This is a genomic window from Nocardia sp. CY15, assembly GCF_009829295.1.
GTDB lineage: Bacteria > Actinomycetota > Actinomycetes > Mycobacteriales > Mycobacteriaceae > Nocardia > Nocardia sputi.
In genome coordinates this window covers 1-57,671 of sequence record NZ_VUOT01000032.1, presented here as the reverse complement: position 1 = coordinate 57,671, position 57,671 = coordinate 1, and the positions used below count along the sequence as shown (strand labels likewise).

Annotated in this window: 50 protein-coding genes and 1 pseudogene (1 of these 51 running past the window's edge); 22 read left to right on the top strand and 29 right to left on the bottom strand. The window is 67.4% G+C overall.

What is annotated here, in order from left to right; genetic code table 11:
• Both GVY39_RS27515 and purN read left to right on the top strand, forming a co-directional pair.
• On the top strand, positions 1–1,482 hold the 3' portion of the coding sequence (locus GVY39_RS27515; RefSeq protein WP_159929525.1) for a tetratricopeptide repeat protein. 219 nt of this gene lie to the left of the window's left edge; 1,482 of the gene's 1,701 nt are visible here — the last part of the coding sequence; its start codon lies off the left edge, out of view; the stop codon is at positions 1,480–1,482.
• Positions 1,483–1,496: 14 nt separating this feature from the next.
• Positions 1,497–2,108, top strand: coding sequence for a phosphoribosylglycinamide formyltransferase (gene purN, locus GVY39_RS27510; RefSeq protein WP_159929527.1), 612 nt, complete (start codon positions 1,497–1,499; stop codon positions 2,106–2,108).
• Positions 2,109–2,351: 243 nt separating this feature from the next.
• Here the strand turns inward: purN and GVY39_RS27505 are convergent, their stop codons facing one another.
• Positions 2,352–2,762 (bottom strand): MerR family transcriptional regulator, encoded by a 411-nt coding sequence (locus GVY39_RS27505; protein ID WP_159929528.1) that lies wholly within the window; start codon positions 2,760–2,762, stop codon positions 2,352–2,354.
• Positions 2,763–2,789: 27 nt separating this feature from the next.
• On the opposite strand from GVY39_RS27505, the gene GVY39_RS27500 reads away from it, so the two are divergent.
• The gene (locus GVY39_RS27500) at positions 2,790–3,377 is read left to right on the top strand and encodes a hypothetical protein (RefSeq protein WP_236565699.1); all 588 of its coding nucleotides are present in this window, start codon (positions 2,790–2,792) and stop codon (positions 3,375–3,377) included.
• Between the two features lie 401 nt (positions 3,378–3,778).
• Here GVY39_RS27500 and ligD read toward each other — a convergent pair whose 3' ends face one another.
• The 5 genes from ligD to GVY39_RS27475 all read right to left on the bottom strand — a co-directional run bounded on the left by ligD (position 3,779) and on the right by GVY39_RS27475 (position 9,458).
• The gene (gene ligD, locus GVY39_RS27495) at positions 3,779–4,732 is read right to left on the bottom strand and encodes a non-homologous end-joining DNA ligase (protein ID WP_159929603.1); all 954 of its coding nucleotides are present in this window, start codon (positions 4,730–4,732) and stop codon (positions 3,779–3,781) included.
• An 80-nt stretch (positions 4,733–4,812) separates the two neighbouring features.
• Entirely contained in the window at positions 4,813–5,103 is a 291-nt protein-coding gene (locus GVY39_RS27490) for a hypothetical protein (protein ID WP_159929529.1), read from the bottom strand.
• Positions 5,104–5,341: 238 nt separating this feature from the next.
• Positions 5,342–6,547 (bottom strand): site-specific integrase, encoded by a 1,206-nt coding sequence (locus GVY39_RS27485; RefSeq protein ID WP_159929531.1) that lies wholly within the window; start codon positions 6,545–6,547, stop codon positions 5,342–5,344.
• Positions 6,548–6,713: 166 nt separating this feature from the next.
• Positions 6,714–8,225, bottom strand: a complete 1,512-nt coding sequence (locus tag GVY39_RS27480) for a carboxylesterase/lipase family protein (protein ID WP_201295369.1) — start codon at positions 8,223–8,225, stop codon at positions 6,714–6,716.
• 261 nt (positions 8,226–8,486) lie between these two features.
• The gene (locus tag GVY39_RS27475; RefSeq protein ID WP_159929533.1) at positions 8,487–9,458 is read right to left on the bottom strand and encodes a methyltransferase; all 972 of its coding nucleotides are present in this window, start codon (positions 9,456–9,458) and stop codon (positions 8,487–8,489) included.
• Positions 9,459–10,066: 608 nt separating this feature from the next.
• Between GVY39_RS27475 and GVY39_RS27470 the strand changes: the two genes are divergently transcribed.
• The 3 genes from GVY39_RS27470 to GVY39_RS27460 all read left to right on the top strand — a co-directional run bounded on the left by GVY39_RS27470 (position 10,067) and on the right by GVY39_RS27460 (position 13,208).
• Positions 10,067–11,020, top strand: a complete 954-nt coding sequence (locus GVY39_RS27470; RefSeq protein WP_159929535.1) for a hypothetical protein — start codon at positions 10,067–10,069, stop codon at positions 11,018–11,020.
• Between the two features lie 108 nt (positions 11,021–11,128).
• On the top strand, positions 11,129–11,923 hold the full coding sequence (locus GVY39_RS27465; RefSeq protein WP_159929537.1) for an HdeD family acid-resistance protein: 795 nt from the start codon (positions 11,129–11,131) through the stop codon (positions 11,921–11,923).
• Entirely contained in the window at positions 11,895–13,208 is a 1,314-nt protein-coding gene (locus tag GVY39_RS27460) for a S8 family peptidase (protein ID WP_201295372.1), read from the top strand. The genes GVY39_RS27465 and GVY39_RS27460 overlap by 29 nt, the downstream gene beginning before the upstream one ends.
• A 157-nt stretch (positions 13,209–13,365) precedes the next feature.
• On the opposite strand, the gene GVY39_RS27455 is transcribed toward GVY39_RS27460, so the two are convergent.
• The 4 genes from GVY39_RS27455 to GVY39_RS27440 form a co-directional block, all read right to left on the bottom strand.
• Complete coding sequence (locus GVY39_RS27455; RefSeq protein WP_159929541.1) at positions 13,366–14,202, bottom strand: alpha/beta fold hydrolase; 837 nt, start codon at positions 14,200–14,202, stop codon at positions 13,366–13,368.
• On the bottom strand, positions 14,199–14,783 hold the full coding sequence (locus tag GVY39_RS27450; RefSeq protein ID WP_159929607.1) for a TetR/AcrR family transcriptional regulator: 585 nt from the start codon (positions 14,781–14,783) through the stop codon (positions 14,199–14,201). Before GVY39_RS27450 ends, GVY39_RS27455 begins: the two co-directional genes overlap by 4 nt.
• A gap of 164 nt (positions 14,784–14,947) precedes the next feature.
• On the bottom strand, positions 14,948–16,075 hold the full coding sequence (locus GVY39_RS27445; protein WP_159929543.1) for a winged helix DNA-binding domain-containing protein: 1,128 nt from the start codon (positions 16,073–16,075) through the stop codon (positions 14,948–14,950).
• Positions 16,076–16,157: 82 nt separating this feature from the next.
• On the bottom strand, positions 16,158–17,315 hold the full coding sequence (locus GVY39_RS27440; RefSeq protein WP_159929545.1) for an epoxide hydrolase family protein: 1,158 nt from the start codon (positions 17,313–17,315) through the stop codon (positions 16,158–16,160).
• 62 nt (positions 17,316–17,377) lie between these two features.
• On the opposite strand from GVY39_RS27440, the gene GVY39_RS27435 reads away from it, so the two are divergent.
• Positions 17,378–18,397 (top strand): YafY family protein, encoded by a 1,020-nt coding sequence (locus GVY39_RS27435; protein ID WP_159929547.1) that lies wholly within the window; start codon positions 17,378–17,380, stop codon positions 18,395–18,397.
• A gap of 125 nt (positions 18,398–18,522) precedes the next feature.
• On the opposite strand, the gene GVY39_RS27430 is transcribed toward GVY39_RS27435, so the two are convergent.
• Complete coding sequence (locus GVY39_RS27430; RefSeq protein ID WP_159929549.1) at positions 18,523–18,765, bottom strand: helix-turn-helix domain-containing protein; 243 nt, start codon at positions 18,763–18,765, stop codon at positions 18,523–18,525.
• 199 nt (positions 18,766–18,964) lie between these two features.
• Here GVY39_RS27430 and GVY39_RS27425 point away from each other — a divergent pair, with 199 nt between their 5' ends.
• The 3 genes from GVY39_RS27425 to GVY39_RS27415 are packed head-to-tail and all read left to right on the top strand — an operon-like array spanning position 18,965 to position 20,630.
• Positions 18,965–19,249 carry a hypothetical protein gene (locus tag GVY39_RS27425; protein WP_159929551.1) on the top strand — a complete coding sequence of 95 codons (285 nt, stop codon included), beginning with the start codon at positions 18,965–18,967 and terminating at the stop codon, positions 19,247–19,249.
• On the top strand, positions 19,249–19,797 hold the full coding sequence (locus GVY39_RS27420; RefSeq protein WP_159929553.1) for a DUF6879 family protein: 549 nt from the start codon (positions 19,249–19,251) through the stop codon (positions 19,795–19,797). The genes GVY39_RS27425 and GVY39_RS27420 overlap by 1 nt, the downstream gene beginning before the upstream one ends.
• Positions 19,798–19,802: 5 nt before the next feature.
• On the top strand, positions 19,803–20,630 hold the full coding sequence (locus GVY39_RS27415) for a helix-turn-helix transcriptional regulator (RefSeq protein ID WP_236565700.1): 828 nt from the start codon (positions 19,803–19,805) through the stop codon (positions 20,628–20,630).
• Positions 20,631–20,702: 72 nt separating this feature from the next.
• On the opposite strand, the gene nuoN is transcribed toward GVY39_RS27415, so the two are convergent.
• From nuoN to GVY39_RS27345, 14 genes are all read right to left on the bottom strand, one after another.
• On the bottom strand, positions 20,703–22,328 hold the full coding sequence (gene nuoN, locus GVY39_RS27410) for an NADH-quinone oxidoreductase subunit NuoN (protein WP_159929557.1): 1,626 nt from the start codon (positions 22,326–22,328) through the stop codon (positions 20,703–20,705).
• Positions 22,325–23,950 (bottom strand): NADH-quinone oxidoreductase subunit M, encoded by a 1,626-nt coding sequence (locus GVY39_RS27405; RefSeq protein ID WP_159929559.1) that lies wholly within the window; start codon positions 23,948–23,950, stop codon positions 22,325–22,327. The genes nuoN and GVY39_RS27405 overlap by 4 nt, the downstream gene beginning before the upstream one ends.
• Entirely contained in the window at positions 23,947–25,833 is a 1,887-nt protein-coding gene (gene nuoL, locus GVY39_RS27400) for an NADH-quinone oxidoreductase subunit L (protein WP_159929561.1), read from the bottom strand. The genes GVY39_RS27405 and nuoL overlap by 4 nt, the downstream gene beginning before the upstream one ends.
• 1 nt (position 25,834) lies before the next feature.
• A complete protein-coding gene (gene nuoK, locus GVY39_RS27395) occupies positions 25,835–26,134 on the bottom strand; it encodes an NADH-quinone oxidoreductase subunit NuoK (RefSeq protein WP_063048808.1) in 300 nt (99 codons plus the stop codon).
• On the bottom strand, positions 26,131–26,961 hold the full coding sequence (locus GVY39_RS27390) for an NADH-quinone oxidoreductase subunit J (protein ID WP_159929563.1): 831 nt from the start codon (positions 26,959–26,961) through the stop codon (positions 26,131–26,133). Before GVY39_RS27390 ends, nuoK begins: the two co-directional genes overlap by 4 nt.
• On the bottom strand, positions 26,958–28,835 hold the full coding sequence (gene nuoH, locus GVY39_RS27385) for an NADH-quinone oxidoreductase subunit NuoH (protein ID WP_159929609.1): 1,878 nt from the start codon (positions 28,833–28,835) through the stop codon (positions 26,958–26,960). The genes GVY39_RS27390 and nuoH overlap by 4 nt, the downstream gene beginning before the upstream one ends.
• A 16-nt stretch (positions 28,836–28,851) precedes the next feature.
• A complete protein-coding gene (locus tag GVY39_RS27380) occupies positions 28,852–31,389 on the bottom strand; it encodes an NADH-quinone oxidoreductase subunit G (protein ID WP_159929565.1) in 2,538 nt (845 codons plus the stop codon).
• Positions 31,386–32,708 (bottom strand): NADH-quinone oxidoreductase subunit NuoF, encoded by a 1,323-nt coding sequence (nuoF, locus tag GVY39_RS27375; RefSeq protein WP_159929567.1) that lies wholly within the window; start codon positions 32,706–32,708, stop codon positions 31,386–31,388. Before nuoF ends, GVY39_RS27380 begins: the two co-directional genes overlap by 4 nt.
• Positions 32,705–33,475, bottom strand: coding sequence for an NADH-quinone oxidoreductase subunit NuoE (nuoE, locus tag GVY39_RS27370; protein WP_159929569.1), 771 nt, complete (start codon positions 33,473–33,475; stop codon positions 32,705–32,707). Before nuoE ends, nuoF begins: the two co-directional genes overlap by 4 nt.
• The gene (locus GVY39_RS27365; RefSeq protein WP_236565702.1) at positions 33,472–34,806 is read right to left on the bottom strand and encodes an NADH-quinone oxidoreductase subunit D; all 1,335 of its coding nucleotides are present in this window, start codon (positions 34,804–34,806) and stop codon (positions 33,472–33,474) included. The genes nuoE and GVY39_RS27365 overlap by 4 nt, the downstream gene beginning before the upstream one ends.
• The gene (locus GVY39_RS27360; protein ID WP_195070790.1) at positions 34,806–35,582 is read right to left on the bottom strand and encodes an NADH-quinone oxidoreductase subunit C; all 777 of its coding nucleotides are present in this window, start codon (positions 35,580–35,582) and stop codon (positions 34,806–34,808) included. The genes GVY39_RS27365 and GVY39_RS27360 overlap by 1 nt, the downstream gene beginning before the upstream one ends.
• Positions 35,579–36,133 (bottom strand): NADH-quinone oxidoreductase subunit B family protein, encoded by a 555-nt coding sequence (locus tag GVY39_RS27355; RefSeq protein WP_159929571.1) that lies wholly within the window; start codon positions 36,131–36,133, stop codon positions 35,579–35,581. Before GVY39_RS27355 ends, GVY39_RS27360 begins: the two co-directional genes overlap by 4 nt.
• 51 nt (positions 36,134–36,184) lie before the next feature.
• Positions 36,185–36,565 carry an NADH-quinone oxidoreductase subunit A gene (locus GVY39_RS27350; protein ID WP_159929573.1) on the bottom strand — a complete coding sequence of 127 codons (381 nt, stop codon included), beginning with the start codon at positions 36,563–36,565 and terminating at the stop codon, positions 36,185–36,187.
• A 480-nt stretch (positions 36,566–37,045) separates the two neighbouring features.
• A complete protein-coding gene (locus tag GVY39_RS27345; RefSeq protein ID WP_159929575.1) occupies positions 37,046–37,465 on the bottom strand; it encodes a hypothetical protein in 420 nt (139 codons plus the stop codon).
• A gap of 142 nt (positions 37,466–37,607) precedes the next feature.
• On the opposite strand from GVY39_RS27345, the gene GVY39_RS27340 reads away from it, so the two are divergent.
• The 5 genes from GVY39_RS27340 to GVY39_RS27320 all read left to right on the top strand — a co-directional run bounded on the left by GVY39_RS27340 (position 37,608) and on the right by GVY39_RS27320 (position 44,844).
• Positions 37,608–39,149, top strand: coding sequence for a hypothetical protein (locus GVY39_RS27340; protein ID WP_159929577.1), 1,542 nt, complete (start codon positions 37,608–37,610; stop codon positions 39,147–39,149).
• 3 nt (positions 39,150–39,152) lie between these two features.
• Positions 39,153–39,596 carry a hypothetical protein gene (locus tag GVY39_RS27335; RefSeq protein ID WP_159929579.1) on the top strand — a complete coding sequence of 148 codons (444 nt, stop codon included), beginning with the start codon at positions 39,153–39,155 and terminating at the stop codon, positions 39,594–39,596.
• On the top strand, positions 39,593–41,167 hold the full coding sequence (locus GVY39_RS35145; protein WP_304654141.1) for an FHA domain-containing protein: 1,575 nt from the start codon (positions 39,593–39,595) through the stop codon (positions 41,165–41,167). The genes GVY39_RS27335 and GVY39_RS35145 overlap by 4 nt, the downstream gene beginning before the upstream one ends.
• A 1,125-nt stretch (positions 41,168–42,292) precedes the next feature.
• Positions 42,293–42,727: a hypothetical protein gene (locus GVY39_RS27325; protein ID WP_159929581.1), complete on the top strand. Its 435-nt coding sequence runs from the start codon at positions 42,293–42,295 to the stop codon at positions 42,725–42,727.
• A gap of 404 nt (positions 42,728–43,131) precedes the next feature.
• Complete coding sequence (locus GVY39_RS27320) at positions 43,132–44,844, top strand: acyl-CoA dehydrogenase family protein (RefSeq protein ID WP_159929617.1); 1,713 nt, start codon at positions 43,132–43,134, stop codon at positions 44,842–44,844.
• Between the two features lie 69 nt (positions 44,845–44,913).
• Here the strand turns inward: GVY39_RS27320 and GVY39_RS27315 are convergent, their stop codons facing one another.
• The gene (locus GVY39_RS27315; protein ID WP_159929583.1) at positions 44,914–46,563 is read right to left on the bottom strand and encodes an acyl-CoA synthetase; all 1,650 of its coding nucleotides are present in this window, start codon (positions 46,561–46,563) and stop codon (positions 44,914–44,916) included.
• Between the two features lie 215 nt (positions 46,564–46,778).
• On the opposite strand from GVY39_RS27315, the gene GVY39_RS27310 reads away from it, so the two are divergent.
• The 3 genes from GVY39_RS27310 (at position 46,779) to GVY39_RS27300 (ending at position 48,387) form a co-directional block, all read left to right on the top strand.
• The gene (locus tag GVY39_RS27310; protein ID WP_159929585.1) at positions 46,779–47,639 is read left to right on the top strand and encodes an oxygenase MpaB family protein; all 861 of its coding nucleotides are present in this window, start codon (positions 46,779–46,781) and stop codon (positions 47,637–47,639) included.
• Positions 47,640–47,820: 181 nt separating this feature from the next.
• A complete protein-coding gene (locus GVY39_RS27305; RefSeq protein ID WP_159929587.1) occupies positions 47,821–48,039 on the top strand; it encodes a DUF2945 domain-containing protein in 219 nt (72 codons plus the stop codon).
• 18 nt (positions 48,040–48,057) lie between these two features.
• Positions 48,058–48,387 (top strand): DUF3140 domain-containing protein, encoded by a 330-nt coding sequence (locus GVY39_RS27300; protein WP_159929589.1) that lies wholly within the window; start codon positions 48,058–48,060, stop codon positions 48,385–48,387.
• 300 nt (positions 48,388–48,687) lie between these two features.
• Here the strand turns inward: GVY39_RS27300 and GVY39_RS27295 are convergent, their stop codons facing one another.
• A complete protein-coding gene (locus GVY39_RS27295) occupies positions 48,688–49,692 on the bottom strand; it encodes an alpha/beta hydrolase (protein WP_240679477.1) in 1,005 nt (334 codons plus the stop codon).
• 63 nt (positions 49,693–49,755) lie between these two features.
• On the opposite strand from GVY39_RS27295, the gene GVY39_RS27290 reads away from it, so the two are divergent.
• On the top strand, positions 49,756–50,535 hold the full coding sequence (locus GVY39_RS27290; protein WP_159929591.1) for an AraC family transcriptional regulator: 780 nt from the start codon (positions 49,756–49,758) through the stop codon (positions 50,533–50,535).
• A gap of 127 nt (positions 50,536–50,662) precedes the next feature.
• Here GVY39_RS27290 and GVY39_RS27285 read toward each other — a convergent pair whose 3' ends face one another.
• A complete protein-coding gene (locus GVY39_RS27285) occupies positions 50,663–51,532 on the bottom strand; it encodes an AraC family transcriptional regulator (protein ID WP_201295371.1) in 870 nt (289 codons plus the stop codon).
• A gap of 181 nt (positions 51,533–51,713) precedes the next feature.
• Between GVY39_RS27285 and GVY39_RS27280 the strand changes: the two genes are divergently transcribed.
• From GVY39_RS27280 to GVY39_RS27270, 3 genes are all read left to right on the top strand, one after another.
• On the top strand, positions 51,714–52,661 hold the full coding sequence (locus tag GVY39_RS27280) for an NAD(P)-dependent oxidoreductase (RefSeq protein ID WP_236565704.1): 948 nt from the start codon (positions 51,714–51,716) through the stop codon (positions 52,659–52,661).
• A gap of 124 nt (positions 52,662–52,785) precedes the next feature.
• Entirely contained in the window at positions 52,786–52,953 is a 168-nt protein-coding gene (locus GVY39_RS27275; protein ID WP_159929595.1) for a DUF4236 domain-containing protein, read from the top strand.
• A gap of 34 nt (positions 52,954–52,987) precedes the next feature.
• Positions 52,988–53,479, top strand: a complete 492-nt coding sequence (locus GVY39_RS27270) for a contact-dependent growth inhibition system immunity protein (protein ID WP_159929597.1) — start codon at positions 52,988–52,990, stop codon at positions 53,477–53,479.
• A gap of 255 nt (positions 53,480–53,734) precedes the next feature.
• Here the strand turns inward: GVY39_RS27270 and GVY39_RS27265 are convergent.
• Positions 53,735–57,553: pseudogene (locus GVY39_RS27265) on the bottom strand (carboxyl transferase domain-containing protein); the annotation flags it as partial.
• Between the last annotated feature and the right edge of the window lie 118 nt (positions 57,554–57,671).

Genomic DNA, 57,671 nt, shown 5'->3' with positions numbered 1-57,671 from the left:
GCCACGTACGCGCTGCACCGGTTCGCCGTCGGGTATCGCACCAAGCTGCGCACCGCCCGCGCGATGGACTCGATCGCCGGGCTGGTCGAGCCGGGGCCCGCGCTGGCCGATCCGAGCCCACGGGTGGTCACGCCCCCGCCGCGGAGGGTCGCCGCCTTGAACGGGCATCTCATCGCCGCGGTCCTGCGGGACCTGCCGGTGCACGACTACGAGACGGTCGCGCTGCTGGCGGTGCTCAACGCCATTCGCGACACCCCGGGACGGTTGCCGGTGGCGAGAGAACCCTCAGCGCGCACCGCGACAATGCTGGTGGAAGGACTGCGCCGACGCGGCGTCCTCGCCCACGACGGTGCCCAGCGCTTCTGTGTGCGGCAGGTGCCCGAACTGCCGGATCGAGCGACGGTCACGGCGGGGCCGCAATGGGGTGCGGCGCTCACCGCGCTGCTGCACCACTACGCCGACCGCGCTGGCCGCTGGGCGATCGCGCTGGAGACGCGGCGCTTCGCGGTAGGCGCGCGCCGATGGTTCGAGGCCGAGGAACCATACCTGCGCGCCTTGGTGGCCGCGTGCGCGAATCCCGGCGTGGAATTTCCCGCGGCGGCGCTGGCGCACCTGCTCGGCATCGGTAACGCACTGGACGTGTGGTACGCGCGAATCGGTATGGCCGAGAACGAGCGTGGAGTGCCCGACGATCTGTGCTCGCTTCCCGGACTCGACGACCTGAACCGGGATCTGATGTTGCTACGGGCCGGCCGGCTGCCCGAGCGTCCGCGCGGCTACCGGCCGCGGCGATTGTCGACGAGCCTGGCCGCCCGGTGGGAACACCACGCGGCGCTGCGACGGCTCGCCACCGTCCCGCTGGATCTGGACGAAGTCGCCGACCAACTGGAAACCGCCTGGTGGCTGCTGCCGCGTGACGACATCCCCGGCGAGGTGTGCGCGCTGATCAACCTCGCCGTCGTGCACATCCGGCAAGGACGCCTCGACGCCGCGCAGGATCGTCTCGAACTCGCCGAATCCCTCACCCGCACCGGCCTCGATCCCGACGGACGCGCCCAGACCCACGAGACGATGGGCGCCCTGTGGTGGGCTCGCGGCGAACCCCGCCGAGCGCTGCGCTGCTGGCAGCTCGCCCTGAGCGCATACCGGGTACTCGACGACGACCCCGGCATCGGCCGCTGCCTGCAACACCTCGGTTCCGCAGTCGTCATCGCCCCCGATCACGCCACCCTGCTCCTGCCCGCCGACCCGCCCCTCACCCGCGTCGAAGCCCTCCGCCAAGCCACCGGGTGGCTCGCCGAAGCCCGCCGCAGGCATCCGGCCGCTCACCACGCCGAACGCTATGCCGCACAGGCTCGCACCGCACTGCGCTCCGGCCGTGGCTTCCGCAACCTCCTCCCGGCCGGCCATCGCACTCCACTGTCGCGCATCGACCAGTGGCCCGCACCCGTCGACGACCACGCCCCCGCACCGGCGCTGTGAGAGACTACGCAACCATGCCGGAGCTTCGAGTCGCGGTGATCGCCTCCCACAACGGGTCCAATCTGCGTGCGATGCACCGAGCTTCCGGCGTCCCGGACGCACGGTTCCGGATCGTGCTGGTCATCAGCAACAACAGCGACTCCGGTGCGCTGCGCTACGCGCGGGATCACCAGATCCCGGTCCGGCACCTGTCCGGACGCACCCACGACGACCCGGACGAAGCCATCCGCGCCGCACTCGTCGAGCACGCGGTCGATCTGGTGGTGACCGCCGGTTACCTCGAGAAGATCGGGCCGCGGACCAGGAGCGAATTCGCCGACCGGATCATCAATGTCCACCCCGCGTTGTTACCCCGCCACGGCGGCCCCGGCATGTACGGCGAGCACGTGCACCGAGCCGTCCTCGACGCCGGAGACCTCCTCACAGGCGCGTCCGTCCATGTCGTCTCCGGCGAATACGACGCCGGTGAGGTCATCGCGCAGGCCACGGTGCCGGTCCATCCGGGAGACACCGCCGAGACGCTCGGTGCGCGCGTCCTGGAAGCCGAACACACCTTGCTTCCCGATGTGGTGCGGCGAATCGCGACGGACAACGCGTTCCCGGCACGCGCAACCACATGCCCGTGACCGCACGAGCCACTCTCGTTCTGGTTCGTCATGCCGAGCCCTACCGTCCGCGCCCAGGCGGCCCGGCGACTATGAACGTTCTCGGCAGCCACGGCTCTTCGATCTCCCGGGCTCTGGTGGGTTTCGGCGGCCGTGAGGCGACCGGGCATTCAGCCGTGCGATGCCGATGCCCGCGATCTACCGGGTGGATTTCGAGAACGACCGCGTCTGGAACCGGTGGCGGGTAGGTATTCGTTTCGTGCGCTATTCCCCGGGGAGAAGAGGGGGAATTCGAGCCGATATATGTTCGCGCGCTTGCTCACATTCGGTCATGCTGTGCGGGCAGGCGAGAGCATGCTCGATCAGTTCCTTGGCCGCTTGTGCCTGCGCGATGCGCCGCTCGAGCTCGTCGACGTGGTGGCACAGCAGATCCCGGTGTTCCATCGGGTCCGCGGTGGACAGCACCGTTGCCAACTGCCCCAGCGTGAGACCAGCCTCCTTGCCCATCAGGATCAACGCCACGCGTTCGAGGTCCGTCTGCTCGTACAGCCGCTGGCCACCGTTGCGGCGAGCAGGCTCCAGCAGCCCGAGGCTCTCCCAGTACCGCAGCACGTGTGTGCCGAGCCCGAACCGCCGGGCCAGATCGCCGATGGTCAGCATCTCACTTGACTTCATGTGTCCATTAACCGGCACGCTGGCGGCATGAGCAAACCAGTGAATCCGGAAGAGCCCGAGCGCTCCGCGGCGGTGAGGCTGCCGCAACACCGTCCCTACCGACTGATCAGGAATCGCGTATCGAACAACAAGGTGCGAGCCAAAACGGTGCTCACTGCATTCGGTGTCGTGTCACTGCTGGCCACTGCACTCAGCGGTTGCGGAGCCGGCGATGGCGACACACCGCCCCCCGCGGAGAACCAGGTCGAGATTCTCGAACTCGAAGTCGAGAACGATCAGTACGCGGCCCCAGATCTCGATCGCGCGGGAATGAGCATCGGCGATATGGATATTTTCTCCGGAAACGCTATAAAGAACGGGCAGAAGGTCGGACGCGGGGGCGGCACTTGCCAAGCCATACATGTCGACGGAGAAAAGGTCACTTCGCAGTGCTTGCTCACGATGCAGTTCGAGAGCGGCTCGGTCACGTTGCAGGCCGTGTGGGTCAGGGGCGCGAACCCGCTGGACATGGCCATCACCGGCGGCACAGGCTCCTACCTCGATGCCGGGGGCAGTGTTCGCTTCTGGGACATCGGGACACCGAACGAGAGAGTACGCGCCGAAATCATCCGTTGATACGGCCGTCAGAGGCAAGGGTGCCCGCCCTCGTGATTCGTGAACGCTGCCCTCTGCCGCATGCCGGTGCCGCCGACATTCGTGGACATCTGTCCTCGGATGCAACGGCCGAATCGAGTGGTGCTGTCCGGTGAAAGCGCAGGGAGATAAGCGGCCCAGTCGTCTTGGCGAACTGGGTTCACTTGTGTGCCGTCTGCGGGGCAACGCCGAAGAGATCGCTGACCACGAGGGCGTCGAGATCCATGACATCGGCGATCGTCGCCGTTGCAGGATCGCGTTGCCCTCGTGGAAGCCTGTTGGTGCAGGTTACGGATTGTTGTATTGGATGCGATTCCGCCCGATTGCCGCGTGACCGGGCCTGCGACCGTGAACCGCCGGGCACGACCGGCCAATCTCCGAAATCACTGCGACGGAGGCACTTTCGCTTCTCGGGGAGACCTGTCGGGACGCAGGCCGCGCCAGCTGGGGTGGCGCAGGCCCTCGGGGGTGACTTCGCGGTATTCGATGTCGGCGACGAGGACCGGCTCCACCCAGTGAGCGGTAGCGGCGAGGGCTCGCGGCGGGGCGATGTCGAAGGGCGTGTCCGGGCGGGCCAGCTCGTTCAGCCGGGTTTGCAGGGAGCGGCGGGCGTGCATGGTCCATCCGGTGCCGACATTGCCGATGTGCACCAGTTGATCGTGGTCGTCGTATGCGCCCAGCGCGAGCGAACCGAACGTCGTGGAGAAACGGCCCGTGCCGGGCAGCCAGCCCGCGACGACGACCTCGGTCGTTCTACGCAGCGGCGTCTTGATCCACAACGGGGACCGGCGGCCGGGGTAGTAGGCGGAGTCGAGGCGCTTGGCGATGATGCCTTCCAGGCCGTGCTCGCGGGCGACGTCCATCAGGGTGGTGGGATCGATATCCGGGTAATACGGCGGGGTGCGGGCCAGCGGCCGGTCGAGCGCGAGTTCCGCCAAGCGCTCGCGGCGCTCGGTGTAGGGCAGATTCATCAGAAACGAACCGTCGAGGGCGAGCAGATCGAAGGCCAGGTACTGCGCCGGGAAGCCGCGCAGCAACTCCGCACCCGGCGAGATCACATGCATCCGCCGCTGCAGGCGACCGAACGACGGCGCCCCCGTCACCGGATCGGGCGCGACGATCTCACCGTCGAGCAACAGCTCGCCTCCCTCACCCAGATCCGCCAGAACCGCTGTGAGCTCAGGAAACGATCCGCTGAGATCCCGATTGTTGCGACTGTAGAGCCGGCAGTCCCCGTCCCCGTCCCCGCACCGCGCGATGGCGCGAATGCCGTCCCATTTCATCTCGAACGCCCACCGGCCGCGCTCCTGCGGTGGCCGTCCGGAGACGGCCAGCATCGGCGCCGGCGCTGACAGCACACCAACAGCATATCCTCAGCAAACATCCGCGCCGGATCGGCTCGGCAGACCGGTCTCCATCAGGGGCGGTGCATGAACGCCATCAGGCAGCACTCCTTGGTGCTCGCGCTGTCGATGCTCCGTTCGATCACGCTGACCAGCTCCCAACCCTGGGATTCGAGCAGTTCGATGCCATTGAGCAGGTGGACAACCGGCTCGACGATCGCGGACCTGTTGTCTCCCAGGGTGCGGAACTCCACACGCGGAGGCGAGCTCAGGACCAGGTTCCGGCGCGGATAGGACCGCAGGTCCACCGCGCCGTTCAGTACGGCGATCACGTCGAAGACGGGTCCGGGTGCAGGAGTATTCACGTCCTCATCATGCATACTCGACACCTCCGGCCAAAGTATCGAGCACCAGGCGCTTTTCGTCGAGTGCGGATGGCAAAGGGCCGCTCGATCACACGGAATTCACCGAGGGATTCTGTGCGCGCCGCAGTGCCTGCCTGCATGCGGATCGCTAGGTACGAACTGCTCTCGACCTGCGTCGCAGCCCTCATCGCGGCAATGCGCGATGTCGCATCGAATGCGGTCATCCTGAGCCCCGCGATCACAATCCGAGCTTGGTGACCGCGTTGTCTTCCAGCGGGTTGGCGGTCCGAATGTAGCCGTGGACGGTGCGCGGGTTGGACCACCGGCCTTGGCGCATGATCTCGCGGTCGCTGGCGCCGCCGAGCGCGGCCTGGGTGGCGAATCCGGCGCGCAGCGAATGACCGGAGAACAGGGCCGGGTCGAGTCCGGCGCGGGCGGCATAGCGCTTGACCAGCTCGGCGACCGCTCGGCCGGACATGGCGCGATCGCCGATCACGCCGTGCCGGGTGATGGTGGGGAACAGCGGAAGATCCGCGTCGGTGAGGGTGGTGCCGGTGAAGCCGTGGCAACGGTGGATCCCCGGCGCTCCCGCGGAAACGTCGGCCAGCCGAGCGCGCACGCCGGATGTCCCGGCGGCGGCATGAATTTCGCGCAGACGCAGCCAGTCCGCGAGAGCGCAGACCGGACAGGTCGCGGGGCGCCGCCCCCGGGGCAGGGCCACGCGCTGTTCGGCCGAGCCGGTCGGGTCGGTCTTCGTCGCGGGCAGCCGGATCAGCAGGATCGGCTCCCCGGTGGTGTGGTCGAGGCCGACCTCGACGTCGCCGATGCGCAAACCGGCCAATTCGCTGCGGCGCAACGCGCCGGCGAAACCGATGAGCAGAACAAGGGCATCCCGGCGGCGTGCGGGTTCGGTGGGCCAGCCCGCTTCGGGAAGCCCGCCCAGGAGCTGATCGAGAGTGTGCAGCAGGACGGGGCGTTTGCGATTGGGCCGAGTGCGCCGGGTACGGCGGATACCGCGCAGCGTCAGACGAACCACATCCGAACGCGTCGGCGACGGCAGGCCGTTGGCCGCGTGCACCGCCGCGATCGCGGCCGACTTGCGTTCCAACGTCGCCGGACTGAACGCCCACTCGCCGCTGTCACGGCGTGCGTCGGCGGCCGCGGCCAGATAAACGGCGACGTCGAGCGCATCGGCAGGAAGCGCCTGGCGGCCCTCTGCGGTGCACCACGCCGACCAGGCCACCCAGTCGGCCCGGTAGGCACGCAGAGTGTTCGCCGATTGGGACGCTTCGAGATATCGGCGCAGCGAACCGGCTTGGTCGTCATCGAAGCGATCACGCACCAACCGCAATGCCACGGCATCGACCAGGACGCTGCGCACGCCATGCCGCAACTGCGTGCGCACCGACTCCGGGACCGCGACCACGCTGGATCGATCGTCCATGGCTGGCTCCCGCGTTCCGGTCGGCGACTGACTGTCCGCGCCAGCACATTCGGCGCGAGAATCCAGCCTACGGCACTCCGAGAGCACCCTCACGATCGAAAGCTCGCCGCGCTCCGGCTCCGCTGCCCAGGCACTGCGCCGGACCCGCAGCAGCAATCAGCAAGCGTCACAGTGACAGCAGGCCGGGGAGGTCCAGGGTGTCGAACCGGTGCGTGGCCCAGATCAGCCTCGAGCGTTCCTCGGGATAGGGCTGGGTGATCGACTCGGCGGTGTAGACACGGGTGAGCCGGGTGTCCGAATCGTAGCGAGCCCAGCCGGGGTCGCCTGTGGTCGCGAAATTCACCCAGTCGCTGCGCATCTGCTGGGAGACGCGCACCACCTCATCCGCGGCGTTCGGATGAGCGGAGGGATGGCCGCGCACATCGTCCACGCTGAGCGTGGCGAAGACGAGCATGAAGTCGAGGCTGTGTGAGGCGCCTTGCTTCGAGTTGAAGCTCCAGCACAGTTCGTAGGTCCAGACCGGCCCGCCCCCGGCATGGTGGGCGTGTGCGAGATGCAAGCTGGGCATCCGAAACAGCCAGTCGGAGTTGACCAGTTCGTACAACTGCCCGTGCGTGGCATCGGGGTACGCGGCACGGTAAAGGCCAAGGCTGTCGGAGGCGGGCGCGAGACGGTCGAGTACGGCGGTCACCTGATCCTCGGTCACCTCGCTGCCGAGCAAGCCGTTGAACAGCCGGTATTCGTCCCGGGTGTGCCCAACGAGCAGATCGATGCCCTCTGCGGTGCCTGCGGCGAGCGCGCGCCATGGCGCGCCTGGGAGCACGGCACCGTCGACGACGGGTGAGAACGGTGTCGGGGTCAGCGCCATCGGTCCCCACGTTTCGACGAATCCGGGCATCTTCTGGATGACCGCGTCCGTCGCGTTGATCAGCGCGCGCGGCGAGACACCGGCCAGCTCACCCACGGTGGCTTGCACACCGAGTTCCGCGGCGATCGTCGCCGAGATCGCGGCGGCGAGCCGCGGGGTGAAGTACGTTCCCGGGACGCTCTGGGCTATCGCTCGATGAAACAGCCCGGCGGCCATCGGCATCGTGAGCAGCGCCGCAAGACAGCCCGCCCCGGCGGACTGCCCGAACACGGTCACCTTGCCCGGATCGCCGCCGAACGCGGCCACATTGTTCTGCACCCAACGCAACGCGGCGACCTGGTCGAGAATGCCGCGGTTGTCCGGGGCTCCGGCGATATGAGCGAAACCTTCCGCGCCGACGCGATAGTTCATGCTGACCACCACCACACCGGACCCGGCGAGAGTCGCACCATCGTGATGCGGGTTACCGGAACGGCCACCCAGATACGCACCGCCGTGGATCCACACCATCACCGGCAGCCCGGCGGCGCCGAGGTCAGGTGACCAGACGTTGAGGGTCAAGCAGTCGCCGGAACCGTCATCGGTGTCCCCGGACATCGACGGCACCGCGCTGCCCGCCTGGGGAACCGGTGGACCGAACGCCGACGCGTCGCGCACGCCATCCCACGGCTGTGCCGGGACCGGCGCCGCGAACCGTCGGATACCGAACGGTGGCTGGGCGTAGGGGATACCCCGGAAGACCGCGACGGCGCCCTCCCACCTGCCACGCACAACTCCGGCAGCAGTGCGTATCTCGGGTTCGATGTTCACGCGGTGCTCGCTTTCCTTCGGTAGGTCATCGGCTGCGGGGGAGCGAAGGTGGTGATGGTCGACGCACGCACGGTCCGAATATTCACAGCCTGCAACGACATTCAACCCTGCAAGTCGTTTCGTCACCTCCGGTTTTCGCGCGCAGACATCCGAGAACTCGTCACGGCCAGGGCAGATCACTCGAGTCTCCGACAGATCACTGCTCGAACGGAGGTGTCCTGATGTCTGCTGATCGCCCTCGGAGAGGGTGCTCGACGGGTCTCACCGGCTGGCGGCCAGTTGGAATTCGAGAAGCCGGCGTTGGTCGGTCAGAGCGGTCACAGTGCCGAGGACCAGTCCATGTGAAGCGGCTAGCGTGGTGAACTCGTCGATCCGGCGCTGGCGGCCGCCGTAGTGCACCAGCATGATCAAATCCATCTCGCTGTCGGCGTCGAGCTCTCCGACTGCTTCGATCACCAGGATGCGCCCGTCCGGGTAGGCGGCCTCGACGCACCGGTCCAGGATGTGATGGACGTGCTCGTCGTCCCAGTTGTGGAGGATGTCGAACAGCAAATAGGCATCCGCCCCTGCCAGGAGCGGGTCGAAGAAGCTGCCTGCGGTCACCACGGTGCGATCCTCGAGGTCGTGAGCTCTGAACGCATGCCCGGCGTGGGCCGCAGTTGGTGCGAGATCGATGAGATGGCCGTGTATCCCAGGATGAGCGGCCAGGATCGCGGTGAGCAGGGTGCCGTGGCCACTGCCCACATCGACGATGGTGGAGAACCGTGACCAATCGAAACCAGCGACGACCTGCGGAATCTGCTCTCGCAACCGCACGGTCATCTGCCGGTCGAACGACTCACGGAGGTGAGGGTGGCCGGTGAGGTCGGCCCAGAAGTCCTGCCCGTAACGACGTGGGTAGTCCGCTTTGCCGGTGGCGATGCTGTGAGCGAGTTCGACGAACGCCAATTCGGCGCGGCCGGCAGCGGAATCCAGGTGCAGGAGGATGTTGGTGAAGCCATCGCCCGCATCGGCGCATAGGTTCGCCCCGAACTCGGTAGTCCGGTAGTCGGTCGATATTCGCTCGACTACCCCGAGGGTGGTGAGGTGGCGCAGCAACAGATCGAGCGCGACAGGTGAAACGTCGAGTTCGGCCGCGAGCTGATCGGCGGCGGCGCCGTCCCCGCGGAGCCGGTCCGGCAGGCCCAGGGTCACTGCGACCCGCAGAGCCATCGGCGTCGCCAGACCAGCCATGCGAGGAAGTGTGTCGGTGTCGTTGTGTCTCACGAAGATTCACTGTGGCAGGTATGTCAATCGCAAATCGGTCCTGCTCCGCAACTGGTGGTGCTGATGGGGCTTGGCCCTGGTGTCCGCTGGTCCGGCTGCAGTCGGTGCCAGCGGCTTCTGTCCGCGACATACATGAGAGCACCACCAGATCGCCCGAGAAGCGACTGCAACGTCGAGGGTACCCAGTTTTTCGTGACTTCCGTTGGGATTTAGTTTCGTCACACTTGACGCTACTAAACGAATTGGTTCGACTGAGAGTGGATTCGGACTACCCGCCCTGACCTCCGATAAGGTTCACTTATCGGCGGTCAGACCAGGAGCGGTCGTTCGTCGGCCATCGAGGCCGTGGAAGATTTCGTTTCGTATAGATACGTCATATTTTACGAAACAAACGCTACGATTTCGTCGTGTCGAACGTATGCAACTATCCGGGATGTTCACGACCCATCACGCGAGTAGCAGGGCCCGGTCGCCCGTCGGAGTACTGTGACCGCCCCGATCACACGAGATGGCGGGCATGGCGCGAACGACAACGGCAACAACAGGAGTCGGAAGCGGCGACCGCTGCCGTCACTGTGACGCAACCGGGGCCGGTGACCGCCGCGCGGTTGCGGGCCGATGAGCTGCTCACCCAATTCCGGGGACTCGCCGAGCAGCTCAACTCCACGCTGAACGCCGCCGTCGCGGAGCTGGCCACGCTGGCCGACCCGGCGACCGCCGAAGCTCAAGTGCAGGCGGTGCAGGTGGACGCGGCACGGCGGATCGCCGAGGCCGAGGGTGCGGCCGTCGCGGCCGAGCAGGCGCGGCGGGAGGCACAGGAGGCCAGACAACTCGCCGAATCCGCCGCCGACGATGCCGCCGGCGCCGCCGAACAGGCCGAAGCGCTGATCGCCACGGCGAATTCGGCCCGCGACGACGCGCTGCGCGAGCTCGAACGCGTCACCAAGCAGGCCGCCGACGACGTGTTCGCCGCCCGCAGCGACGCCGAAGCAGAGATTCGCGCCGTGCGCCGCGAGTCCGCCGAGCAGATCGAACGCATCGAACAGCAAGCGGCGGACGAAGTGCAGCGCGCGCAGCGCCGCGCCGAGACCGAGATCGCCCAGGCTCAGCGGGAAGCGGCGGCGCGTGTCGCGGCCGCGCACACCGAGCGCGACGTCGCCGCGCAGCGCGCGGCCGACGCCGAGCGCGCCACCGAGCGCGCCGAACAAGCCGCCACCGAACGAGCCGACGCCGCCGAGGAAGCGCGCGCCGAATGGCGCAGAGTCCGCGCCGAACTCGATGCCGTCCGCGTCGAACTCGCCGAGACCCGTCGCACCGCGGCGGCCGAACTCGCCTCCGCCCGCGCCGAAGCCGCCACGGCCGTCGAAAAGGTGCGCGCCGAAGCCGCCCAGCGACACGAAGCGCTCGATGAGGCCCGCGCTCAAACTCTCGCTCGCGCCGAACGCGCCGAAGCGCAACTGGACGAACTCCTCGCCGAAACTCGGCGCAGATCAGCCGATACCGAAGCCCCTCGGCGCGACGAGGCTTGACCTGTCGACGGTGCGCCCGGACCGGACACCCGGCAAATGATCCGATGGAGAGGAGAGTTCGGCCAGGCGATCAAGCCATGACCGTAGCTGCGGTCATATCATGTAGCTATGCCCGAAACCGAGGTAGAAGGGCGTACGGAACCACTGGCCGGGGCAGCCCGGCAGACGGTACTGGTGGCCGGTGCCTGCTCGATGATCATGGGTGTGGTCCTAGCGGTGTGGCCGCACAAGTCGCTGTCGACAGCGGAACTGCTGTCCGGCGGCTACCTGTTGCTCAACGGCGTTGTCCAGCTGGTCGTGGCGGTCGGCGCGCGCCTGGTCACCCCACTGCGGGTGCTTGTGCTGATCAGCGGCGGATTGTCGGCCCTGCTGGCGATGCTGTGCTTCGCGGGTGGTTCGACGTTGCTGCTGTCGTTCTGGATCGGGCTGGCGTGGACGATTCGCGGGATCTGTCATGCCACCGTGGCGGTTTGGGCCGACGATCTGCCCGGCCGCGCGCGACAAGAGCTGTTCGGCCTGCTCACGCTCGCACTCGGCGTGCTGGTCGGGGTTCTGCCGTTCGACTCGCTGGACGCGCTCGGCTGGGCGACCGGGGCGTGCCTGCTCGCGATCGGGGCGATGGAGGCCCTCTTCGCCGCCGGCCCCCAGGCGCAGCGCGGTGACGGTGCCGGGGCTGACGCCGACCGTGCGCCTGGATGGCTGACCGCGACTGCGCATTCGGTGGCGAGCCGCGTGCTCTCCAGGTTGACTGGGCGACATGGCATCCCAGCATTCCGAGCTACGATCGCCCGCAGAGCTGATCGTGGTCACCCGAGGCGCCGACGCCGCGATCACGCCGACAGCCTTGAGCGACAGTCGCAGCGTCCAAGCACGCTTGAACGAATTACTCCCCGACGACGGTGAACTGGTGCGGATCTTCGGGCCCGCGAATCGATTGGAGCGCAGGCTCACCGGAACCCCGCACCTGGGGACCGGCGCGGAATATCTCCATTACTACTTCGTCCGCGGCGTCACCGACGACCTCGACGAGCTGGCCGCGCGGTTGCGGGCCGTCGACGACGTGGCGGCGGCATACGTGAAGCCACCCGCCGAACCGCCCATCGCACCGGAAGGTGCGGTGGTGAGAACCGGCCGCTCGGCTGCCGAGGCGCCGCCGGTGACCCCCGACTTCGCCACGCGGCAGGGGTATCTCGACGCCGCCCCCCAAGGCATCGACGCCCGGTGGGCCTGGACGGTGCGGGGTGGCCGCGGGACCGACGTGCGGGTGGTGGACATCGAGGGCGCGTGGCGATTCACCCACGAGGACCTGCAGGTCAATCAAGGCGGTGTGATCGGTGGCAGTCCCTCACCGGATCGTGGCTGGCGCGACCACGGCACCGCCGTCGCCGGGGTGATCAGCGCCGACGTGAACGCCTATGGGATCACCGGCATCGTGCCCGAGGCCTACATCCGCGCGGTGTCGATCTTCGGATCGGGCTCGGCGTCCGCGATCCGCTCGGCCGCGGACGCGCTGAATCCCGGTGATGTGATCCTGCTCGAACTGCACCGTCCCGGACCGCGTTTCGCCTTCGCCAACCGGCCGGATCAGCGCGGTTACATCGCGATCGAATGGTGGCCCGACGACTTGGCGGCGATCCGGTATGCCGTCGGCAAAGGCATCATCGTGGTGGAGGCGGCCGGGAACGGCGGCGAGGACCTCGACGACGCCGTCTACGACACCCCTCCCACGGAGTTCCCGAGCACGTGGCGCAATCCGTTGCGCGGCGGGGAGGTCGACTCCGGGGCGATCATCGTCGGAGCGGGCGCACCCCCACCTGGATTCCACGGCCGCGATCACGGCCCGGCTCGCTCCCGATTGGAATTCTCCAACTACGGAGAGCGAGTCGATGTTCAGGGGTGGGGTCTGGAAGTCGCCACCACCGGGTACGGCGATCTCCAGGGCGGCCCCGACGAGGACATCTGGTACACCGACGTGTTCAGCGGAACCTCGAGCGCGTCCCCGATCGTCGTCGGCGCGGTCACGAGTTACCAAGCGATGAGCGCGGCCGCGGCCGGGCGCAAAACGCCCGCCGAGGTGCGTGCCAGGCTACGCGAAACCGGTTCGCCGCAAACGGACGCGCCGGGACGGCCCGCGACACAGCGCATCGGCAACCTACCGGATCTGAAGTCGATGATCCTGCCGCGGTAGGCGCAGGAACCACGCAGCCGAGGGGCTGGCCTACATCGCGCTGCGCCGATTCCGCTGGGTGGAATTGTCTAGAGGCATAGTTTCACCAGACGAAAACGCCATGCCAGGGAGCCGACAAGTGGCGACGTCGGGTCACCGGGCCGCTATCACGGCGTAGTCAGCTCACCCGCGCCGCCAGCAGCCGTTCGAGCAGCACTTGGACGAACTCGGCGGGAGCGTCGGTGAAACCGCTGTGCCCACCCGGGAACTCGGTCAGGGGGATGCCGAGTTGCGCGGCGAGGGTCTCGGCCGGGCGGTAGGGGAGTTTGCCCTTGCTCGCGCGGCCTGCGCCCAGCACGAGGCGATCGCTCACCGGCGCGAGGGCCGCCACGTCGGGGAGATAGGAGGTGATCGTGCGTAGTTCGTGCGCCATGTTGCGCGGCGCGTTGGCGTGCAGACGTTCGACCATCGCGGCAGCACGCGGCGACAGTCGGCTGGGATCGGGCATTTCAACCCCTCCGCCGATCCCTTCGAGGAAACGCGCTCCCGCGGCGGCGAGACCGTCGGTGACGAACAGTTCGTATACCTCGTCGACGAACGCTTTGTGCTCGGCGGCGTCGGGCAGCACGCCGAAGGACGGCGGTTCGTGCGCGATCACCAGCCGCAGCCGCTGCGGATGCCGGGCGAGCAGGTCCAGCGCCACCACTGCACCCCCGCTGCCGCCGAACACGTAGACGTCCTCGCCGGCAGGCGCGAGATGTCGCAGGAGCAGGCGGGCGTCCTCGCTTTGCGCCTCTACGGCGATGTCGGCGGGTGGGCCGGGATGGAGCACGCTGCGGGAGTAGCCGCGTGGGTCGAGGGTGACCACGGTGAAGTGCCGTGCGAGAGGATCGAGGATGGGATCGAAGACCGCCGCGTCGCCTCCGCTGCCGGGCAGCAACAGCAGCACCGGCCCGGCACCGCTCACCTCGTAATACAGCGTGGCCCCGGGAACTTCCAGCGTGCCGGATCTCATTGTTGCTCCTTGCTGTCGGTGGGCCACTGCTCGAGGGTGACGTGCAGGGCCTCGATGATGCGTTCCCACGATTCGGCGGTGGACCGGGTGTGCCCGAAACCGCCGGTTTCCTCCAGGACGCTGTATCCGTGGAAGGTGCTGCGCAGCAATCGGACGGCGTCGGTCCGGTCGGGTTCGGCCAGACCGTAGGCGCGCAGCATGCCGTAGGTCAGTTCGATGGCGCGCGGCACGCCGGTCGCGGTGCGCGCCACATCGGGATCGGAGGGAAGCTGGGTCGCGGCGTAGCGACCGGGGTAGCGAAGCGCGTAGTCACGCCAGGCGTGGGCGTAGGCGGCGAGCGCGTCGCGTCCGGCCCGACCGGCGATCGCGGCGGCGATGAGGTCGGTCTTCTCTGTCGTCGCCAGGACGGCCACGCGCGCACGAAGGTCTCGCAGATTCTTGACGTGCGAGTACAAACTCGCGTCTTGGACGCCGAACTTCCTGGCCAGCGCCGACATGGTGACGTTGTCCAGACCGATTTCGTCGGCGAGATCGGCTGCGGCCAGCGTGATCCGCTCGGCAGTCAGTCCCGCTCGTGCCATCATTCGCATCCTCCGAGAACCTACTAATCCTAGACATTAGCCTAGTCGCCTTAGGTTTCCAATCACGCCAGTTCGGCGATGGCCGCGCCGACGGAGGGTCTCATCGCGACCTCAGCCAATGAATGGTCGACGGTGTCGAGCTGCAGGACGTTCCGGGACAGCTGCTACGTCGCCCGAGGCGGTCGTCCGAGTAGGAGGACCTCGCGGTGCTCGGCGCCGGGGTCGAGGAACCTCAGCAGAGCCTGCGCCTCCATGGTGACGGCGGCCACGTCGTCGGGGGACAACGGCCGGTCGTAGAGGCGGACGGTGAGTATTGCGGATCCGTTGTCGCGGTGGATCATCCAGTCGGCTGCGGTGAATCCGTCGACCAGTAGGATCTGCGGGGCGGGACGTTGAGTGCGGAAGCCCTGTCTACCGTGCCCGTCGGTGATCACTCGGGTGCGGTCCGCGTGCGACAGCAAGAGGTTGTCGAAGTCGTAGAGAAATCTCGGTGGTGCCGGGGTGTCGGCGTCTGGGCGCGGCGCGTCGGGTAGGTCGAACAGCTCCTGGCCGTGGGGGTCGTGAAAGGTCATCAAGTCCGTCCGTATGCGGTCGACGACTTCGCGCAGTCTCGTGAGTCCGGACCACATCTGCATGTCTTTCACGCTGGCGGGGCCGAAAGCGGCCAGGTACCGCAGAATCATTTGCTCGAGCGACGCGGCGGTAACGTGCTCTGCTGGGCCGAGCCACGCCTCGGCAGTGGTGTGTGCGATCGGCCCGCTGCGACCCCAGACGGCCCGTGGTGGCACTTGCACCAAGGGCACCTGGTTGCGGATGGCGTAGACCAGCGAGGTGGGCGCGCGGCCTGGCCAGCGCTGGCCGAGTTGGGCGCCGAGTTGCTTGTTGGTCAACGGTTTCGGGGTGAGTAGCTCGACACCGTCGGCGATCAGCTGCTCCATGTCGATGCACTCGATGGATTTGCCGTGGGTGTGGTTGCGGTAGAGGTCACGATCCAAAACGGGCTGGATCAGCGGGCGCAGTGCGCGGGCGTCGTCGGGGGTGACCAGATGAATCGTCGAGCGCATCAGAGCGATTCGGATCAAGCTGCGAGTGGTGAGCGGCTCGGCGGCCTGTTCGGGGACGAAACCAGCGAGCCGGGACCACAATCCGACATACCAGCTGTGTGGGGTCTGGGCTTGCAGCCCGACGAGGTGCCGCACTGCATCGACGACCGGCAGCTCGGAGCGGCGCAACAGCAACTGCCGCTCGAGAGTGGCGCGGTTGAGCGCCCGACGGCTGAGTATCTGCGTCATCTATAGACCCTTTCGACACAAACAGGGCGTTGGTGGCACACCAGGCGCGCCACCAACCTGGGGAGGATTATTCCGAGCTGAATCACTTCAGTGCGCTGAAGAACTTTCTGATGTCGGCGATCAGGAGCTCGGGTGCGTCCTGAGTGGCCCAGTGGCTGCCGCGGTCGAACTCGTTCCAGGACACGATGTTGCTGTGGTCGCGTTCGGCGAAGCGGCGCAGAGCGGTGAAGTCGTAGGCGAAACTGGCCAGGCCGGTGGGCACGCTCGTCGGTTGAGTCGGGCGCGGGACATGGTGGTCCTCGTAGTAGAAGCGGGCGGCGGAAGCGGCCGTGTTGGTCAGCCAGTACAGCGTTGCGTTGGTCAAGACATGGTCGTCGTCGGTCGAGGCGAGCAACTGCGCTGTCCAGGCGAGCTGTCCGGTGGGTGAGTCGGCCAGCGCGTGCGCGAGGCTCTGTGGCGCGCTCTCCTGCAGCCGGGCGTATCCGGACATGTTGTCGTCGAAGTACTTCAGATACCGCACGTAGCCCTGCTCCTCCTCGGTCAGGTCGGCCAGCTCTGCCGGGTCGCCGGACGGGAATGAGAACAGTTGGGTTACGTGCACCCCGATCATGTGGTCCGGGTCGATTCGGCCCAGTTCGGGTGACACGTGCGAGCCGATGTCGTTGCCGTGTGCGCCGTAGCGGTCGTAGCCCAGTCGCCGCATCAGCTCCGCCCAAGCCGCGGCGGTGCGGTAGCGGTTCCAACCCTGCTCTCTGGTGGGCCCGGAGAAGCCGAAACCGGGCAGGGAGGGAATCACCAGGTGAAACGCCTCGGCCGGGTCTGCGCCGTGCGCACGGGGATCGGAGAGAGGCTCGATCAGGTCGAGAAACTCGAACACCGAATTCGGCCACCCATGCGTAAGGATGAGCGGGGTGGCATCAGCTTCGGGCGAACGTACGTGCAGGAAATGGATGGGCTGTCCGTCGATTTCGGTGGTGAACTGCGGATAGCGGTTGAGCTCGGCTTCCCATGTGCGCCAGTCGTATCCATCCCGCCAGTAGCCGGTCAGCCGCTGCACATAGCCGAGCGGAACTCCGTACTCCCAACCAGGCGGGACCGGCCCGGTCTGGGTCTTCCCCTCCGTCTCCAGAGGCAGTTCGTCGGCCCAGCGAGCACGCGCCAGCCGGTCCTGCAGATCGTCGAGGACTGCCTGCGGGATATCGTTACGGAAGGGCGTGATCGCGGTGCTCTCGAATGTCATGATCAGAACGATATGCGGCCTTTAGGAAGACTCCGTTCCTAAAGAAATGGCAGACTGAGAAAATGTTGGAAACCTCGGCGCGACTGCTCCGGCTGCTGTCGCTGTTGCAGATCCCACGCGACTGGAACGGTGCGGATCTGGCCGAACGGCTCGAGGTCAGCACCAGGACGGTGCGCAACGACATCGAACGGCTGCGCCACCTCGGCTACCCGGTGCACGCGGCCAGGGGGTCGGCGGGCGGCTACCGGCTCGGCGCCGGCGCCAGCCTGCCACCACTGCTGCTCGACGACGAGGAGGCCGTCGCGGTCACCATCGGCCTGCGCACCGCGGCCGGTGGCGTCGCCGGAGTCGAGGAGGCCGCACTGCGGGCGCTCGCCAAGCTCGAGCAGGTGCTGCCGAATCGGTTGCGGCGCAGGGTCTCTTCATTGCAGACATTTGCCGTCGTCGTACCGGGAGACGGCACAGGTCCGACGGTCGACGCCGAGATTCTGACCGCTCTCGCGGCCGCATGCCGCGATCACGAACGGCTCCGATTCGACTACCGCGACCACAATCGCGGCGCCAGCCGACGGGTGGTCGAGCCCTATCGACTGATCAACTGGGGCCGACGCTGGTATCTGGTCGCATTCGACATCGATCGGGGCGACTGGCGCACCTTCCGGGTGGATCGCATCACGCCGAAAACCCCGACCGGCCCGCGGTTCACACCCCGTGAACTGCCGCACGATGTCACCGATCGGGTGACGCGGGGCGTGTCCGCGGCGGCTTGGCGATTCCAGGCATCGGTGACGGTGCACGCCGCCGCCGAATTCCTCAGCGCCCGCGTTCCCCCAGCCGCAGGCACGGTCGAGCCGATCGACGACACCACCTGTCTGCTCCACACTGGTGCCGACACCCCGGAAGCGCTGGCGCTCAACATCGGGCAGTTGGGCATGCACGGCATCGATTTCACTGTCGGCGGACCGCCGGAGTTGGTGGAGTTGTTGCGTACCTTGGGCAACCGCTACCTGCGTGCGGTCACCGCGGCGACGCGAGACCCAACGGTCGAGGGCGCTCATTCGCCACGGGTACCAACCGTGTGAATCATCCCATGCAGAAGGCGGGTCGGTACCAAATCATCGGCACACCGCGGGAGGCGGAAACGCGAGTCCTGACCTCCAAAAACTTGCGCCACCGTGAACGATCCTGACCGCGAACCCGATCCGGCTCACAAAGTGAATCGGCGTCCCTTCGCGGCCCACTCGCCGCGGCCCCGTGGCGTGATGGCCCAGCGGCCGCGGTGCTGGCAATCCATGATCAGACCACGCGACTGCAGGCGTAACAAAGCGCTGCGCACCGACCATGCGGTCAGCCGCGCCTGCTGAGCCAGTTGCTCGACGGTGAGTAATCCGCCTGGCGCAAGCACACCCAGCACCGCGAAATCGGCGGCAGTCCTGGGTCGTCTCATCATGTCGAAACCTCTCCTCGAGTGGAAAAGACAATCGGGGAATCGACAGCGCGCGGGGTCCCGAGTTGCCGAATCGACGGTAGAAGCCACACCCCTCCCACCGCCACGAGTTTGCGCGACTTTGCGAAGTGCGTTGACCGTCACCGTCTCCGGTAGGGACGATTGCACGACATCGTCCGTCAGCTCTCGCAAAGGATCGGCTATGAACCTGCGGCTTCTCGGCTCCGGATCCGACCATGGCGCTTGTCCCGCCGTGTATGCGACCGACACCGGCGTGCTAGTGGTGCAGGGCGATGCCACCGACCGCACGGGGACGGTCCTCGTGCCGCACGAGTTGTTGGACTGGCTGGAGCCGGGCATGTGGCTACGGGTGGAGGCGAGTGGAACCTGTGGTTCCGTGCTGGTGGCCGGTGAACCGGTGACCGACCCCGAACTGCTCGCCCAGCTCACCCTCGACTGTCACGAGACCGCCGTGGTGGTGCGCTGATGTTGCACGTCGTGGGGGCCCGATGTTTCGAGCCGCTCTTCCGGGCGGCTCGATCCCGCGCCTTCCATCTGGAGGTGCGAGACGACTACGTGATGGAGGACGAACAGGAAGCATTGCGGCGCTTCGCCGCCGGAGTAGCGTACGAACGAGACGAACAGCCCGAGTCATGGAAAGCCTGGGATGCTCTGATGGTCGAGTCAGCCACTCGCGGGGTGACCCTCGAGCGACTACGAGTCGTGACGGTCCCGCACACCGGCTACACCCGCTGGCTGTTGTCGGCGACCGACGACAACATCGCCACCGGCGAGGCCGTGCGCTGGCTGCCGCGGCACCTGGTCGACCCCGCCGACCTGCCACACGACGACTACTGGCTGTTCGACACGAACACGGTCGCCTTCAACACCTTCGCTGAGAGCGGGGCGTTCATGGGCCTGTCGATCACCACGGACCCGGCGCTTGTCGCCCGCTGTCTACAGGTGCGGGAGCGGCTGTGGCCCAGAGGCATCGACCATCAGCGATACTGCGAGAGTGAGCACGTGGACGAGTGAACGGTGTGTCGGACGCGCGTGAGGTGCTGGGTGCGCGCCTGCGCGAACTGCGTCGCGCCGCCCACCTCACCGGCCTGGAACTGGCCGCGAGGTGCGGCTGGCATTCGAGCAAGGTCTCCCGGATCGAGGGCGGCAAGCAGACGCCCTCGGAAGCGGACCTCGCCGCGTGGTGCGAGGCCTGCGGCAATATCGCCGTGCTGGACGATCTGGTCGCCAACGCGCGCAATCTGCAGTCGATGTACCTGGAGTGGCAACGCACTGTCGCCTCCGGGCACGCCCGCAGGCAACGGCAGTCGATCGACCTGGAGGCGCAGACCACGCAGATCCGCTGGTACGCGCCCGATACGTTGCCGGGACTGTTGCAAACGGAAGCCTATGCGCGCGCGATCCTGACCGCCTGTATCGCCATAACCGGCGGACGCGACGACTTGGAGGACGCGGTGGCCGCGCGCATGGCCCGCAAACCGGTGCTGTTCCGGGCGAAGCACCGGTTCCACTTCGTGGTCAACCAGGCCGCGCTGTGGCGAACGGTCGGCGACTCCGCGGTCATGGCCGAGCAACTGGCCCACCTGCTCGCGGTGATGGCCAACCCGAGGGTGCGGCTGGGCATCATCCCGATCTGCGCCGACTACCGTGCTCCCGCAACGAATTTCGTCATCTACGACCGTTCGCAGGTGCTGACCGAGACGGTCTCGGCCGAGCTGACCATCACCCGGCCGTCGGAGATCGCCGTGCACGAGAAGACTTTCGCGATCCTCGCAGACCAAGCCGAGTACGGTGATCGCGCCCGGTCGCTGATTGCGAAGGCGTTGGAACGCCGCCGCGGAAGCTAGGTGCGCCGATCGCGGTAACGGCGATGCCGCCGCTGTCGCGCAGCGGCGGCAGCACAGCGGCCGGGAGAGACCTCAGCGGACGAACGTCGCCGCTTTACCGGCCAGGTCGAGCAGCGGCTGGGGGAAGACGCCGAGCGCGAACGTGAACGCCGCGGTGATCGCCACGATCGTCGTCGTCAACGGCGGAGTGACCGCCACCGGAGCGTCGGCGGGCGGGTCGGTGAAGAACATCAGCACGATGACCCGCAGGTAGAAGAACGCCGCGATGGCACTGCAGATCACGCCGACGATGACCAGCGGCGCCGCGCCGCCTGCGGCCGCGGCCTCGAAGACGACGAACTTGCTGACGAAGCCGCTGGTGAGCGGCAACCCCGCGAAGGAAAGCAGGAACAGCGCGAAAACCGCGGCCAATCCCGGGGATCGGCGGCCGAGACCGGCCCACCGCGGCAGACCGGTGGCTTCCTCGCCATCCGGTTCCCGGACCAGACTGACCACGGCGAAGGCGCCGAGGGTGCCGATGCCGTAGGCCGCCAGGTAGAACAACACCGCCGCGACGCCGCGATCGTCCGCGGCGACCGGACCGGTGAGCAGGAAACCGGCATGGGCCACCGAGGAATACGCGAGCATCCGTTTGACGTCGGTCTGCGTGATCGCCATGACCGCGCCGACGGCCATGGTGGCGATCGCGACGGCCGCGAGGATCGGCCGCCAGTCGTCGCGCAGGCCGGGCACCGCGACCTGCAGCACCCGCACCAGCGCCCCGACGGCGGCGATCTTCGTGGCCGCCGCCATGAAACCGGTGATCGCGGTGGGAGCACCCTGATACACGTCGGGCACCCAGGACTGGAACGGCACCGCGCCGATCTTGAACAGCAGCCCGACCGCGAGCATCGCGACCCCGAGCACCGCCAGGGTCGCGTTGTCCGGATGCTGTGCGATCGCGTCCGCGATGCCGCCGAGCCGCACCGTGCCCGCCTGGCCGTACAGCAGCGCGACGCCGTAGAGGAAGAACGCCGAGGAGAACGCGCCGAGCAAGAAGTACTTCAGCGCGGCCTCTTGAGACAGCAGCCGCTTGCGCCGGGCCAGCCCGCACAGCAGATACAGCGGCAGCGACAGCACTTCGAGGGCGACGAACATGGTCAGCAGGTCGTTGGACGCCGGGAACAGCAACAGTCCGCCGACGGCGAGTAGCGTCAGGGGGAACACCTCGGTGGTCGCGATACCCGCCCGCAGCGCCGCGGCCTCGGCCGCACTGCCGGGCACCGCCGAGGCCTGCGGTGTGAACGCGTCCACACCGCGTTCGACGGTGGCGGCGGCCCGGCTCCAGGTGCCCGGCCCGGACCGCCCCGCTCGACGCGGCTCGGCGCCGCGCTCGGCGAGGAAGCCGACGGCGAGAATCGATACGACCAGAATCGTGCCTTGCAGGAACAGCGTGACGCCGTCGATTGCCACGGCTCCGGCGATGGCGGTGGATTCGGTGCCTGCCAGCGCCACCACGGCGACCAGCGCAGCGGCCAACCCGACCACGCTCAGCACCAGGTGGGTGGCGTAGCGGTAGCGCCGCGCGACGAACGCTTCGGCGAGTACGCCGAGCACGGCGGCGCCGAACACGATCAGCATGGGGGACAGGGCGCCGTATTCGATGCTCGGCGCGGCGACGCTCGCGGCGAGTGTCGTGGCGGAGGCGAGGTCGTTCATTTGTGGGCACCTCCGGAATGGTGGGCCGAGCCCGCTTCGGGCAGTGGGGGCGTCGACGGTGCGGGATCGCTGCGGCCGATGGTGGTGAGGGTCTGGTTCACCGCGGGATTGATGAAGTCGGTGAGAACCTTCGGGTAGATGCCGAGGAACAGCAGCGCGGCGATCAGCGGGATCACGACGGCGAGTTCGCGGGGCACGAGGTCGTAGATCCGCTCGTTGCCTTGCTTCACCGGCCCGGTCATCATCCGCTGGTAGAGCCACAACACGTAGAGGGCGGCGAGCACGAGTGCGCCGGTGGCGACCACCGCGGCGAACTGGTAGCGGGCAAAGGTCCCGACCAGCACAAGGAATTCGCTGACGAACGGGGCGAGCCCGGGCAGGGACAACGTCGCCAGACCGGCGATGAAGAACGTGCCCGCCAGCACCGGGGCCACCTTCTGCACGCCGCCGTACTCGGCGATCAGCCGAGTTCCCCGCCGCGACACCAGGAATCCGGCCACCAGGAACAGTGCGGCGGTCGAGATGCCGTGGTTGACCATGTACAACGTCGCGCCGGTCTGGCCCTGGCTGGTCATGGCGAAGACACCGAGGACGATGAAGCCGAAGTGGGAGATCGAGGTGTAGGCGATCAGGCGCATCACGTCGGTCTGCCCGATGGCCAGCAGGGCACCGTACACGATGCCGATCACCGCGAGCGTGATCACCAGCGGCGCATACGTGTCCGACGCGCCGGGAAACAGCGGCAGGCAGTAGCGCAGCATGCCGAAGGTCCCCACCTTGTCGACCACCGCCATCATCAGCACCGCGCTCGACGGTGTGGCCGCGACGGCGGCGTCGGGCAGCCAGGTGTGCAGGGGCCACAGCGGCGCTTTGACCGCGAAGGCAAACATGAATCCGAGGAACAGGGCATTGAGCACCGCGGGTCCGGCGCCGAGTTGCCCGGCGTTGGCGGCGGCGACCACGGTGCGCAGATCGAACGTGCCCGAGGATCCCTCGCCGAGGCCTTCGCGGGCGGTCAGCACGTACAACCCGATGACCGCGGCCAGCATGATCAGCCCGCCGAAAAGGTTGTACAGCAGGAACTTCACCGCCGCGCGTGAGCGCTGCCTGCGCAGTAGCGCGTCCCCGGTGCGCGGCCCGAATCCGCCGATGAGGAAGTACATCGGGATGAGCATCGCCTCGAAGAACACGTAGAACAGCAGGATGTCCAGGGCGAGGAAGGAGACCAGCACCATCGCCTCGACGAGCAGGATGAGCGCGACGTAGGTGTGCGCCACCCGCTTGCCGCCGCCGACTTCGCGTTCGTCGTGCCAGCCCGCCAGGATCAGCAGGGGAACCAGTGCGGTGGTCAGCAGCACCAGCACCAGCGCGATCCCGTCCAGCCCGAGGGTGTAGCCGGCGCCGAATGCCGGGATCCACCGGCGGGATTCGACGAACTGGTACTGCGCGCCGCCGGGATCGAAGCGCACCGCGAGTCCGATGCCGATGACCAGCACAAGCACCGAGAAGCTCAGTGCCACAGCGCGGGCGAGGGTGCGTCGCGCGGCGGGCAGCACGAGCACGATCGCCGCACCGACGACCGGAGCCAGCCACAGCGTCGTCAACCAGGGGAACTCGTTCACCACAACCTCACCGCCAGCAGGGCGGCGGCCACCAGGGCCGCGCCGGTGAACATGGACAGGGCATAGGAGCGCACGAAGCCGGACTGCACTCGCCGTGCCCGTGCCGACAACCCGCCGATCAGCGCCGCCGTGCCGTTGACGACGCCGTCGATGCCGCGGTTGTCGAGGAAGACCAGCGCCCGGGTCAGGTGCTGCCCCGGCCGCATGAACGCGGCCTCGTTGACCGTGTCGCCGTACAGATCCCGCCGCGCGGCGACCGTCAACGCGGACACCGCTCCGGGTGCGGTCTCGGGGACCTCGCGCTGCGCGTACTGCGAGTAGGCGACCGCGACACCGATGGCGACCACCCCGAGCGCCAATACCGTGACCAGCGCCGCGGGTACGGTTTCGGTGCCGTGGTGGGCGCCGACGACCGGTTCGAGCCAGTTCTGCAGGGATGAGCCGAACGCGAACACCGCGCCTGCGCCGACCGAGCCGAGCGCGAGCAGGATCATCGGGCCGGTCATCACCACGGGAGCCTCGTGCGGGTGGGTGTCGGGTTTCCAGCGGCGCTCGCCGAAGAACGTCATCAGCATGACCCGCGTCATGTAGAACGCGGTCAGACCCGCGCCGAACAGCGCCACCAGCCCCAGTGCGATCCCGCCGAGGCCGCCTTGGTTGAACGCCGCCTCGATGATCCGGTCCTTGGAGAAGAACCCGGCGAACGGCGGCACACCGATGATGGCGAGATAGCCGAGACCGAAGGTGACGTAGGTGATCGGCAGCAGCGTGCGCAGTCCGCCGTAGCGGCGCATGTCGGTTTCGTCGTTCATCGCGTGCATCACCGAGCCCGCGCCGAGGAAGAGCCCGGCTTTGAAGAACCCGTGGGTGAGCAGATGCATGATGGCGAAGGCGTATCCGGCGGGACCGAGGCCCGCGGCGAGCACCATGTAACCGATCTGACTCATCGTGGAGGCGGCGAGGGCCTTCTTGATGTCGTCCTTGGCGCAGCCGATGATCGCGCCGAACAGCAGGGTGACCGCGCCGACCAGCACCACCCCGAGCCGTGCGTTCGGCGCGAGGTCGAAGATCGCGTTGGAGCGCGCGATGAGGTACACGCCTGCGGTGACCATGGTGGCCGCGTGGATGAGCGCCGACACGGGGGTGGGGCCCTCCATGGCGTCACCGAGCCAGGATTGCAGCGGCACCTGGGCGGACTTGCCGCAGGCGGCCAGCAGCAGCAACAGCCCGATCGCGGTGAGTGCGCCCTCGCTCGCGGCGGGCGCGGCGCCGAACACGACATCGAAGTCGACCGACCCGAACGTCGCGAACATGACCATCATCGCGATCGCCAGGCCCATGTCGCCGACTCGGTTGACCACGAACGCCTTCTTGGCCGCCGTTGCGGCGGAGGGTTTTTCGTGCCAGAAACCGATCAGCAGGTAGGAGGCCAGGCCCACCCCCTCCCAGCCGAGGTAGAGCACGAGATAGTTGTTCGCCAGCACCAGCAGCAGCATGGCCGCGAGGAACAGGTTGAGGTAGGCGAAGAACCGCCGCCGCGCCGGGTCGTGGCTCATGTAGCCGATCGAGTAGACGTGGATCAGCGAGCCGACGCCGGTGATCAGCAGCGCGAAGCACACCGAGAGCTGGTCCAGTTGCAGCGAGAAGTCGACCTGCAGGCCGGCCACCTCGACCCAGCTGAACAGATCCTGGTGCACCGCGCGTTCGGCGGTGTCGCGTCCGAGCATGGCGACGAAGGCGAGGGCGGCGACGGCGAACGAAGCCAGCGCCATCGCGGCGCCGAGCAGATGACCCCACTTGTCGGCATAACGTCCGGTCAGTAGCAGGACGATCGCGCCCGCCAGGGGGAGTGCGGGCAGCAGCCACAACGTTGCGGTGTCCACGTCAGAACTTCAGCAGGTTGGCGTCGTCGACCGAGGTCGAGCGGCGGGCGCGGAAGATGGTCATGATGATGGCCAGGCCGACGACCACCTCGGCCGCGGCGACCACCATCGTGAAGAACGCGAAGACCTGTCCGTCGAGGTCGGCGTGCATCCGGGCGAAGGTGACGAACGCGAGGTTCACCGCGTTGAGCATCAACTCGATGCACATGAACACGACGATGGCGTTGCGCCGCAGCAGCACTCCTGCCGCGCCGATCGTGAACAGCAGGGCGGACAGGAACAGGTAGTTCTCGGGGTTCACCGGTTGCCTTCCTCGTCGCTGGGGTTGTCGGTCTCCTCCGGTGTGGGCGTGGTGCCTACCGAGATGACGGCCGCTTCGGTGAGCGCCCTGGTGCGGCGGTGGCGCAGGATGGTGCTGACCGACAGTTCCTCGAACGACCCGTCGGGCAGTCGCGCGGGGACGTCGACCGCGTTGTGCCTGGCGTAGACGCCGGGGGTGGGCAGCGGTGTCGCGCGGTGTCCCTTCTCTCGGAACCGGCGGCGCGACAGTTCCCGCTGGCCGGTGCGGGGTCCGAACTGCTCGCGATGGGCCAGCACCATGGCTCCGATGGTGGCGGTGATCAGCAGGGCTCCGGTGAGTTCGAAGGCCCAGACGTAGCGCAGGAAGATCAGCTCGGCCAGCTCGCCGATCACGTCACGGCCCGCGAAACCGGAGGCGGGGAAGACGATGCCGGACTCGCGGACGCCGTGGGCGATGCCGCCGCTGAGCAGCAGCCCGAAGCCGAGGCCGACCGCGGCGGCGGCGAGCCGCTGCCCGCGGATGGTCTCCTTCAGTGATTCGGCGGAGTCGACGCCGACGAGCATCAGCACGAACAGGAACAGCATCATCACCGCGCCGGTGTAGACCACGATCTGCACGACACCGAGGAACAGCGCGTCCTCGGCGATGTAGAACGCGGCCAGCGCGATCATCGTGGCGGCCAGGCACAGCGCGGAATGCACCGCCTTGGAGGCGAACACCATGCCGAGCGCGCCCAGCACGGCCAGCGGGGCCAGGATCCAGAACTGGACGGTCTCGCCGGTGGAGGCGTTGGTCAACGGCTCCGCGGCCAGGATCAGATCGGTCACCGTGGTGCTCCTTCCGTGCCCGCGGTGGCAGGTTGCCGGGCCGCGTCGGCCGGGATCGTTGCCGTGGCACCACTGGTGGGTGTGAGGTTGCCGGGCACCCGGCCGAGGTAGTAGTCCGCCTCGTCGGCGCCGGGGTGCATGGCGTGCGGCGGCGCGGTCATCCCGGGCTGCAGGGGGGCCAGCAGACGGTCCTTCTCGTAGATCAGGTCGGCCCGGTTGTCGTCGGCCATCTCGTAGTCGTTGGTCATCGTGAGCGCCCGGGTGGGGCAGGCCTCGATGCACAATCCGCAGCCGATGCAGCGCAGGTAGTTGATCTGGTAGACCTGCCCGTACCGTTCACCGGGCGAATACCGTTCGGTCTCGGTGTTGTCCGCGCCTTCGACGTAGATCGCGTCGGCGGGGCATGCCCACGCGCACAGCTCGCAGCCGATGCACTTCTCCAAGCCGTCGGGATGACGGTTGAGCTGGTGCCTGCCGTGGTAGCGGGGCGCGGTGGGGGTCTTCTGCTCGGGATAGAACTCGGTGTTCGGCTTCTTGAACATGGTCGCGGCGGTGACCGCGAACCCCGACAGCGGTTCGAACAGACCGGCCTTGGCGCGGGTGGCGTCGCGGGCGTGCGCGTCGGCGGGCAGCGGCGGCACCGGGAAACCGAGGAAGACCGTCGAATCGGCGGAATCCGCGGTCACAGGCTCCTCGGCCGGTAGCGGTGTTCCCGGCGCACGGCCCGCCCGCAGGAACTGCAGCACCAGCAGCCCGGTGACCGCCAAGCCGCCGATCACCAGAACGGGAGTCTGCACGGGGTAGCCCTCGGCCTGCAACACCCGCGCTGTGGCCACGACCATGACCCAGGCCAGGGAGGTCGGAATCAGCAGTTTCCAGCCGAGATTCATGAACTGGTCGTAGCGCAGCCGGGGCAGGGTGCCGCGCAGCCAGATGAACACGAACAGGAATGTCCAGACTTTGGCGGTGAACCACAGCACCGGCCACCATCCGGTATTCGCGCCGTCCCACATGTTCAGCGGCCACGGCGCCCGCCAGCCACCCAGGAACAGCGTGGTGGCCAGGGCGGAAACCGTTGCCATGTTGACGTATTCGGCGAGCATGAACATGGCGAACTTGAGCGAGGAGTACTCGGTGTGGAAGCCGCCGACCAGTTCACCTTCGGCTTCGGGCAGGTCGAACGGCGCCCGGTTGGTCTCGCCGACCATCGAGACGCAGTAGATCAGGAACGACGGCAGCAGCAGGAACACATACCAGGTGCCTTCCTGTGCGGACACGATGCCGGAAGTGGCCATGGTGCCGCCGAGCAGGAACACGGTGGCGAAGCACAGCGCCATCGCGATCTCGTAGGAGATGACCTGCGCGGTCGAGCGCAAGCCGCCCAGCAGCGGATAGGTGGAGCCCGACGACCATCCGGCCAGCACGATGCCGTAGACGCCGATGGAGGTGATCGCCAGGATGTACAGCACCGCCACCGGAAGATCGGTGAGCTGCAGGGCGGTGGTCACGCCGAAGACGGACACCTCCGGTCCGAACGGGATCACCGCGAAGGCCATGAACGCGGGCACCACCGAGATGACCGGCGCCAGAATATAGATCGGCTTGTCCACGATCGCCGGGACGATGTCCTCCTTGAGGGCCATCTTCACGCCGTCGGCGATGCTCTGCAGCGAGCCGAACGGGCCGGTGCGGTTGGGGCCGATCCGCATCTGCATGCGGGCGACGATCTTCCGCTCCGCGAGCACCGCGACCAGTGGTATGAGCATCAGGTAGACGAACACGGCGACGGCCTTGGCGATCACGAGCCACAGCGGGTCGTGTCCGAAGCCGGTGAGGGTGTAGGGCTCGGCGGCGTGGTTGATCGCGGACGCCATGACGAGCGCGGCGGAATCACTCATGACGGTGCTCCTTCATCCTCTCGTCGGCGTGCCGCAGGTGCACGATCGCGCCGGGCTGGATGGCGAGCTGCTCGGTGATGGAGCAGCCGGGCGAGTGCTGCGGCAGCCACACCACGCGGTCGGGCAGGTCACTGATCATCAGGGGGAGCGTGACGGCGCCGCGGCTGCTGGCGACGGTGACGGGATCGTCGGGTTGGACGCCGAGTTCGGCGGCGGTGGCGGCCGACAGGCGCACCACCGGCGGGCGGGCGATGCCGGCCAGATTCGGTTCGCCGTCCTGCATACGTCCCGCGTCCAGCAGCATGCGCCAGCCGGCCAGCACCGCGGTGCCGGGTTCGGGCCGCGGCAGCGGATTCGGCGGGTGGGTGGGCGCGGTGACGGGCGCGCCGTCCCATGCACCGAGTTCGGCGAGTTCGGCGCGGGCGGACTCGGCGTCGGGCAGCCCCAAGCGCACCGACATCTCGTCGGCGATGGCGTGCAGCACTCGCTGATCCGACAGCGGCGCGGTCTGGCGGCGCACCATGTCGTCGCCGAGCGCGGCGGCAAACGGACGCGGCCTGCCCTCCCAGGTGCGGAAGGTGCCCGCTTTCTCCATGGCCGCGGCTACCGGAAAGACCACGTCGGCGCGCTCGGTGACCGGGCTGCGGCGCAGTTCCAGGCTCACCACGAATCTGGCCGCGTCGATGGCGGCCAGCGCGGCCGCCGGGTCGGGCAGGTCGGCGACGTCGACGCCGCCGATGACCAGCGCGGCGAGGCCGGAGGCGGCCTCCAGGATGGCCGTCGTGTCACGGCCGGCGCCGACGGGCAGCTCGGGCACGTTCCATACTGCCCGAACCTGTTGGCGGGCACGAGGATCGGCGACCGGGCGGCCGCCGGGAAGCAGGCACGGCAGCGCGCCCGCTTCGACCGCGCCGCGTTCGCCCGCCCGGCGCGGAACCCAGGCCAGGGCGGCTCCGGTTTCATCGGCGAGCCGCACTGCGGCCGACAGGGCGCCCGCGATGCCCGCCATCCGTTCGCCGACCATGATCACCGCACCGGGTTCCCGCAGCAGCCGGGCCAGATCGGCCAGGCGGGCGGGATCCGCGCCGGGTGTGGTGATCTCGCCGGTGCGGATGGCGTCGAGCAGATGCGGTTCGGCGCCCGGCACGGCGCGCATCAGGCGTCCGGACATGCGTTCGAGGCCGCGCGAGGTGTACGGCGCGAGCGAGTAGACCGGCAGGCCGCGTTTGCGGGCGGCCTTGCGCAGCCGCAGGTAGACGATCGGCGACTCTTCCTCGGGTTCGAATCCGACGAGCAGGACGACCGGCGCGGCCTCCATGCTGTCGTAGGTCACCGTGCTGTCCTGGCCGGCGACCCTGGCGGCGAGGAAGTCGGCTTCCTCCGCCGAATGCGCGCGGGTGCGGAAGTCGATGTCGTTCGTGCCGAGGGCGACTCGCGCGAACTTGGCGTAGGCGTAGGCATCCTCCTCGGTGACCCGGCCGCCGACGAGCACGCCCGCGTTGCCGAAGGCCGCGGCCAGCCCCTCCGCGGCCGCGGCCAGCGCCTCCGACCAGGAGGCCGGGGCGAGCTCGCCGTCCCAGCCGCGCACGAGCGGGGTGGTGAGCCGGTCGGGTTCGGTGGCGTAGGTGAAGGCCCACCGGCCCTTGTCGCAGTTCCACTCCTCGTTCACCTGTGGGTCGTCACCGGCCAGCCTGCGCAGCACTTTTCCGCGCCGGTGGTCGGTGCGCTGTGCGCAGCCGGACGCGCAATGCTCGCAGACGTTCGGGCTGGACACCAGGTCGAACGGACGCGCGCGGAAACGATAGGCGGTGCCGGTGAGCGCGCCGACCGGGCAGATCTGCACGGTGTTGCCGGAGAAGTAGGAGTCCAGCGGTTCGGCCTGCGCGGTGCCGACTTGTTGCAGCGCGCCGCGGTCCATCAGCTCGATGAACGGATCGCCTGCGATCTGCTGGGAGAAGCGGGTGCAGCGGGCGCAGAGCACGCAGCGTTCCCGGTCCAGCAGGACGGCCGTCGACAGCGGAATCGGTTTCGGGTAGGTGCGTTTGTGTCCGTCGAACCGGGACTCGGCGCGGCCGGTGGACATCGCCTGGTTCTGCAGCGGGCACTCGCCGCCCTTGTCGCACACCGGGCAGTCGAGCGGATGATTGATCAGCAGCAGTTCCATCACGCCCTCCTGCGCCTTGTCCGCGGCGGGGGAGGTGAGCTGGGTGCGGACCACCATGCCGTCGGCGACGGCCATGGTGCAGGACGCGACGGGTTTGCGTTGCCCCTCGACCTCGACCAGGCATTGGCGGCAGGCGCCGACCGGGTCGAGCAGCGGATGGTCGCAGAAGCGGGGGATCTGGATGCCGATCAGCTCGGCGGCCCGGATCAGCAGGGTGCCTGCCGGCACGCTGACGGCGTTGTCGTCGATCGTCACGGTCACCAGGTCGGCGGGAGCGGGCGCGCCGGTGCGACCGCTCACGGTGGCCGACCTACCCGTCGCCCGAGCGCCGCCGGAGATCGAATCGCTGCGCGATGCCGGTTTCATCGGACCTCTTCTCCTGACTCCGCCCATGCGGTAGAGCGCGCCGGGTCGAACGGGCATCCGCCGAGCCGCAGGTGTTCGGTGTACTCCTCGCGGAAGTACTTCAGCGAGGAGACGATCGGGCTGGCCGCGCCGTCGCCGAGGGCGCAGAACGACTTGCCGTTGATGGTGTCGCTGATGTCGAGCAGCTTGTCCAGGTCGGATGCGGCGCCGGTGCCCGCTTCGATCCGTTGCAGCAGTTGCACCAGCCAGTAGGTGCCCTCCCGGCACGGGGTGCACTTGCCGCAGGACTCGTGCGCGTAGAACTCCGTCCAGCGCAGCACGGCTCGCACCACGCAGGTGGTGTCGTCGAAGATCTGCAGCGCCTTGGTGCCGAGCATGGATCCCGCACCCGCGACGCCCTCGTAGTCGAGTGGCACGTCGAGGTGCTCCTCGGTGAACAGCGGCGTGGACGAGCCGCCCGGGGTCCAGAACTTCACCCGGTGTCCGGCACGCACGCCACCGGCGTAGCCGAGCAGTTCGCGCAGCGTGACCCCCAGCGGCGCCTCGTACTGGCCGGGTCGGGCCACGTGACCCGACAGCGAGTAGAGGGTGAAGCCTGGGGATCTCTCGCTGCCCATCGAGCGGAACCACGCGATGCCGTTGCGGATGATCGGCGGCACGCTGGCGATGGACTCCACGTTGTTCACCACGGTCGGGCAGGCGTAGAGGCCGGCGACGGCGGGGAACGGCGGGCGCAGGCGGGGTTGGCCGCGACGGCCTTCCAGCGAGTCCAGCAGCGCGGTCTCCTCGCCGCAGATGTAGGCGCCCGCGCCCGCGTGCACGATCAGCTCGAGGTCGTAGCCGGAGCCGAGGATGTCGTGGCCGAGGAAGCCCGCTTCGTAGGCCTGCGCCACCGCGGCCTGTAGCCGCCGCAGGACCGGAACCACCTCGCCGCGCACGTAGATGAACGCGTGCGCCGCGCGGATGGCGTAGGAGGCGATGACGACGCCTTCGATCAGAGCGTGCGGTGAGGCGAGCATGAGCGGAATGTCTTTGCAGGTACCCGGTTCGGACTCGTCGGCGTTCACCACCAGGTAGTGCGGTTTGGTGATCCCGTCGGGCCCGGGCCCTTGCGGGATGAAGCTCCACTTCATGCCGGTGGGGAATCCCGCGCCGCCGCGCCCGCGCAGTCCCGCGTCCTTGATGGTCTGGATGATCTGGTCCGGTTCCATCCGCAGGGCGGTGCGCAGCGCCTGGTAGCCGTCGTGGCGCAGGTAGGTGTCCATCGTCCAGGACTGCGGATCGTCCCAGTAGGTGGTCAGCACCGGGGTGAGGGTCATCGCAGGCCCTCCGGATTCTCTTGCGCGGCAGGAGCTTGCATGCCCTGTTCGTGGGCGACCCGCAGACCGGCGAGCGTCGCCGCACCCGCGGCGCCGTCGAGCACGCCGGGCCGTTCGTCCGGGAATCCGGCCAGGATGCGCGCGGTCTGCTTGAACGTGCACAGCGGTGCCCCGCGAGTCGGGGTGACCTGCTGACCGGCGCGAAGCGCGTCGACCAGGGCACGCGCGGATTCCGGGGTCTGGTTGTCGAAGAACTCCCAGTTGACCATGACCACGGGGGCGAAGTCGCAGGCCGCGTTGCACTCGATGTGTTCGAGCGTGATCGATCCGTCCGGGGTGGTCTCGCCGTGCCCGATGCCGAGGTGCCGTTCGAGCGCGGCGAGGATGGCGTCACCGCCCATGACCGCGCACAGTGTGTTCGTGCAGACACCGACGTGGTAGTCGCCGGTCGGGGTGCGCCGGAACATGGAGTAGAAGGTGGCCACCGCGGTGACTTCGGCGCCGGTCAGGCCGAGTTGCTCGGCGCAGAACTCGATGCCGGTGCCGGTGACGTAGCCCTCTTCGGACTGCACCAGGTGCAGCAGGGGCAGCAGCGCCGAGCGTGGATGCGGGTAGCGCCCGATGATCTCCTTGGCGTCGGTTTCGAGCCGCTCGCGCACGAAAGGCTGGTAGGGCTCGGGCCGGGTGCCGAGCTTCAGCAGGATTGCCGTGCCGCCGGTCACGGGACTACCGCCGCCGGTGGAATCGTTCTGCGATGTCGTGTTCATCGGTCCACTCCGCCCATGACCGGGTCGATACTGGCGACCGAGGCGATGACGTCGGCGACCATGCCGCCCTCGCACATCGCCGCGACCGCTTGCAGATTGGTGAACGAGGGGTCGCGGTAGTGCACCCGGTAGGGCCGGGTGCCGCCGTCGCTGACCATATGGACGCCCAGCTCGCCGCGCGGCGATTCCACGGCCACGTACACCTGGCCCGCCGGGACGCGGATGCCCTCGGTGACGAGCTTGAAGTGGTGGATGAGCCCCTCCATGGACCTGCCCATGATCTTGCCGATGTGCTCGGGGGAGTTGCCGAGTCCGTCCTCGCCGAGCCGGAGGTCGGCGGGCCAGGCGATCTTCTTGTCGTCGACCATGACCGGGCCGGGCCGCAGCCGGTCCAGGCATTGCTCGACGATCTTCAGCGACTCCTTCATCTCCTCCACGCGGATGACGTAGCGGCCGTAGCAGTCGCATCCGGTGGTGGTGGGAACGTCGAATTCGTAGTTCTCGTAGCCGCAGTAGGGCTGTGCTTTGCGCATGTCGTGCGGCAGCCCGGTGGCGCGCAGGACCGGGCCGGTGATGCCGAGCGCCATGCAGCCCTGCAGGTCGAGGTAGCCGATGTCCTGGGTGCGGGCCTTCCAGATCGGGTTGGCGGTGAGCAGGTGTTCCATGTCGCGCAGTCGCTTGGGCAGCAGTGCGAGCAGTTCGCGCACCTTGGTGACGCCGTCGTCGGGCAGGTCCTGGGCGAGGCCGCCGGGGCGGATGAACGCGTGGTTCATGCGCAGTCCGGTGATCGTCTCGAACACGTCGAGGATCAGCTCGCGTTCGCGGAAGCCGAACAGCATCGGCGTCAGCGCGCCGAGTTCCATGCCGCCGGTGGCCAGGGCGACCAGGTGCGAGGAGATGCGGTTGAGTTCCATCAGCAGCACGCGGATGACCGTGGCGCGCTCAGGGATCTGCTCGGTGATGTCGAGCAGTTTCTCCACGCCCAGGCAGTACGCCGTCTCGTTGAAGAACGGCGACAGGTAGTCCATGCGGGTGACGAAGGTGACGCCCTGGGTCCAGTTGCGGAATTCGAGATTCTTCTCGATCCCGGTGTGCAGGTAGCCGATTCCGCAGCGGGCCTCGGTGACCGTTTCGCCCTCGATCTCCAGGATCAACCGCAGCACGCCGTGGGTGGACGGGTGCTGCGGACCCATGTTGACGACGATGCGTTCCTCGCCCGCGCCGGCCAATGTCTCGGCCACCTGGTCCCAGTCCTGGCCCGCGACGGTGACCGTGGTGGGCTCCGGCCCGGAGTCGTGGGTGACGCCGGGCTCGGTGTCGATGTCGTTCATCAGCTGTATGCCCTCCGCTCGTCGGGCGGCGGGATACGCGCGCCCTTGTATTCGACCGGGATCCCGCCGAGCGGGTAGTCCTTGCGCTGGGGATGGCCGCGCCAGTCGTCCGGCATGGTGATCCGGGTCAGTGAGGGGTGCCCGTCGAACCGGATGCCGAAGAAGTCGTAGGTCTCGCGTTCGTGCCAGTCGGTGGTCGGGTACACCTCGTAGAGCGAAGGGATGTGCGGGTCCGCGTCCGGCGCGGCGACCTCCACCCGCAGGCGCCGGTTGTGCGTGATCGACATGAGGTGGTAGACGGCGTGTAGTTCGCGGCCGGAGTCCTCCGGGTAGTGCACGCCGTTGACGCCGAGGCAGAGTTCGAAACGCAGTGCGGGATCGTCACGCAAGGCGCGGGCGACCGACAGCAGATGCTCCCGGCGCACGTGCAGTGTGAGCTCGCCGCGGAAGACGATCACTTTCTCCAGCGCCGCGTCCAGGCGTACGTCGCTGCCGGTGAGTGCGCCGTGCAGCACCGTGACGACCTCGTCGAAGTATCCGCCGTACGGGGCGGGCGTGCCGCCCGGCAGGGTGACCGAGCGGACCAGGCCGCCGTAGCCGGAGGTGTCGCCGGTGCCGGTGACGCCGAACATGCCGCGGCGCACACCGATCACGTCGGCGCCGGTCTCGACGGCATCCTCTTCGGGCAGTGTGCCTTCGGGGCCCGCGGTGGCCGCGGCATCGATGGCATCGTGCGCGGCCGGGATGTCGGTGTTGTCGGGGGTGTCGAAGGTCATCGCAGCAGACCCTCCATCCGGATGGTCGGCGTCGAGGCGAGCGCGGCTTGTTCGGCGGCCCGGATGGCCTCCTCGCGGTTGACGCCGAGCGGCATCTCCTGAATCTTCGCGTGCAGTGCCAGAATCGCGTTCAGCAGCATCTCCGGCCGGGGCGGGCAGCCGGGCAGGTAGATGTCGACCGGTACCACGTGGTCGACGCCCTGCACGATCGCGTAGTTGTTGAACATCCCGCCGGAGGACGCGCAGACGCCCATCGCCAGCACCCATTTGGGTTCGGTCATCTGGTCGTAGACCTGGCGGAGCACGGGGGCCATCTTCTGGCTCACCCGGCCCGCGACGATCATCAGATCGGCCTGCCGCGGCGAGGCGCGGAAAGCCTCCATGCCGAAGCGGGCGATGTCGAATCGCCCCCCGCCGGTGGCCATCATCTCGATGGCGCAGCACGCCAGCCCGAAGGTGGCAGGCCACAGAGAGCCTTTGCGCAGGAATCCGGCGAAATCCTCGACCGTGCTCAGCAAGAAGCCGCTGGGCAGTTTTTCCTCGAGACCCATGTTCTACTGACTCGCTTCCACTTGTCGGCTACGACCTCGGCTGCGCGGCGCTCAGTCCCAGCTGAGCCCGCCGCGCCGCCATTCGTAGGCGTAGGCCACCGAGACGTTGAAGATGAACAACGCCATCGCGGTGAGACCGAAGAGACCGAGCGCATCGAAGTGGACAGCCCACGGGTAGAGGAACACGATCTCGATGTCGAAGATGATGAACAGCATCGCGGTGAGGTAGTACTTCACCGGGAAGCGTTGTCCCGTAACATTTCCCGGCCCGCCGGCCACGGAATGCGGCGTGGGTTCGATACCGCATTCGTAGGGTTCCAGCTTCGCCCGGTTGTGCCGCTTCGGGCCGACCAGGGCCGATAGGACGATGGAGAACAGCGCGAACGCCGCCGCGATCGCGCCGAGTACGAGCGTCGGCACCTCGATATTCACGACTGCACTTCCCCTCCTTGCGAGCTGCGGCTGACAACAGCGTCCGAGGCGGGCTGACGTCGTTGTCCGCCTCAGCCGGACTCGCCCCTCGGCTTCACCGGGACCGGTCATTACTTGATCCGCTCCCATGTGAGGTAGGGCACAGCCTACAACCGAACGGGCGGCCCGCAGCGCGTTTGGCGACGGTGTTTGATCGAATTCAGTACAAGGATTTATGACCGAAACGGCGGTAATCCGTGCGGGCCGCGCAAGAAGTTGGGTGAACGGTCAGTTGGATGGCCCGAAGTGTCGGGCATCGCGACGTCACATGTGGTCCCGAGCGGGCTCAAAGTCGGAATCGGCGACAGCTGGGCGAGGATCGACAAGTCGATGGGTCGGAAACTCCGGGCTCGTTCCTTGCCGGTCGAACCGCGGTCGCAGGCCGGGTCGTACTAATTCATGATCGCTATGAATAGCGTGGTCGATGGTGGTCGGCGGTGATCAAGCCGCGGAGCGGCTGCGCAGCAGCGCGACGACGGCCTCGGTGAGCCGAAGCGGATCGATGGGATGAGCTACCGCGGCCTCCGCTCGGGACCAGCTGGCCAACCATGCGTCGTCCGGCCGGCCCGTGAGCACCAGAAGCGGCGGGCACGGATCGACTTCGTCCTTCAACTGCTTGGCGATGCCGAGTCCACCGGCCGGGGTCGCCTCGCCGTCGAGCACGGCGAGGTCTATACCGCCGGCATCCATCTGCGCGATCACCACGGGGGCGGTGGCCACCTCGAGGTACTCGAACGGCGGTAGCTCCGGGTGCGGACGCTTGCCCAAGGCCTGGATCACCTGGCGCCTGGTGTCGGCGTCGTTGCTGTACACGAGAACCCGCAGCGGGGTGGAACGAGTGGAATCGGCCACGAACGGCATGGTACGTCCACGGAGGTGGGCCGCGTGGCAGGTTCGGCGCAGATCGTCCCCGCGCGTCGTGCGGTGCGTGTCACCGGCGCGGGCCGTGCGGGCAAAGCCGACGACAAGCAGTTGGTAAGAATCTGCCGGTAGAGTCCGCCCAATGCGGGGAGACATCACGCAGGCCCTCGTCGATACCGACGTGTGGACCGATGAAATGCTTGGCAACACCGGGATTCCGGTGATCGACGTACCGTTCGTGACCATCGGCAGCGGCATCGGGTCGTTCGTCACCTACGACACGCTCCGGATCTTCGGCGTGCCCGCGGAGGCGATGGCCGTGCTCGGTCCGCAGGAGCACCCGTGGGACTCCTACGAATACCTGACCAGGGTCTCGCAGATTCCGCGCGGCGAGCGCCTGCGCAGCGACTCGGCCTCGACGCCGGACAACATCTGGGGCTTCCCCTCCTACGCCGTGCGGGAGGCCGTCGCGGACAAGTCGATCAAGCCGCTGTGGAACGTCTTCGTCGAGCCGATCTTCGCCAATTACTACACGCCGCGGGCGGGTCAGGCGTTCGCCGCCATGGAGCGGGAGTTCCATCGCATCGACTACGCTCGCTCGCTGCACCGCGGTCACGTTCGCATGGTGCGCAGACGCCACGGCGGCGGATACTTCACCATCCTCACCCCGCCGACGGGCTCGACACCGACCAAGCGCGTGGCCTTCCGCAGCACGTATGTCCATGTGGCCGTGGGTTACCCGGGGCTGAAGCTGTTGCCGGACTTGCAGGAATACCGGGAAACCCATCGTGACCCGACCCGCGTGGTCAACGCCTACGAGCCGCACGAGCACGTCTACCAGGCGCTGCAGCGGCGGCCGGGCACCGTGCTGATCCGCGGCAGCGGGATCGTGGCCAGCCGCGTCCTGCAACGGCTGATCGACGACCGGGACAAGTACCGCCTCGACACCCGGATCCTGCACCTGTTCCGCACGTATATCTCCGGCTCACACGGCAAGAACATCTTCAGCAGGCGCAAGGGCGGTGACGGATGGGCCTACCAGGGTTTCAACTATCCGAAGTCGGTGTGGGGCGGTCAGCTCAAGCAGAAAGTGCGCCGCCTGCAAGGCGAAGATCGCGCGCGGGCGTACAAGGAGATCTCGGGCACCAACACCCCGATCAGGGACAACTGGCAGGAACAGTTGCGCCGTGGCCGCCGGGAGGGGTGGTACCAGGTGATGGCTGGAACGATGCGAGCCCCGCGTCCCGCCGGCGGGCGGCAAGGCGTTGTCGCGACGATCCTTCCGGACACCAGTGCGCCGCTGCCGTTTCCGCCGCCGACGCAACCGTTCGGCACGACCGTCGACTACATCATCGACTGCACAGGGCTGGAAGCCGACATCCGTGAGCACCGGCTGCTGGCCGACCTGCTCGACCACACCGGCGCAGGACGCAATCCGCTCGGCAGGCTGGACGTGGACACGACATTCGAGCTGATCGGCACCCGCAGCGGCGCCGGACGGATGTACGCCTCCGGCAGCGCGACGCTCGGCGGGCCGTTCGTCGGGGTGGACACCTTTCTCGGCTTGCAGATCGCGGCGCAGGAGATCGCCGACGATCTCGCCGCGGTCGGGCTCTGCCGGAGAATGGGGCCGCTGCGCTCGACGCGGCAATGGTGGCTGTGGGTTACGAACAAGAAGATCTGAGCGATGCTTCCTACCCTGAACGGGCGAATCCAGACCCGTCTTCTCGCGCTGAGCGTGATCGGCTTCTTCGTCGCGCTGATCATCACACCCGCGCTGCCGACCGGCTCGTTGAGCATCGGCCAGGCTTACCGGGTGACGTTGTCGGTGCTCCTGGCGACCGTTCTGGTCGGTGTGCTCTGGGAATTGCTCTACCATTTCTTGCAGCAGTTCCGCTGGGAAAAGGACTGGCCGACCTTGTTCGGTTTCGTCACCATCCTCAACGAGGGGGCGCTGATGTGGGTCCTCGTGCGCTACACCACCGTGGTGCTGCCCGAACATCTGCGTCCGTCGCTCACCGCGTTCGGAATCCAGTTCGTCCTCACGTGGATCGTCTTCTGGCTCATCGTGAACGGGCCGATGCGGGTGGTGTTCCACCGGTGGCGTTTCCAAGGTGGCAGGTTCCTGTGAGCGCGCAGATCGAGGTGTTGCCGGGCGCCCATCTGGTGGCGAGTGTGGGTGGCGTAGTCATGGTCGTCGCGCATCGGGGCGACGGCGCCGTCACCGTGGACACGGTGGCTGCCCGCACGATGTCGGCGTTGCTGGACATCGTGCGAGAAGCCGTCGCGCGCGAGCGGCGCCACAGCGGGCGCGCGGTGGCGCGGCTGGCCACGACCTGGCTTATGAGCCTGTCCAACGGCGAGGAGGACGAGGTCGAATTCGGGGTGATCACGCCCCTGGACAACGGCCTGGCGGTGTTCCTGCACGGCGGGGTCACCGCCGTCCTGGCAGGTCCCGGCCGCACCGAGGTACTGCGCGGCCGGGACGCCGGATTCACCGTCGACCGCATGGTGACGCCCGCGCCCGGCAGCGGTGCGGGTTTGTTCGTGGATGAGGCGGGGTGGACCGCGGAGTCCCTGCCGGGCCGCGGAATCTGCGCGCTCGGTGAGGGGACCGCACCGGGGTCGGGCGCGGTGCTGTGGCCAGGAGCCATCGCGGAGGCAATCGGTGGCCGACCGGTGAGCGACAGTGTCACCGAGTCGGTGCGACAACCTGATGCCGGATCCGCACAAGCCGAGCCTCGGGTGCGATCGGCACGGGAGGGGGCACCCGAACCGCGACGGCCGGCGCAGCACGTCGAGGCACGGCCTGCGTCCGAACCCCCTCCCGGCGAGGAGCCACCTCCGCTCTCGGAACCGGCGCCGCCACCGCATCGGGTCCCCGGACCGCAGGCAACGCCGGATCCGCAGCGTCCCGGTGCGCGGCCGGGTTCCGAGCAGGAGCCGGTACCGCAGCCGCCACGGGTGCCGAGCCTGCGCAAGGGCGAGGAATCCGGCGACGCCGCAACGGAAGTCGATCTCCAGGCGTCGGCGCGGCGTGTGACGCCACGCGAAGGCGGGACACCGGTGGCGCCACCGGGACCGAACCAGGGTCCGGCGCGACCGGCGCACCGCACCGATCGGGATTACGCGATCGCCAACGACGCGAACCTCGCCGAGACGGTGGTACCGAACGCCGATGTCGTCGCGGACGCGCTCGGGTCCACCGGTTCCAACGCACTGGGGCACCGCGTGATCGTGCCGGGCTTCCAATGCGCCCGCCACCATCACAACGACCCGCGGGTGTCGTTCTGCGCGGTCTGCGGCATCCGAATGGATCAGCTCACCTGCGTGCTGAGCCCGGGGGTGCGCCCGCCGCTGGGGGTGCTGCTGTTGGACGACGGCACATCGTTCGTCCTGGACAGCGACTGCGTACTCGGTCGCGAGCCGGAGCATTCCGAGGCGGTCGCCCGCGGTGCGCGCCCGGTGCGGCTGGAGGACAGCTCTGGCGGGATGTCGCGAGCGCACGCGGAGATCCGCCTCGTCGACTGGGACGTCACGGTCGTCGACGGCGGTTCCACCAACGGCACCCACATCCGCCACCCCGGCCGCCAGGACTGGGTCCGTGCGGTTCCCGGCCATCCGGTCACCCTCGCACCGGGCACCCAGGTCCAGCTGGGCGGGCGGGTCCTGACCTTCGACTCCCAGCACGGTCAGCTGTAGCCGTATCGCCCAGCGGCGCGTCCGATGCCGGGGGGCCACCGGAACGAAAGTCGAGGCCGAGACCGACCTCGTCCGCGACGTGTCGCCGGCCTGCCCGTTCAGGACTCCGGCGGGAGGATCGGCGAGGAGAACACTTCCTCCAGCGGAGTCGGGCCGGTGTAGCGGCGGCAGTGGCAACCGACCCACTCCCGCAAGCCGTGCGTGCCCTTTCGAGAGATCTCGGCGTGACAAGTTCCTGTGGCACGGTCGTGCAGCGCCAGATCGTGACCGCAGCCGCAACGCGCGGGAAGTTTCTCCCCCGACCGGACTCGCCGACGCCCGAACCGACCACAAACCCAGCCGACACCGACAAGGCCGGCACCGACTACGAGGCTGAGGGGATCAAACATACGCGCAGTATACGTATACGCATAGCGATGGTCATGCGAATTGTGAATTCCGGTATCTTGTTCCAGCTTGCCGCTGTTCACGTCTGTCGGTTTCCGGCTGCATCACCCGGCGGGCGCGCAACCGCAGGATCGACGTTTGGTGGTGATACGGGTCGACGGAAACCTTGACCGGCATTCGCGTCCCTTCACCTGATCGCAGCGGGGGCATTGGCTGAGCGGCCGGGAGGTCGAACAGCGCGCTGACCGAAATATCGTCGGCTGCGCCTGCTCGTGCCCGGACTTAGATCGCGATCGTGGGTCGGTCTGCTGGGTGCGTCGGTGTGCTGCTTCTGCCCCCCGTCCGGCGCGCCGGCCGGATCGAGTCGACCCCCGGTATGTGGGTGCGGACGACCTGATTGCTGACCGTGCGCCAGCCCTGCCGCCACCATGAGGGGCTGTCGGAACCTGCTCGGTGAACGGTCGCGACGTATCAGTTCGATAACCTCGACGGAGAGCTTTCCTCTCGGGGTGAGGACGACATCCGCTATGCACTCAGTGCGTTTGCCGAGGTAGCGGGCGAATGTGCGCATAAGGTAACGGTTTGGTCTCGCTCGCGCTCTGGCGTTCGTGTAATGCAGTCACTCTTTCCTCCAACCTGCATAACCGCCACGATATTGATGGCTGATAGATAGCCTTGCGCCAGCTGCTATACCGAATCGCTACCTCGGTCGACCGAAACGTCGGCCTGGAGACCGCTATGGCCACACCCGCGTATGCACCAAACCTGTTCGGCACAGTTGACGGCGGTGTCGCCGCCACGCCCCGGCCCAAATATGCCGCGGACCCGACGCGGTCTGTGCGTGGCCTCGATGAGCAACTCGCTCCGCTGCGGATCCCGGCGCTGGTGCTGGGCACACTCCTGATCTGCCTCGGCGTCGCGGCGCTGGTGCCATTGCGGGCATGGCTGCACGACTACGGCGGATGGCTGGTCGTCGCCGCCTACCTGCAATACATGGGCATAGCGGTAACCCTAGGAGTATGGGGACTGCGAACGACCAGGAGGGGTGAGTCCGCCGCGGAGGGCTCAGCCCAGCATGTTCTCGATGAGGTCGACGGCTCGCATGGTGCCGCCGTCGGCTCGTCCGTCGTGCCCACGGCGGAACCGAGCGGCGGGCAACCTCCGCGTCGGTGACAAGGCCGTTCGAAGCCGTCCGTGAATTCTGGGCGGTGTCGATGCGGCGGGCCCGGGCGGCGTCGATGAACTTCCGCGGCTTCTGACCAGGCGATCTTTGCGACTCTACGAGGACGCCCGGGGCGGGAGGCGGGGTACGCGCGGATGTTCGGCCCTGGCATGGGGCGCCAGGTCGGCGCGAACGTGCTCTCGGCATGGTCGAACTGCAATCCGTAGGCGCCTCGCCAGTAACTCGCGATTTCCTTGGTGGCGGCTTTGCCGCCCACTCGGGCCAACGCTGACGCGGTCCGACGCTCGGCGTCGCTCTTCCTGTGAAGCTCGGCGACACCGGTCAGAGATTGACGGCACCTGCCGTCAGTTCTAATGTGATGGCAATTGCCATCACTTTGGAAGGCGGCGTCGCCATGGCCCTGTTCAACCCCAGAACCGAGACGTTCGACGAGTTCGATCCAGCCACCAGGGCTCGGTTACGGTCGGTGGTCGAGTTCTTCGAAGCGAAGGGCAAGCGGGCGCTCACCGGCGACGCTCACCGGGCGGAGTGGTACGAGGACTGGATGGAGTTCCTGGCCGAGAGCCGGATCATCGCCTACATGGCAACACCGCGGGCAAGTGCCGGCGCGGATCCGGACAAACGCTGGGACACGGCGTTCATTTCCCGGTTCAACGAGATCACCGGCTTTTACGGATCCCAGTATTGGTACGCGTGGGGTGTTTCCACACTTGGTCTCGCCACCATTTGGCAGAGCGCCAACGTCAAGGCGCACCTTCGTGCCGCCGAGGAGCTCGACCGCGGTGGGGTCATCGGATTCGGGCTGTCGGAGAAGGATCACGGCGCCGACATCTATGCCACCGATATGCTGCTCACTCCCGATGGCGCGGGCGGGTTCACGGCGACCGGGAGCAAGTACTACATCGGCAATGGGAACGTGGCCAGGATCGTGCCGACCATCGGCAGACGTACCGACTCGGCGGGTCCCGACGCGTACGTCTGGTTCATCGTCGACAGTCAGCACCCGAACTACCGGCTGGTCAAGAACGTCATCCACGGCCAGAACTTCGTCAGTGCCTATGATCTGGTGGACTATCCCTTGTCGGCCGACGACGTATTGCACACGGGCCGCACGGCATTCGACTCCGCACTCGCCGCTGTCAACTGCGGAAAGTTCAACATCGGCATGGTCGCGCTCGGGATCGTGCAGCACTGTTTCTACGAGACGATCAACCACGCCAGCGCCAAGATTCTGTTCGGCCACCCGGTCACCGACTTCGGGCAGGTGCGCCAGATCCTCTGCGACAGCTACGTTCGAATGAATGCCATGCGGCTCTACCATGAACGAGCAATCGACTACATGCGATGCTCCACCCCGGAAGATCGCCGTTTCGTGATGTTCAATTCCATCGGCAAGATGAAAGTCACCCGCGAAGCGGAGCGTGTATTCCGGGAACTCTCGGATGTCATCTCGGCCAGGGGGTTCGAGAAGGACAGCTACTTCGCGACGGCGCGCGGCACCATCGACTCCATGCCGAGGCTGGAGGGCACTGCCCATGTCAATATGGCGCTCACTCTGAAATTCATGCCGAACTTTCTCTTCAATCCGGCGGAACTGCCTGCTGTGCCCGTGCGACGTGATCCCGGCGACGACGAATCCCTGTTCCGGCAACCGGGCGCCGCCGGGTTGAGCAAAGTTCGCTTCGCCGACTGGCGAGCGGCGTACGCGAGCTACCGTCATCTCCCGAATGTGGCGCTGTTCATCGAGCAGGCTGAGCAGTTCACCCAGTTCCCGGTGCAGGCGCCGCCCACCTCGGCTCAGCTCGAGGATCTCGACTATCAGCTGGCAGTAGGGGAGTTGTTCACGCTGCTGCCTTACGGACAGCTCATCCTCGAACAAGCCGCCATCATCGGAACGTCGGAGGACATCATCGATTCGATCTTCGAGGTGTTCGTTCGCGACTTCTCCGCGTACGCGCTGGGAGTGTTCTCGAAGGCATCGTCGACCCCTGCCCAGCAGGATTGGGCACTGAGTGTGCTGCGCAAACCGATCATCGATGAGCAGCGGACAGCACGCCTCTACGACGAGGTGACCAGCCACGCCGGCGTCTTCGAGATGAATCCATAGCTCGCTGCACCCTCCCGGCGTGGCCCGGATGACGCCCCGGCAAGAGATGGCGAGATCGACGAGGCAGCCCTATCCGTCGGTCTCCTCGAGTTTGCGACGCATCAGCTTGCCGGTGGCGTTCCGTGGCAGCTCGTCGACGAACACCACCTCGCGTGGCACTTTATGGCGGGCCAGGTTCGCCTTGACGTAGTCCTTGATCTCTTGCTCGTCGCGCTCGGCGCCCTCGGCCGGGACGACGAAAGCGTGCAGTCGTTTGCCGAAGTCGCGATCCTCGACGCCCACCACCGCGGCGTCGAGGATGTCGGCGCGCTCGACGAGCAGATTCTCCACCTCCAGCGGAAAGACGTTCTCGCCTCCGGAGACGATCATGTCGTCGTCGCGGCCGTCGATGAACAATCGGCCGTCGGCGTCGAAATGGCCGACGTCGCCGCTGGAGAGCAGTCCGTCGACGATTTCCTTGTGCCGGCCGTCGGTGTAGCCGGAAAAGCTGAGCCCGCTGGAGACGAAGATGGTTCCGACCTCGCCGGGCGTGGTGATCCTCTTTCGCTGCGCGTCGTAGATCGCTACCCGGCATCCCACGGGAGGTTTGCCGACGGTCCCCGGCGCCACTCGCATGTCCTGCGGGGTGGCTACGGCGGCTACGGCGACCTCGGTCGAGGCGTAGAGGTTGTACAGCACGTCACCGAAGGCTTCGGCGGTGCGTTCGCTCAGGTCCGGGGAGACCGGCGATCCCGCGGCGAAGATCACCTTCAGCGAGCGCGTGTCGTACTGCTCGAGCACCCCGGCTCCTAGATCGAGGATGCGCTGCAGCATCGTGGGCACGACGACCAGCGTCGCCGCGCGGTGCTCGGCGACGTTCGCGAGTGTTCGCCTGGGATCGAACTTGCGCTGCTGGAAGACCACCTTGTTGCCCAATGCCCAGCCGAGACCGAGCTGCGACAGGCCGGTGCCGTGGAAGATCGGCGCCGCCATCACGATCGTGTTGTCGCGCGGCATCGGCACCCTGTGCAGGAACTGCGCCGATTGCAGCGGTGAGACCTTCTCCCGCGGTGCGCCTTTCGGCGTACCGGTAGTGCCGCTGGTCAGGAGTACGACGCCGCCCGGCCGTGGGGGAGGCGGGAGTGCGGCAGTCGAATTCGCGGAGATGAGCGCGTCGATCGTCGGCGTATCCGCCGCCATGGCGTCGGCGTCGTCCACCCAGGTCGCCACTCGCGGAACCCGCGGAGGAATCGCATCGAGCAAGTCCATGAACTCACTGTCGAGCAGGATCGCGCCGACGTTCTCTCGCTCGGCGACGTCGGCGAGCTGCGGTCCGGCGAACCCGGTGTTCAGCAGCACCACACGAGCGCCCAGCTTTCCGGCTGCCAGCAGTGTCAGCACCATCCCACGGTGGTCGCGGCACAATGCGGCGAGCACGGTGTCGGGGCCGATGCCGGCGGCGGACAGTCCGCGGGAGAGTGCGTTCGACTGCTTGTCCAGTTGATCGAAGGTGAGCGCTCCACGTTCGTCGACGATCGCGGGCGCGGCCCCGTTGCGACGTGCGGCATGTGCCAGCACGGTGACGAACGGGCCGTATACCGAGGCCTCGCGCATCACACGAATCGTCTCGCCGGGGCGCGCCGGATCGAACATCCCGCGCTTGGCGAGCACGACGGCCGCCGATACCGAGTCGGCCACCGACCGGATCGCCCTGACCGGCGATCGCAACGTCATTGTCATCGGACACCTCCAGTTGCGCCGCTCGATGATCGCGGCCCAGTCCCGGCTGCCGCGCGGCGGGTCAGCAGCTCGATAGAGCCTACCGCACCACAAGAATAGTCATTCACATATTCACGACAGATAGGTTACTTGATCTGGTGATTCAGGGTTGCCCACCGCGCGGGCCGATGAGAGAATAACGTGTAATTTATATCAGACCCTCGTTGGAGATCGGCATGCCCCGTCCTGAACCGTCGGCATCCTCGCCGACCCCTTCCGCTCCGGATCTCGGGCGCCGACGCCGCTATATGGCAGGTCCGGCCGCGCTGCTGGGCGGCCCTGCCAACGTCATCATGCAGCTGAGTTCGCCCCCGGTCGGCCGCGGCGTGGTGGAGAGCACGGTCGACAGCGGGCGCTACACCCTGCATCCGCGCAAACGCGGCCGCACGACCCTGACCTATCTGGCGGTGGCGATGCTGGGTACCGAGGCCGACCGCGCCGCGTATCGGGCGGCGGTCGACACGTCGCATCGTCATGTGCGATCCGCTCCCGGCAGTCCGGTGAAGTACAACGCCTTCGATCCGGAACTGCAACTGTGGGTCGCCGCGTGCCTCTACCGGGGCACCATCGATTCCTTGACCTACCTCTACGGCCGCGTGGACGACGACCTGGCCGACGAGTTGTACTGCGAGGCCAGCCGATTCGGGACGACATTACAGATGCGACCGGAATTGTGGCCGCGCGATCGCGCGGCGTTCGCCGAGTATTGGGAATCGAAGCTGGCCGGCATCGCGATAGACGACGAGGTGCGAGCCTATCTGCTCGACCAAGTTGTCGATCTGGGGCCTTATCGGCGAATCGAGCGGATGGCTTTCCGGCGGATCAACCGGTTTTTCACCACGGGGTTTCTTCCCCAGCGATTCCGCGAGGAACTGGGACTGGACTGGAGCCCTCGCCGACAGCGCGTCTTCGAACTCACGATGCGTTCGATCGGACTGGTGCTACGGCTGGTTCCCGAGCGCTGGCGGTTGTATCCGTTCGAAACCTATCTCTACGACATGCGCAGGCGGCGCTCGCTGGGGAAACCGCTGGTGTGAGGTCTGTTGTCAGTAGTGACAGACAACAACTCGCCACGCTGCGGCAGCGCCTTCGACCGGACGCCTCCGGCCACCCGAACCGACACCGAACCGATGCGGTAGCGCATCAGCGCTCAGTTTCCTCCGCCGTCGCGCGGGTACCACGTCGACGTCTGAAACGGGAACGAGTAAGGAATCGACCATGAGCAAGAAATCGTTCAGCAAAGGTGACAAAGTCGAATGGAATAGTCACGGCAGTACCACCGCGGGCGAAGTGGAAGAAGTGATCACCACCGACACCGAGGCGGCCGGACGTACCGTCCGGGCATCCGAGGAGGACCCGCAGTATCGCGTGCGCAGTGCGAAAAGCGGCCGTGATGCGGTGCACAAACCCGACGCTCTACGTCGGCACGGTGAATGAAATCGAACCGGAGCTGCTATGGCGACAGACGACGAAGAGACACGCAAACAATTCGACAAGGTCGTCAACATGACGGCGAAAGAACTACGTCGGTGGCTCGATACCGACGAGTCCAATTCGGTGGGGCAGAAACCGAAGGGCGGCGGCGAGTCCACCGGGCACGTCAGCGGACGCCGCATCGTGGAAATTCTCGAGAAATCCGACCCGACCGACGACGACTACGCGCACATGCGCAAAGTCGTCGGCTATGCGCACCGCCATCTCGAACAACGACCGTCCGGAGAAATCGCGCACAGTAACTGGCGATACTCGCTGATGAACTGGGGTCACGATCCGATGAAAAGCTGACGGCAGAACCAACCTGACGGTTCGCTTTCCGTCAGTTCAGCGGCGAGTTGCATGGGCAGCAGCTTCCATGTCATCCACAGCAGGGGGCCGTGGGTAGCGAGAGTCGTCCTCGATCAGGTGTTGCCGTTCGTCGGGTCCCTGAGTCCAGTGTTCGACCCGGTTCGACGACCGCGAGCAACGGCGCCAACCCCGCGACGGCGCCGAAGACCTGCAGGACGACAACGGCGGCGAAACCGCGCAGGAACGGGCGCAGCAACCCCGCCAGCACTTTTTTCGCAGCGGAATCGGCAACGACGCTTGTCATCGCCGTCCCGTCTCCGTTGCTCCCGTCGCGGCACTGCCCGCCTGCTCGAGCAGGTGGCAGCGTAGATGAGCGAGGATCTCAGCGCGTGCGGGCCGGGCCGCGGGGACCAGTCCGGGCATACTCATGAAGGCGTGCACCGCTTCCGGATAACGGGTCAGCGTCACCTCGACTCCCGCTCGCCGCAGCCGATCGGCATAGGCCGGTGCCTGATCTTCCAGCGGATCCGTACCCACGGCTTGGATGAGTGCCGGGGCGAGGCCAGCGAGGTTGTCGGTGTGCAATGGCGAAATGGTGCGCGGGTCGAGGGATTCGGGCAGAGCGAGGCGTTGTACCGCGCGGCAATTGGCCGGTGTCGCGGTTGGGCTGTCCGCGTTCTCGGTGAACGACGGGTACTCGAAGACTTGCTCGGTCCAATCCAGTTGCGGGTTGATCAGTACCTGGGCACGCACCGGCAGCCCGAGGTCATCGGCTTTGATCGCGGTGAGAGCCGCGAGAGTAGCTCCCGCGCTGGCGCCCAGCACGGCGAGCCGCGTGGGGTCTGCCCCCCATACGGCGGCCTCTTCGACGATGCGGGGGACGGCGTCGTAGGCGTCCTCGATGGGAGCGGGAACGGGCTGCTCGGGTGCCAGCCGATAGTCGACCGAGACGACAACGGCCGGACAGCCGACCGCCAGATGGCTGAGGAGCCAGTCGTCCTGGTCCGGTGCGCCGAGAATGAATCCGCCGCCGTGGAACGCGGCGATCAGCGGCAGCGCCGAGTCTTCCCGCACGGGCCGGTACACGCGGGCACTCAGCCGACGCCCCGGCAGATGAAGTGTATGTGTGGTGATCAGCGCGCGACGGTCGGGCTTGCCGGTGGCGAAGCTGCCGAGGGCGGACCTGCGCCTGCGGTTCTGCGCTTCGCGCAAATTGATGACCTGGGCCGGGGTGATGGAATCCCAGTCCGGTTCGGTCGAGAGTGCGGCTAGAATCCGCACACCAAGGGGAACTTTGCCTCGCATGACTGCTCTCCAGACTCCTTGTCGACCGCCGTGGTCCGGCGGCGTACCGATACCCTGGCAAGCGTGACCATCGACGCGCTTTCGGAAATCTGCGGTTCGGCGGGGACGCCGGTGGCGTGGGTACGGCAGGGTCACGTGGGCTATATCGGGCCGGATCTCGGCGTCGACCCGCATTCCCCCTCGGTCGCGATGCTCAGTGTCGGCCTGGACGCGCCGCTCGTCCTGCATACCGCGAACGGGCCGATTCGCACCGGTAGTTCATTCGCTCCCGCTCGTACGATGCAGCGCATCGTCGCAACTCGCGGATGGATTCTGGCGCTGTTCGTCGACCCCACGGGTGCGCCCGCCACTGCCATCGCCGACGAGATGACTTCTGCCGCAGGTCCTTTCGGCCTGTCACACCGGCGACAGCGGGAACTCGTCGAGCTGTGCCGTGGTCGCATCGTGGACCCGGACCGCATCTACGCCCGAGCTGTCGCCGGCCCCGCACCCGTCACCGATCCACGCATCGAGCGGGTCGCCGCCACCATCCGCAGCGACCCGGCCCACGCCTTCCGTGCCGACCACATCGCCGCGAACCTGGGCCTGTCCACCACCCACTTCCTCCGGCTGTTCACCCAGCAGTGCGGTACCACATTCCGCGGCTATCAGCGATGGAACCGCATGATCCACACTGTCCGCGGCGCTGTGGCAGGCCACGATCTCACCCGATCCGCCCTCGACGCCGGCTTTGCCACCCCGTCCCACTTCAGTGAGACCTTCCGCGACATGATCGGGCTTTCCGCCACCAGGGTGCTGCGTTCCGGTATCAGCTTCGATCTCGGAACCGCTCCTGCGTCCTGATGTTCGGGTGTCTCCGAGCATTCGGTTGCCCGACAACGGGCTCGGACCAGTGGACCGACATCGTCCAGCCCGGCATCGGGCAGGCAGCCGGACCGGATCCTCGCTGTCCGGATTCTCCGCAGGGGTGTCACACCGGTTCGACAGGTAGCCACAGTTCGCAGGTCGCGGTGCTGAAGTCGTCCGCGCGCTTCAGGACCGCGACCATCGAGGGACCTGGCCGCAGACGCCACGGGTTGGAGGGGAACCACTGTGTGGCGGTCGCGGCCCAGGTCTCCTGCAAGGCCTGCGGATGGGGTCCGGCAGTGTGGAAGACCGCCCATTTGCCGTTCGGCACCTCGATGACATCGAGGTCTTCGGGGGCTGGGGTGTCCCAGGAGACAGCAATGCCGTGCAGATAGGTCAGTTCGCTGCCCTCGGTGCCGTCGGGATCCAGGTCGTCGCAGACTTGCAGCAGGCCCCGGGGTTCGGTGTCGCCAAAAGCCTTCAGCCGCAGATGCTCCTCCTGCGGCAGTGCGGTGATGTGCTGCTGGATGTGGGGGTTGATGCCCTGGTGAATGAGCGGAACCCTGGCTGCGTGTCCGACGAGCCGGAACACGGGTCGGTCGATGATGCGGGTGTCCATGGGGGTGCTCCCTTCAACGGTCAGGCGGAACCTGAGCTGCGGTTGTGTGCGAAGGGGGCCTCCATCGCGGCGAACGTCACCGGGGCCGGCGCCGTGGACAGCCCGGAACGCTCGGCCGAATGCTTCGGTCGAGCCGTAACCGTGTCGGACGGCGATGCTCAGCAAATCGTCCTCGCCCCGGACGACATCGCCGGCGGCAATGGTCATGCGGCGACGGCGCACGTATTCCGACAGCGGCATCGCGGCCAGGGACGAGAACATCCGGCGCAGGTGGTACTCGGTCGTGCCGAGCGTTCTGGCCAGCTCGTGGACGTCGAACTCCTCGGTGAGGTGCTCCTCGACGAGGTCGACAAGCCGGTTGAGTGCCGAGATCAAGAGGCCTCCTTCCGACATCAACCCTGGCCGAAAGTACCCCGGCCGCGCCCGATCGCCGCGAACCGATTCGATCATTTGCGTCGATGGGTGATCCACACCACCGCCGTAGGAGCCGCGGTGTTCTGACCTTGTCCCGAACCAGGAGGTAAGTTACCGGGACCCGAAGTGCGGTCTTCCCGACGTGGCCGGCGGCAGTCACTATCGAGTCCGGTGCCGACACGATCTGCGAAACCGTATTCGAAGGAAGCAAATGATGTCCAAGTCAGCTGGTTCGGTGACGGTTATCGGTCTGGGGCCGATGGGGCAGGCGATGGTTCGGTCGTTGTGTGCCTCCGGCACGAAAGTGACCGTGTGGAACCGCAGCCCCGAGAAGGCCGACGAGGTAGTCGAATTCGGCGCCGTGCGAGCCGAAACTGTGGGACAAGCTTTGAGCGCCGGCGAGGTGATCGTCCTCAGCTTGACCGACTATCCCGCAATGTACGACGTGCTCGAGCCTGTGGCAGAGCATCTGTCGGGCAAGATAATCGTCAACCTCTCGTCGGACGCGCCGGAAAGTACACGGACAGCGGGGGAATGGATCCGTGCGCGTGGAGGTCGATTCCTCGCTGGTGGAGTGATGGCCGACAGCGATGGCGTAGGGAGTTCCGCCGCCTATATCTTCTACAGCGGCCCCCGCGATGTCTTCGCTGCATGTGCCGACGTGCTCCGGCCGCTGGGCAGGCCGGAGTACCTCGGTGCGGACGAGGGGATCGCACAGCTGTACTACCAGGCGATCCTGGCAATGTTCCTACCCGGGCTGCTCGCCTTCGAGCAGGCACTGGCCATGATCGATCGATCAGGCGAATCGATCGAACGCTTCCTGCCGTACGCACAACGGTCGATGGGCGACATGGCGGATCTGTATGCCGCGGTGGCGGCCATGACAACCACCGGCGGGCGGCGCGATATGGCCTATCTGCGCATGATGGCGGCCGGCGCGCAGCATGTCGTCCGAACCGCCACGGCCGCCGGAGTAGACAAGGAGTTGGCGCACGCAGTGCGGACCTACTGGATTCGGGCACTGGCTGCAAGCGAGCGAGCGGGTGTACCGATATCGACCTTCCAACTGCTCCGAGGTGACCCGAAATAGTGGTGTTGTCGGCGTTCGCGATGACATCGGCACCGAAACCGAGCGGCATCACTCCTGACCAGGAAAGGTTTGAGGGACAACATGATCGGCTATTGCCGGGGGGAACGAGTGAAGGAGGCTGCTCATGCCCATCAGATACCGTCAGCGCAAATCCTTCGGGCCGCTGAAACTCAATTTCACCCAGTCGGGTCTGTCCTCGTGGAGTATCAAGATCGGCCCGTGGTCGTGGAACTCCCGCAGCAAGAAGAACAATGTCGACCTGCCGGGACCGCTCAGCTGGCGCCAGCGCTGAGCGATCCCGCGCTCGATCACCGAACTCGCGGAGTTTGTTCACCACCGCCTTGCTGCCGGATCAGCTGGATATCCGCTTTTTCGGGGATGTCGCCTTCGCGCGCATCATGCACGCAACCGGCGACGTCGCCACTCTGTTCTTCCGGCACGAAGCCGGAAGGTGGACGTTGTGCGCGGACGCTGACGAGGAGCTGTCGTTGGAACAGCTCGATGACAACGTGTGGCCTGCGATGCCGCCGGAGGCGACCCGTCTGATGCGCACTGTGCACGCGCTGTGGCGCAAGCCGATCGGCCGACTGACTATCGAGGATGTTCGTTGCCTGCTGCAGCAGAACGAAGGTGTCGATGTCTTGTTGCCGCGCGCGTTGATCCAGCTGCAATGGAATCCACTTGCCGAGGGCGACCTTTTTCCTGGCGACCTGCTGGTCGCGACCCTCCGAGTCGGCCACGAGCACTGGACACAGGATCCTGTCGCGGTCACTCGCATTCGGATCATCATCGACAAGCTCAATGATCTGGGTGATTGACCGAAAACAGTGCACCGCACGAGGAGATCTGGAACTGCGCAACAGATTTCTTCGCCGAGCTGCGTGGACGTGGACCACCGACGCCCGGTACGAGCGGAGTTGACGGTGGCCGACGGGGTGGCGGTGGCCCACCCCGGATGCGGGAAGGCACAGGCGGTGCGGGTGCGAAGTTCTGGATGAGTGTGCTCACCCACCTTCGCACCCGCGGCGTCGGGACCTGTTCTCCTGGCCTTGAAAGTCCGCCCGGCTTCTCCTTTACGTCCGGGCGGGTTGGTCGGCCAGATGTGCTTCGATGGCCTCGATGATGCGGGGGCGGAGTTCGGAGGGGTTGATGATGGCGTCGACCGAACCGACCTCGACAGCGCGCTGAATATTGTGCACGCGGTCGAATTCCGCGGCTACCTCGCCGAGCTTTTCCGCGCGGACCGACGACCGGATCTCATCGAGCTCCGCGGTCAGGGCCGCGCGCTCGGTGCCGGTCGCGCTCGCGACGCGTTCCTCCAGTTCCCGCACTCGCGCGTCGGCAGCGGTCCGCGCGTTGACCTCGCTGGAGAACACCACCGCGGCGGCCGGGGCGCCACCGAGCACCGAGGCGAACGAGCCTTCCAACGCGAGCACGGTCATGTTCGGGTTCAGCGCCTTCGAGAACACCACGAACGCGCCGCCGTGGTATCGGGAGATCACGCAGAACACGATGGGACCGCGGAAGTTCACGATGGCGCGGCCGATCTCGGCACCGTACTCCAACTGCAGCTTCCGCATCGACTCCGGCGAGCCGTCGAATCCGGACAGGTTCGCCAGCACTACCAGCGGCCGGTTGCCGCTGGCCGCGTTGATCGCCCGAGCGGCCTTCTTCGACGACAATGGGAACAGCGTGCCCGCGGTGTAGGTGTCGGGGCCGTCGGTGGACGGGAAGCCGCGCCGCGGCACGTTCCGTGATTCGATGCCCAGCAGGCACACCGGGATGCCGCCGAGCCGTGCGTCCTGCACCACGGCGGTATCGGCGTCGGCCATGCCCGCCCACCGCTCCAGCACCGGATGGTCCTGATCGGAGAGTGCCCGCATCACGGCCCGGATGTCGAAAGGCTTCTTCCGATCCGGGTTGGCGGTGGCGGAGAAGATCTCTCCGACGGTGGTGAAGTCGCTGTCCGCCGACACATGCGGGAAATCGGAGACATCGCGATCGACCGGGTCACTGGTCTGCGACCGTCGCGGCGCCTGCTCACCGGGCGCGACGTAGGTGTGCTCGTAGTGCGACATCAGCACGTTCCGCGCGGCGGTCAGGTTCGGCGCCCAGTACTGCGCCTGCCCGTTCGGGCCCATCACCCGGTCGTAGCCGCCGATACCGAAGTTGTCCTCGGCGGAGACGCCGCCGGAGAAGTCCAGCGACTGCTTGCCGGTGAGCACCATCGCCGAGTCCGGAGTCATCACCAGGATGCCCTTGGTATGCATGAGCATTGTCGCTTCGGCATTCCAGTACGGCTGCGCGCCGACGTTGATGCCCGCGACGACGATGTTGATCTCGCCCCCGTCCTGGGTGAACTCGACGATCCGCTTGAGCGCGGCGGCCACCCAGTCCATGTTCTCGGTGCCCGATCGCATCGAGATGCGGGCGCCGGAGGACAGCGCGTACCACTCCAGCGGGATCCGCATCTTCTCCGCCAGGTCCAGTGCGGCGATGACGCGGCGGCATTCCGGTTCCGACAGCGCGCCCAGCGATTTGGTCGGATCGCCGAGCAGCACCACCCGAGTGACGCCCTCCGGGTGCTGCGCGGTCGGCGTGGTAACCACACCGGCGACGATCGCCGCCGTGTTGCGACCCTTGGGCCGGTCGACCGGCACCAGAGTGTGGTCGGCGTCGAGGTCGTATTCGGTGAACTCGCCGAGCAGGCCGGTCAGTTCGTAGGGGTAGACGGTGTTGCGGCTCGCCGCCCGCAGCACTTTCTGCCGGTACTCGTCGAGAGGCTCGACCGGGTCGTCGGTGCGCTCACCGATCGTGACCTTCGTGCCGGTGGCGTCGAAGGAGATATGCACAGCGACCTTGACCAGCTCGCCGGTCTCCGGGGTGCGGTGCCGGGCGATGAGCAGGATCTCTTCCAGTCCGGCGCCCACGGTGGTCGGCTGGATGCGCTCGACGACGGTGTCCAGCTCGGCACGGGTGATGTCGAGCGGCGGCCAGATGTACATGACGATGCGGTTGGTGTGGGAGCGGGCGGACGACGCTCGCAGCGACCGAGCCCGGCGGATCGAGTCCAGGCAGGCGGCGACGGTGTTCTCCGCCGTCGGCAGCGCGAGCAACCGGCCGTCGTGGTCGCGCAGCGCGGTCAGGTCACGCACCTGCGTGAACGCGACGAGACGCTCGTCGGCCGGGTTCTCCTTCGCCACGCAGCGGAAGAGGTAGACCTCCTCGTCCGAGGACGGCTGCCTGGTGAGATCGAAATTGCGCAGCCGTGTCATCTGCATCCGCTGCGCGATGTAGGGGTGCAGGCCTCGGATCAGCCGCTCCTCGGCCATGCCGGTGTCCGACGGGCGGAACGTGAAGTGATGGTGCATGATCGCGCCGTTGCTCCCGGCCACGGTGGCGGTGATCCGGTGCACCCGCTCCGGCAGGGACCGCGCGGCGAGCACCTCATGCAGTGCGGCGGCCATCGCGTCGAAGCCCTCGGGCTGCTTCTCCCAGCTCAGGTAGATGTCGGCCTCGATGGACGCGGTGCCATCGGCCAGCTCGGCGAGACCACGCAGCACGGTGTCGAGAGCGTCGAACCGCACCGCGGCCGAGACCAGACTCGTGCCTTTGCGTTCGGCGATCACGAAGGTGCATCCGCCCGCCTGCTCGGTACGGACGCTGGTGAGGCCCTTGTTGCCGTAGTAGCGGCGGGTGAGCACCTCGAGCATGACGGTGTTGTCCGCCCCGCCGCGCACCAGGCGCTGGCCGAGCAACCGCACCAGCGGCTCGGTGCTGCGCACCATCTCGGCGATGCGGTCGGCTCGATCGGGGGTGTCCGGGTGCGCGTCCAGATGACTCAGGTGCCTGCGGACCGTGGCGTACACCTCGGCCCGGTTGCGCCGCAGCAGCGGCTGGCCGAACCAGGCGTACACCAGGCCGCGGGCGAGGTCGGCGATCACCGGGAAGCGCACCTGTGTCGCGCCGACCAGCCGCTCCAGCGCCGCGCTCACGGGCTCGCTCAAAGCCCGCTCCGGCACCGGCTCCCGCAGCCACTCGCGCAGCAGCGCGGTGATGACCTCGACGGTGTCGGACGGCCGTTGCTGGGCGAGGAAGATCCGGAACACCGCGGACTCGAGTTCGGGGGTGCGTTCCAGGTCGGTGACGCCGTAGTGCCCCAACGCCTTGGCCAGCTTGGCCCGGTACGACTCCGGCAGACCGGCCCGCTCCACGTCGAGGCTTCGCATGTAGGTGTGGAAGTACTCCCGCGCGCTGTGCACGTGGCTCTGACCGCCGCCGTCCTCGTCCCACGAGCGGTTGAGGCTCAGCTCGGCGAGGTCGGCGAAGACCTGTACGAGTTCGACCTCCTCGGCCAGCGGCCTGCGGTTGTCCGCCACGGCCGCTCGGCGCGCGGTGAGATAGTCGCCGAGGACACGGCGGTCGTCGTGCGGGTCGACGTCGAAGCCGAGCAGCAGGCTGCGCAGGTCCTGCAGCGTGCGGGCCACCCGCTCGTGCGGCTGGGCGGGCGCGGGCGCGACCGGCAGATCCAGTTCGACCGTCGCGACGGCCGCGCCGTCGGCCTCCTCGCCGTCCTCGGCGATGGGCTCCAGCCGCAGCAGCGGCGCGCCCGTCTCCACCTGGGTGCCGACGGAAACCGCGCACTCCTTCAACCGGGCCCGGAACGGCGCGCGCAGCACCGTCTCCATCTTCATGCTCTCCAGCACCAGAACGGGCGCGCCCGCCTCGACCTCGGCGCCGACCTCCAGCGGAGTGGCGACGACCAGCGCGGGCGCGGGGGAGCGGACGACACCGCCCTCATCCCGGCTGATCCGGTGGGTCACGCCGTCGACATCGACCAGGTGGATCGGTCCGTGCGTGCCCGTGGTGAGGCGGTACCGGGTGCCGTTGAGTTCCTAACGGATGTCAACTCAGTAGAGTCTTCTCGCTGCTGCGTTGTGTGGCTCGGTGCGTCGTGAGGTCGAAGCACCCGCTCGGCCGGTCGTGCGTCGCGTGACCCGGATTTCGGCA

What these genes read in the sequence shown, in the direction of transcription:
- purN (WP_159929527.1), top strand. Translation starts at nt 1,497, where the DNA reads ATGCCGGAGCTTCGAGTCGCGGTGATCGCCTCCCACAACGGGTCCAAT.
- GVY39_RS27505 (WP_159929528.1), bottom strand. Translation starts at nt 2,762, where the DNA reads ATGAAGTCAAGTGAGATGCTGACCATCGGCGATCTGGCCCGGCGGTTC.
- GVY39_RS27500 (WP_236565699.1), top strand. Translation starts at nt 2,790, where the DNA reads ATGAGCAAACCAGTGAATCCGGAAGAGCCCGAGCGCTCCGCGGCGGTG.
- ligD (WP_159929603.1), bottom strand. Translation starts at nt 4,732, where the DNA reads ATGCTGGCCGTCTCCGGACGGCCACCGCAGGAGCGCGGCCGGTGGGCG.
- GVY39_RS27485 (WP_159929531.1), bottom strand. Translation starts at nt 6,547, where the DNA reads ATGGACGATCGATCCAGCGTGGTCGCGGTCCCGGAGTCGGTGCGCACG.
- GVY39_RS27475 (WP_159929533.1), bottom strand. Translation starts at nt 9,458, where the DNA reads ATGGCTGGTCTGGCGACGCCGATGGCTCTGCGGGTCGCAGTGACCCTG.
- GVY39_RS27465 (WP_159929537.1), top strand. Translation starts at nt 11,129, where the DNA reads ATGCCCGAAACCGAGGTAGAAGGGCGTACGGAACCACTGGCCGGGGCA.
- GVY39_RS27455 (WP_159929541.1), bottom strand. Translation starts at nt 14,202, where the DNA reads ATGAGATCCGGCACGCTGGAAGTTCCCGGGGCCACGCTGTATTACGAG.
- GVY39_RS27450 (WP_159929607.1), bottom strand. Translation starts at nt 14,783, where the DNA reads ATGGCACGAGCGGGACTGACTGCCGAGCGGATCACGCTGGCCGCAGCC.
- GVY39_RS27445 (WP_159929543.1), bottom strand. Translation starts at nt 16,075, where the DNA reads ATGACGCAGATACTCAGCCGTCGGGCGCTCAACCGCGCCACTCTCGAG.
- GVY39_RS27440 (WP_159929545.1), bottom strand. Translation starts at nt 17,315, where the DNA reads ATGACATTCGAGAGCACCGCGATCACGCCCTTCCGTAACGATATCCCG.
- GVY39_RS27435 (WP_159929547.1), top strand. Translation starts at nt 17,378, where the DNA reads ATGTTGGAAACCTCGGCGCGACTGCTCCGGCTGCTGTCGCTGTTGCAG.
- GVY39_RS27430 (WP_159929549.1), bottom strand. Translation starts at nt 18,765, where the DNA reads ATGATGAGACGACCCAGGACTGCCGCCGATTTCGCGGTGCTGGGTGTG.
- GVY39_RS27425 (WP_159929551.1), top strand. Translation starts at nt 18,965, where the DNA reads ATGAACCTGCGGCTTCTCGGCTCCGGATCCGACCATGGCGCTTGTCCC.
- GVY39_RS27420 (WP_159929553.1), top strand. Translation starts at nt 19,249, where the DNA reads ATGTTGCACGTCGTGGGGGCCCGATGTTTCGAGCCGCTCTTCCGGGCG.
- nuoN (WP_159929557.1), bottom strand. Translation starts at nt 22,328, where the DNA reads ATGAACGACCTCGCCTCCGCCACGACACTCGCCGCGAGCGTCGCCGCG.
- nuoH (WP_159929609.1), bottom strand. Translation starts at nt 28,835, where the DNA reads ATGGCGTCCGCGATCAACCACGCCGCCGAGCCCTACACCCTCACCGGC.
- GVY39_RS27380 (WP_159929565.1), bottom strand. Translation starts at nt 31,389, where the DNA reads ATGAAACCGGCATCGCGCAGCGATTCGATCTCCGGCGGCGCTCGGGCG.
- nuoF (WP_159929567.1), bottom strand. Translation starts at nt 32,708, where the DNA reads ATGACCCTCACCCCGGTGCTGACCACCTACTGGGACGATCCGCAGTCC.
- nuoE (WP_159929569.1), bottom strand. Translation starts at nt 33,475, where the DNA reads ATGAACACGACATCGCAGAACGATTCCACCGGCGGCGGTAGTCCCGTG.
- GVY39_RS27365 (WP_236565702.1), bottom strand. Translation starts at nt 34,806, where the DNA reads ATGAACGACATCGACACCGAGCCCGGCGTCACCCACGACTCCGGGCCG.
- GVY39_RS27360 (WP_195070790.1), bottom strand. Translation starts at nt 35,582, where the DNA reads ATGACCTTCGACACCCCCGACAACACCGACATCCCGGCCGCGCACGAT.
- GVY39_RS27355 (WP_159929571.1), bottom strand. Translation starts at nt 36,133, where the DNA reads ATGGGTCTCGAGGAAAAACTGCCCAGCGGCTTCTTGCTGAGCACGGTC.
- GVY39_RS27345 (WP_159929575.1), bottom strand. Translation starts at nt 37,465, where the DNA reads ATGCCGTTCGTGGCCGATTCCACTCGTTCCACCCCGCTGCGGGTTCTC.
- GVY39_RS27340 (WP_159929577.1), top strand. Translation starts at nt 37,608, where the DNA reads ATGCGGGGAGACATCACGCAGGCCCTCGTCGATACCGACGTGTGGACC.
- GVY39_RS27335 (WP_159929579.1), top strand. Translation starts at nt 39,153, where the DNA reads ATGCTTCCTACCCTGAACGGGCGAATCCAGACCCGTCTTCTCGCGCTG.
- GVY39_RS27325 (WP_159929581.1), top strand. Translation starts at nt 42,293, where the DNA reads ATGGCCACACCCGCGTATGCACCAAACCTGTTCGGCACAGTTGACGGC.
- GVY39_RS27320 (WP_159929617.1), top strand. Translation starts at nt 43,132, where the DNA reads ATGGCCCTGTTCAACCCCAGAACCGAGACGTTCGACGAGTTCGATCCA.
- GVY39_RS27315 (WP_159929583.1), bottom strand. Translation starts at nt 46,563, where the DNA reads ATGACAATGACGTTGCGATCGCCGGTCAGGGCGATCCGGTCGGTGGCC.
- GVY39_RS27310 (WP_159929585.1), top strand. Translation starts at nt 46,779, where the DNA reads ATGCCCCGTCCTGAACCGTCGGCATCCTCGCCGACCCCTTCCGCTCCG.
- GVY39_RS27305 (WP_159929587.1), top strand. Translation starts at nt 47,821, where the DNA reads ATGAGCAAGAAATCGTTCAGCAAAGGTGACAAAGTCGAATGGAATAGT.
- GVY39_RS27300 (WP_159929589.1), top strand. Translation starts at nt 48,058, where the DNA reads ATGGCGACAGACGACGAAGAGACACGCAAACAATTCGACAAGGTCGTC.
- GVY39_RS27295 (WP_240679477.1), bottom strand. Translation starts at nt 49,692, where the DNA reads ATGCGAGGCAAAGTTCCCCTTGGTGTGCGGATTCTAGCCGCACTCTCG.
- GVY39_RS27275 (WP_159929595.1), top strand. Translation starts at nt 52,786, where the DNA reads ATGCCCATCAGATACCGTCAGCGCAAATCCTTCGGGCCGCTGAAACTC.